Here is a 57671-nt window from a genome sequence, read left to right as displayed (position 1 = left end):
TGCACACGCCCGAGGGCACGAGCGTCGTGGCCTCGCTCGCACGCGACGGCGACGAGGTCGTGCTCACGGTCGAGGACGACGGACCCGGCATCCCGCCCCAGCTCGCCGACACCCTGTTCGAGCGCTTCGCGCGCGGCGACTCGTCGCGCTCCCGCCGTGCGGGCAGCACGGGCCTGGGCCTCGCGATCGTGCGCGCCGTGGTCGAGGCGCACGACGGCGACGTGTCGGTCGAGAGCGGACCGGGCGCGACGCGCTTCACGGTGCGGCTGCCCGCGGCGACGGCCCGCACGCGAGCCGACGCCGAGCCGCCGGCCTCCGTCGAGGCGCCGGTCGGCCGCGCGGTCTAGCTCGCGCCTAGGCTGGGGGCACCCGTTGTCCCCGGAACGACCCGAGACCCGATGACCCTGCAGCAGACGATCACCCGCATCGCCGGCGAGCTCGAGCGCCCGGCGTTGCTCGAGGATCGCCGCCGCCGGGTCGTCGCGCACAGCCCGCACCCCGACGGGATCGACGACGTCCGACGCCGCTCCATCCTCGAGCACCGGGCGAACCCCGCGATCCACGCCTGGCTCACCGCGCTCGGCGTCTACGACGCGACCGACCCCGTCCGCGTGCCCGGCAACCCCGAGCTCGGCATGGTCGCACGCGTGTGCGTGCCGATCATCCGCGCGGGCGTGGTGTTCGGCCACCTCTGGTTCATCGAACCCGACGACGGGACGCCGCCGCTCGACCTCGGGCGCGCGGGGGCGTCGGCCGTCGAGGTCGCCGATGAGTGGGCGAGCGCGCGGTCGTCGCAGGACCATCAGGGCGCGCGCGAGCGCGAGCTCGTCCGCGACCTCGTGCTCGGCCGAGCCGAGGTGCGCCGGCGGGCCGCCGACACGCTCGTCGAGTCGGGACGATTCGAGGGCGGACGCCTCCGCACCTACGTCCTGGAGCGGGTCACCGGGGGCGGCACCTCCGACGCCGAGCTCGACCGCGCCGCGCGCCGTGCCCGTCGCGCGCTCGGGGGCCGCGGCGTCCTCGTGGTCGCGCGCGGCGACCACGCCGCGCTCGTCGCGCCGGCGTCGGGACGCTTCGCGGACCCCGACCGCATCGCCGCGATGATCGCGTCGTCCGCGACCGAGGCGCTGGCCGGCCCGGATGCCCCGGACGACGTCGTGCGCGTCGGCGTGGGTGGCGAGGCGCCGGTCGCGTCGGCGCGCACCAGCTACCGGGAAGCGCGGCGCGCGCTCGGCGTCGCGCGCTCCTTCGGGCTCGCCGACCCCGTCGTGCACTGGGACCGCCTCGGCGTGTACCGCGGACTCGATGCGGCAGCCACTCGCGGCCTGCGTTCGAGCGATGTCCAGCCGGGCCTCGATCGCGTGGCGGCCGAGCGCGACGGCCAGGTGCTGCTCGAGACGATCGCGTGCTACCTCGACGCCGCGGGCCATGTGCAGCAGGCGGCCGCGCGGATGCAGGTGCATCGCACGTCGCTGTACAACCGGATCGCGCGCGTCGAGCGGATCCTCGGCATCGACCTCGGCAGCGGCCTCGACCGCCTGGCCCTCCATCTCGCGCTGCTGCTGCGCGCGGGCGAGGCCGCGTCGCCCGACCGCGCGGGCGACGCATCCGACGCCGGCAGCTGAAGCTGGAGCGCCGACTCGACATCTGTCGAGCGCGGGCGGACGAGCCGTCGACATCTGACGCGTGCCCTTCGCATGGGAGATCCATAGCGTGTGATGTGCCACGGGGCGGTGGTCCTCGTCCGCGGTCGCGGGCGTGGGGTGCCGTCCCACCATGAGCGAAGGAGCATCCCCCATGACACCAGCGGTCCCACGCGCGGGCGACAGGCGGCGCGGCCGCGCGCTCGCCGTCGCGATCACCACGGTCCTCGCCGGCGGACTCGTCGTCGCGGCGACTCCCGCCCAGGCCGCGCCGACCCCCGAGCCCGCCGAGCCGACCTTCGTCGACGGCCTCTCGCAGCCCGTCTTCACGCGCGTCTCGACCGAGTGGATCAACCAGGAGGCCTGGGTCGAGAGCGAGGTCGACTCCGACCGCGACGGCAAGCTCGACCTCGTGCACGTCGACGTGAGCCGCGTGCCCGAGACGGCCGCCGGCCTCAAGGTCCCCGTGCTGATGGAGATGAGCCCCTACTACGCGGGCGGCAGCCAGGTCACCAACTGGCCGGTCGACCACGAGATCGGCGCCCCGCCGTCCGAGAAGGACCCGTGGCCCGCGTACAACCCCGTGAACCGCACGAGCCCGACCATCTCGCGCTCGCTCGAGAGCACGTGGGTGCCCCGCGGGTTCGCGGTCGTGCACGCCGAGGGCTTCGGCAGCGGCTGGTCGGAGGGATGCCCCACCTCGGGCGGCCTGAACGAGTCGCTCGCGGGCAAGGCCGTGATCGACTGGCTGAACGGCCGGGCGACGGCGTACACGAGCACCGACCGCACGACCGAGGTCTCGGCCGACTGGACGACCGGCAAGGTCGGCATGATCGGCACGTCGTACAACGGCACGCTGCCGATCGGCGTCGCGAGCACCGGCGTCGAGGGCCTCGACGCCATCGTCCCCGTCTCGGCGATCTCCGACTGGTACAACTACTACCGCGCGAACGGCGCCGTGCGCGCGCCGGGCGGCTACCAGGGCGAGGACCTCGACGTGCTCGCCGACTACGTCTACACGCGGTTCGACCAGCAGATCTGCCAGCCGATCATCGACGAGCTGCGGGCGAATCAGGACCGCGCGACGGGCGACCGCAGCGCGTTCTGGGAGGAGCGCGACTACCTCGCGAACGCCGACCGGATCACGGCCGCCACGCTCGTCGCGCACGGCCTGAACGACTGGAACGTCATGACGAAGAACGCCTCCGACCTCTACGAGGTGCTGAAGGCCAACGGAGTGCCGCACCAGATCTACCTGCACCAGGGCGGCCACGGCGGCAACCCGAACGACACGCTGCTCAACCGCTGGTTCACGCGCTACCTCTACGACGTGCAGAACGGCGTCGAGCAGCTGCCGAAGGCGTACGTGGTCCGCGAGGACCGGACGCTCACGGAGTACCCCGAGTGGCCCGACCCGGCCGCTGACGACGTGAAGCTGAAGTTCCGCCCGGCGGCCCAGGCCGACGGCGTCGGCGGCCTCGCGGTCTCGCGCGACCCGAACAAGGCATTCGAGGACCTCGTCGACGACGCGAGCCTCCGTGCCTCGACGCTCGCCGCCGCGGAGTCGTCGCCGAACCGGCTGCTCTACCGCACCGAGACGCTCGGCACCCCGGTTCGGCTGTCGGGCACGCCGTCGGTGTCGCTGAAGCTCGCGGTCGACCGCACGAAGGCGAACCTCACGGCCCTGCTCGTCGAGTACCCGGCCACGGGTGCGCCGAAGATCATCACCCGCGGCTGGGCCGACGTCGAGAACCGCTCGAGCGATGCGGTGACCGAGGCGATCGTCCCCGGCACGGCGTACACGTTCGACTTCGACTTCGAGCCGAAGGACTACGTGTTCAGCGCCGGGTCGAAGATCGGCGTGGTCGTGATGTCGTCGGACTACGAGTACACGGTGCGTCCCGCCGCGGGCACGGTGCTCAAGCTGCAGCCGTTCTCGTCGGACGTGCACCTGCCGCTCGTCGGCGGCATGGACGCCCTGCAGGCGTCGCTGCGCGCCGGGCGCTGAGCGCCCGCCGACGCTGATCGACATCGAGGGCGGGGTCCTGCTTCGGCAGGGCCCCGCCCTCCTCGCGTCTCAGCCCCGCGGGATCGCGGCGGTCGCCTCGATCTCGACGAGCGCGTCTGGGCGCCCGAGGCCGGCGACGTGCGCGCCGGTGATCGCGGTGACGTGGGGACCCCAGACCGGCATCGCGGCGGCGAAGCCCTCCTGGAACGACTGGCCCTCGACGAGCAGGATCGACATGCGGATCACGTTGCTCTGGTCGGCGCCGGCCGCCTCGAGCACGGCGAGCACGTTGCGCATGGCCTGCTCGGTCTGCGGCCCGATGCCGCCGGGAACGATCGCGCCCGAGGCATCCGTGCCGTTCTGACCGCCGACCTGCAGGAGGTCGTGGTCGCCGCGCACCAGCACGCCCTGGCTGAACGCGGGGCTCGTGTGCAGCGACGGTGGATTCACGTGGATGAGTTCCATGGGCCGAGTCTCGCACCGGCCACCGACGCCGGCCACCGACGCGGGCACGGCGAAGGGCCCGCCCCCGATCGGGACGGGCCCTTCGTGTGTCGATGGTCGGTCAGGCCTCGGCGAGCACCCGAAGCATCTCGGCGAACGTGCGGAGCTCGTCGACCGAGCGGTTCTCGAGCGCGGCACGCACGCGGGCCTGGTTGCTCGTCCGGACCGCCGAGACCCGCTCGACGGCGGTCGCCGTCGGCTGGAGCACCCGGATGCGGCCGTCGCGCTCGTCGGGCAGGCTCTCGACGAGCCCCGCCTCCTCGAGCACCCGCACCTGGCGGCTGACGACGCTCTTGTCCATGTCGAGCTCGGTCGCCAGCACGTGGGCGGTGGTCGAGCCGAGCCGGGTGATCGTCGAGAGCACCTTGTAGCCGGCGGGCTGCAGGTCGGGGTGGATCTGCTCCGCCGCCTGCTTCCAGACGAGCCGTGCCCGGTTGAACACGACGCCGAGCTGCTCCTCGACGCGAGCGATCGCCTCGTCGAGGGCAGGATCGGCGGTCATGGTGATCATGCTACCGAGCACTCCCCGACGCGGTCGCGCGGTCGCGGTCGGCCGGCTCGCGCTCCTCCGGTGCGTCGCCGTCGGTGCCCTCGACGAGCCGGATCGACGAGGTGACCGGGGCGCCGATCTCGGCCTCGGCGAGGTCGATCGCGACCTGCTCGGCCTCCTCCTCGAGCTTCTCGGAGGCGGTCTGCCGCGAGAGCGGCTTGTTCGGCAGGAACGCGATCGCGATGAGGCTCAGCACGGCGAGCGGGATCGCGATGATGAAGACGTCGGCGATGCCGTGGCCGTAGGCGCCCTCGACGATCACGCGGATCGCGTCGGGCAGCTCGGAGACCTTCGGCACCGCGCCGCCGGCGAGGCCCTGCAGCGCCGACACCTCGTCGGGCGAGGTCGGCGTGAACGACGCGAGGCCGTCCTTCACGTGCGTGGTCACCTGGGTGGCCAGCACCGAGCCCATGATCGTGACGCCGATGGTGCCGGCGATCGAGCGGAAGAAGTTCACGTTCGAGCTGGCCGCGCCGAGCTGCGACGCCGGCGTGTCGTTCTGCACGACGAGCGTGAGGTTCTGCATCACCATGCCGAGGCCGGCGCCGAGCACCACCATGTAGACCGAGACCCACAGGAAGTCGGTGTCGTAGCGGAGCGTGGCCATGAGGCTGACGCCGGCGATGATGAGCGCCGAGCCGAGCAGCATCCAGCCCTTCCACTTGCCGAAGCGGCTCACGAGCGCGCCGATGCCGATCGAGGCGCCCATCTGGCCGACGACCATCGGGATGGTCATGAGGCCCGACTCGGTCGGGGTGGCGCCGCGGGCGAGCTGGAAGTACTGCGCGAGGAACACGCTGGTCGCGAACATCGCGACGCCGACCGAGATCGACGCGATCACGGCGAGCGTGAACGTGCGGTTCGTGAAGAGGCTCATCGGCACGATGGGCTCCTCGACGAGGAACTCGGTGATGACGAAGCCCACGATCGCAGCGGCCGAGATGCCGACCAGCACGAAGCTCGTCATGGAGTTCCACTCGAACTGGTTGCCGCCCATCGAGACCCAGATCAGCAGCAGCGACACGCCGACCGCGAGGAGCACGGCGCCGACGTAGTCGATCTTGACCTTGGTGCGGGTGCTCTTCGGCAGGTGCAGGGTGCGCTGGATCAGGATGATCGCGACGATCGCGAAGGGGATGCCGAGGAAGAAGTTGGCGCGCCAGCCGAACGCATCGGTCACGACGCCGCCGAGCAGCGGGCCGCCGATGGTGGCCATGGCCATGACCCCGCCGACGATGCCCATGTACTTGCCGCGCTCGCGCGGGGAGATGATGAGGGCCACGGCGATCATGACGAGCGACATGAGGCCGCCGGCGCCGATGCCCTGGATGACGCGGAAGCCGATGAGCATGCCCGTGTCCTGCGCGAAGCCGGCGAGGGCGGTGCCGAACACGAAGAGGCCGAGCGCCAGCTGCAGCAGCACCTTGCGATTGAGGAGGTCGGCGAGCTTGCCCCAGATCGGGGTGGACACGGCGGTCGCGAGGAGGCTCGCGGTGATGACCCAGGTGTAGGCGGACTGGTCGCCGCCCAGGTCGGCGATGATGATCGGCATCGACGTCGAGACGACCGTGCCCGAGAGCACGGCGACGAACATGCCCATGATGAGGCCGGACAGCGCGGTCAGCACCTCACGGTGCGAGCGCTTGGCCTCGAGCGAGGGGGTTTCAGTGGTTGCGGTCACGTCTGGTTCTGCTCCAAGAATGTTGATAGAGGTCAACTATATCTAGATCGTTGCTTTCTGTCAACCATCGACCTCGGTCAACTATTCCGAGCCCAGCGCGACCCGGCGCTCGCGAAGCGGAGCCGGGCCCATCGTGGCCCGGCTCCTGATGACGGATGCCGCGACGTCGCGCCGCGGCATCCGCTGGCCTCGGCTACTGCACCGGGGCATCCGGCGGCGGCAGCTGCACGCCGTGCTCGGGCTCGACCGTGACACCGGGGATGCCGCGCAGCCGCTCGACCGCGTCGGGCGCCGCGCGCCCGGTCACGATGCCGAGCCCGCCGAGCGCCTCGTCGACCTCGAGTCCCGCGTCCCGCAGGTCGGGGAGCACGTCGTCGACGCCGCGACCCTGCACGGTCACGTGGACGCGGTCGGCGCTCGCGGCATCCGATTCGGCCATGGTCGTCCCTAGGGGAGTGGTGTCGGCTCGAGCGGACCGGGGTCCACGATCGGACCGGGTCGCCACGGGATCGGCTGGTAGTCCCAGATGGGACGACGCCGTGTCGGCACGACCGCGAGGCCCGCGCCCACCTCCTGGGCGGACTGCGGGAGCGGCACGGCGGTGCGCACGAGCTCCTGCCAGAGCGCCCGGCTGCGGAGGCCGGTCTTGCGGGCCAGCGTCGCGGCGACGCCTGCGACGTGCGGCGTCGCCATGCTCGTGCCGCTCTTGAACCCGTACGAGCCCTTCGCGACCGGGACCGACGAGTACGTCGCGACGCCCGGCGCCGCGATGTTGATCTCGCCGCCGTTGCCGTTGAGCGCCACGCACGAGAACGGGGCACGCAGCAGCGCCTGGTCGAGGGCCGCGACGGCGAGCACCGATGGGCTGTTGGCGGGTGCGCCGACCGGGGCCCACCCGTCGTTCCCGGCGGCGGCGACGATGAGCGAACCCGCGTTCAGCGCGGCCGTGGCCGCCTGCTCGTAGTACGTGAAGTACGTCTGGCCCACAGCGACGCGCGAGCCGAGCGACATCGAGATGACGTGCGCGCCCTGCTCGACGGCCCACTGGATGCCGGCCAGGATCTGGCCGCTCGTCCCGCTGCCCTGGTCGCTCAGCACCTTGCCGACCAGCAGCCGCGCGCCGTGCGCGACGCCGTAGCGGCGCTGCGTCCCCGGCGGGCTCTTCGGCCCGGCGGCCGTCCCCGCGCAGTGCGTGCCGTGCGAGTGGCCGTCCTGCACCGCGGCGCCCGGGATGAACGACTGGCTCGCGATCACTCGCCCGGCGAAGTCGGGGTGGCCCAGGTCGATGCCAGTGTCGAGCACCGCGATCCTGATGCCGGCGCCCGCCCACGGGGCGGTGGCGAGGATCGGCGGCACCGCGCGCACGGCCTTGAGGCCCCACGCGTACGTGTCGGTGTCCACGTAGGTCTCCGCCGCGTCGACCTCGTCGTCGTCGGCCTCGGCGTCGGAGTCGTCCGCCACCGTGGCCGGCGGCGCATCCATGGCGTCGATCGTGTCGAACGGGTACACGTAGACCTCGGGTTCGACGGCGATGATCGGGCTGGCCGAGTCGCCCACCGCGCGCGAGAGCGCGCCGAGCTGCTCGGGGGCGGAGTCGACGATCGCGATGCCGAGCTTGTCGAGGTAGACGTCGCCCGTCGCGACCGCGGCGGGGTCGTCGAGCCCGCGCGGGGTCCCGATGTCGAAGCCGGCGACGTCCCGCAGTTCGCGGGTCGCCGTCTCGTCGTCCACCGGGGCGAACGTGATGATCTGCCGACCGGTCGGGCCCTCGGGAACCCGTCCGGCGGCGCTGTCAGTGTTCATGATCGGATCCTTCGATTGATCACGGGCGCCGACGGGATGCCCGGGGCTCGGGACACGTCGCCCGCAGTGGCCACAGTCTCGATCTGGATGGAGCGCGACGCATCGGGGGCTGCACTGAGGCAACCTCATATTAGTGCTCTCACGGGTGCGCGACCACGTCGATTCGGAGACGGTCCGGACGCGATTTGGTGTGGCCCGCGGCATCCGCTACCCTTGTCGGAGCCGAAGACCGTTGGTCGTCGCGCCCGGAGTGATTCGGGCCGACCGAAGTCTTGCGAAAGCAAGAGCCCACGCAGGTGTGACGAAGACTTCCCGATCGAATCGGGCCGAGCTCCGCGCGTCTGCGCCGGAGCTCTTTTCTTTCCTCCGAATTCTTCCAGCGCTCCGAGGCCGTGCACCGCCACCGCGATGCACGTTGAAGACACAAGGAGTGGCCATGGCGAACAAGGAAGCCGCGGTTGCCGAGCTCACGGAGAAGTTCGAGGGCTCGACCGCCGTTCTGCTGACCGAATACCGCGGCCTCACTGTTGCGAAGCTCAAGGAGCTGCGCAAGTCGATCAGTGGGGACGCGAGCTACGCCGTGGTGAAGAACACGCTGACCAAGATCGCGGCGAACAACGCCGGGATCACCGCCTTCGACGACGAGCTCAAGGGCCCGTCGGCGATCGCGTTCGTGCACGGCGACCCGGTCGCCGTCGCGAAGTCGCTGCGTGACTTCACCAAGGCGAACCCCCTCCTCGTGGTCAAGGGCGGCTATTTCGATGGCAAGCCCCTGACCGCCGAAGAGGTAGGCAAGCTCGCCGACCTCGAGTCCCGCGAAGTGCTCCTGGCGAAGCTCGCCGGTGCCTTCAAGGCCTCGCTGTTCGGAGCCGCATATCTGTTCAACGCACCGCTGTCGAAGGCCGTCCGCACGGTCGACGCGCTGCGTGAGAAGCAGGAGTCCGCTGCGTAATCCGGTCCCTGAGCCCGTCGAAGGGCCCGGATTCAAGCGGTGAGTAACGAGAAACCAAGGAGAAGAAATAATGGCGAAGCTGTCCACTGAGGAGCTGCTCGAGCAGTTCAAGGGCCTGACCCTCATCGAGCTCTCGGAGTTCGTCAAGGCGTTCGAGGAGACCTTCGAGGTCACCGCCGCCGCCCCCGTCGCGGTTGCCGCTCCGGCTGCCGGTGGCGCTGGCGCTGCTGCTGAAGAGGTCGAGGAGAAGGACTCCTTCGACGTCGTCCTCGAGGCTGCCGGCGACAAGAAGATCCAGGTCATCAAGGTCGTCCGCGAGCTCACCTCGCTCGGCCTCGGCGAGGCCAAGGCCGTCGTCGACGGTGCTCCCAAGGCCGTGCTCGAGGGCGCGAACAAGGAGACCGCCGAGAAGGCGAAGGCCGCCCTCGAGGAGGCCGGCGCGACCGTCACCCTCAAGTAGTGGCCGCCCTCGAGGAGGGCAGCACACACTGAGTGCGACCGTCACCCTCACGTAATGTCGCGCGCTCGCTCGAGCGCCGCATCACCTGAGGTGACCCGCGTCCCCTGAACACACGGATGCCCCGTGCCGATTCGTTCGGCACGGGGCATCCGTCGTTCTGCAGCTGGTCGTGGTGCGGCTCAGTCGTGCTCGCTGCGCACGAGGAGCTCGGCGAGCCCGGCGTAGGTGTTGGGGCCGGGGACGCCGTCGACCGGCCCGGCGTAGCCGCCTCGCTGGGCGATGCGCTGCAAGGCCTTCCACGTATTCGGTCCCGGGACGCCGTCGATCGGGCCCGTGTACCCGGCGCCGGCGAGCACGGTCTGCACGCCCTTCCAGGACTTCGGGCCGAGGACGCCGTCGTAGGGGCCGAAGTACCCGCCGATCCGGGCGAGCACCTGGAGCGCCGAGTTCGTGAGCGGTCCCGGGATGCCGTCGATGGCGCCGGCGTAGCCGAAGCCAGTGAGGACCTGCTGCACGCCCTTCCACGACGCGACCGTCATCACGCCGTCGATCGGCCCGGTGTACCCGCCCTTGGACGCGAGCCGCTGGACGGCCTTCCACGTGATCGGTCCGGGCAGGCCGTCGATGGCGCCGGTGTAGCCGTAGCCGGTGACGAGCTGCTGGAGGCCCTTCCAGGTGTTCACGCCAGGGACGCCGTCGTTGGGGCCCTGGTAGCCGCCGCCGCGGGCGATCCGCTGCAGCGTGATCCCGTCGGCGGGGGTGATCGCCGCGCTCGGGGCGGCGGCGGATTCGGTGGTCATGATGTCCTCCTTCGTCGATGCGGGGCCGCCCTCGATCGGCATCCGCGCCGGAGGGCCGCCGATGCGGAGGCTACGACGGCGCTCCAGCGACGGTCACCGGGCTGGCACTGAGTCGCCCCCACACGCGGATGCCCCGTGCCGGTCGTCGGGACGGGGCATCCGTCGTCGCTGGTGCTGAACGTCACGCCTCAGCGATCGAACCGCACGCCCTCGGGCTTCGGCTCGAGCAGGAAGAAGACGAGCAGGATGATGGGCCCGACGATCGGGATCCATCCGATGAACCACCAGCCGCCCGAGCGGTTGGTGTCGTGGAGCCGGCGCCACGAGAGGGCCAGCCACGGGATGAACGTCGCGAGGCCCCAGAGCACGGACGGGAGGTACGCGACGCTCCAGACGGGCGTGGGAACGCCGTTCTCGTTGACCATCATGGGATTGCCCATGGTGTACGTGAGGCCCGAGAGCACGCCGCTGATGATGGCGTTGGCCAGGAACCACCACCAGAACTCGCTGCGGCTCGCGCGGCCGTGGAAGGTCGCGTACTTCTTGAAGAATCGACTGAACGCCTGTCCGAAGGTCGCTCCGCGGAGCGGGGCGTCCAGCGGCACCTGTGCGCTGTCGGCGGTGACGTCGGTCACGATGACTCCTTGCATCGAGTGGATACGCGCCCCGACGTGGCGCGCGGAGCTCAGGGTCATGATGGCGCTGATCGGTCGGCCTGCGCCAGATCGGCGCGCCGATGGACCGCAGTGCTCCCGATTCGTTACATAGCCAAGCTATGTATAATCGACCTGTGCACGACGAACTCCAGCTCCACTCCGTCCTCGGCGACCTCGTCTCGGTGAACCACCGGCTCACGAGGCTCGCGGCATCCGTCACCGGCAGCACCGAGTCGCCCGCGGTCTGGCGCACGATCGCCGTGCTGCGCGACCTCGGCCCCATGCGCCTCGGCGAGCTCGCCCGGGTCAGCCGCGTCTCTCAGCCCACGATGACGAAGCTCGTGCACACGCTCGACGAGCGCGGGTGGATCCGGCGCATCGTCGACGCCAGCGACTCGCGCGCCTGGCTCATCTCGGCCGATCCGTCGGGGCTCGCGGCGCTCGACTCGTGGCGCGAGGAGCTCGCGGCCGCGCTCGAGCCCACCTTCGCCGGCCTCGCCGACGACGAGCTCGCCACCCTGGCCGCCGCCGTCGACATCGTGCGGGGCCGCCTCGAGCAGGTGCGCGCCGCCTCGACCGGAGCGGTCGCGTGAGCGCCGGCCACGGCGCATCCGGTTCGATCCTCCGGCAGCCGAAGGCCGTCTGGGCCGTCGCGTTCTCGTGCGTCATCGCCTTCATGGGCATCGGGCTCGTCGACCCGATCCTGCCCGCGATCGCCGCGAGCCTGCAGGCCACGCCCACCGAGACCGAGCTGCTCTTCACGAGCTACCTGCTCGTCACCGGGCTCGCGATGCTCGCCACGAGCTGGGTGTCGAGCCGCATCGGCGCCAAGAAGACGTTGCTCATCGGCCTCGGCCTGATCGTCGTGTTCGCGGCCGCGGCCGGCCTCTCGCAGAACGTCGAGTCGGTCATCGGCTTCCGCGCCGGCTGGGGCCTCGGCAACGCCCTCTTCATCTCCACCGCGCTCGCCACGATCGTCGGCGCCGCGGCCGGCGGCTCGGGCTCCGCGATCATCCTCTACGAGGCGGCGCTCGGCCTCGGCATCGCCATCGGCCCGCTGCTCGGCGGCCTGCTCGGGCACCTCAGCTGGCGCGGCCCGTTCTTCGGCACGGCCGCGCTCATGGCGATCGGCTTCATCGCGATCGTCGTCTTCCTGAAGGACGATCCCACGACGGATGCCGCGACCCGGCCGGAACCCACCCGGCTCTCCGCGCCGCTGCGCGCCCTGCGGCAGCCCGCGCTCGCCGTGCTCGCCGCCGCCGCCCTGTTCTACAACATCGGGTTCTTCGTGCTGCTCGCGTACTCGCCGTTCCCGCTCGGGTTCGACGCGATGGGCCTCGGCCTGACCTTCTTCGGGTGGGGCGTCGCACTCGCGATCACCTCGGTGTTCGTCGCACCGCTCCTCACCGCACGGATGCCGCGCACGCGTGTCCTGTGGATCGCGCTGCCGCTCCTGGCCGTCGACCCGGCCGTCGCCGGGATCGTGATCGACGACCCCGCGCTGCTCGTCACGTGCATCGTCGCCGGCGGACTCGTGCTCGGCGTGCTGAACACGGTGCTCACGGAGTGCGTCATGGAGGCGACCGACCTGCAGCGCTCAGTCGCGTCGAGCGCCTACTCCGCCGTGCGGTTCCTCGGCGGTGCGATCGCGCCGCCCGCCGCCGCCGAGCTCGCCCGCCTCATCTCGCCCGAGGCGCCGTACTACGCCGCGGCGGGCTCCGTGGTGGTCGCGCTCGCGGTCGTCGTGATCGGGCACCGCGCGCTGCGGCGCGTGGACGGGCCGGCCGAGCCCGCCATCGTCGAGGCGGAGTCGATCGCGGTCGGCGACGCGGCCTGAGGCATCCGCTCGAGTGCGCTGCGGTGCGCGACGGCCTGCTCAGCGCGGCGCGCTCGTGGTCGCTCGCACCACCAGCCGAGTGGGCAGGGGAGCGCCCGAGTCGGGCAGCGGATCGGCCGCGCCCTCGTCGAGCAGCAGCGCCATGACGACGTCGACCGCGAGCCGGCCCTGTTCGCCCGGGTACTGCTCGATGGTCGTGAGCTCGAACATCTCGGCGTACTCGTGCCCGTCGACGCCGATGATCGAGAGGTCGCCGGGCACGTCGATGCCGAGCTTCTCGGCGGCGCGGATGGCGCCGATGGCCATCTCGTCGGATGCCGCGAACAGGGCGGTCGGGCGTGCGGCCGGATGCCCCAGCAGCTGCAGCGCGCCGGTGTAGCCGCCCGGCAGGCTCACGTCGGCCTCGAGGATGACCGCGCGGTCCTCGGGCGGGATCCCGGCGGCCGCGAGCGCGTCGAGGAACCCCTGGCGCCGCTGCCCCTGCACGCTCAGCGGCAGGTCGCCCGCGCCGACGCCGGCGAGGTGGGCGATGCGCGTGTGGCCGAGGTGCAGCAGGTGCTCGGTCGCGAGCTGGCCCACCGCGCGGTCGTCGACCGAGAGCCGGGCGTCGGCGCCGCCGCTGCCGCCGAGCGCCACGAGGGGCTTCTCGCGCTTCTCGAGCGCCGCGACCTCGTGGTCGTCGAGGTCGACCCCGACCGCGATGACGGCGTCGACGCGCTTGCGGGCGAGGAAGAAGTCGAACACCCTCGCCCGGTCGGGACCGGGCTCCGACAGGTTGTAGAGCGTGAGGTCGTATCCGGCGGAGAGGAGGGCGCGCTCGATGCCCTCGAGCACCTCGCCGAAGAACCACCGGTTCACGAACGGGATGATGACGCCGACGTTCTTCGTGCGACCGGTGACGAGGCTCGCGGCATCCGGCGAGGCGATGTAGCCGATCTCCTTGGCCGCGGCCTCGACGCGGCGGCGCGTGTCGTCGGCGACGTAGCCGCCGCCGGAGAGCGCCCGCGACGCGGTGGCCTTGGAGACGCCCGCGAGCCGTGCGACGTCGCCGATGGCTGCCATCACCGCCTCCCTCCGTCGGGCTGCTCCGATGCAGAGTGTAATGCTCGGGGGAGCGAATGTGGAACCGTTTCCCTGTGCGGTCCTCGCGTGTCGGCGGCGCCCGGCATGCGGATGTGGGAGCGCTCTCCCACAGGTGCCCCGGCGATCGGCCACGGTGTCCGAACCGTGACCTCGGGTGTCTTGTGAGGAATCGCTCCGGTGTCATACCGTGGGTGCTGGAACCGGTTCCCGGTCCCCTGCCTGCACCACACTCAATGAGGAGAAGACATGAGACTCACACGGCATCGCCGCTGGGCGGTCCCCGTCGTGGCGGCCGCGGCGGTCGGCCTGGCGCTCACGGCCTGTACTGGCGACATCGCGAACGAGACCGCGGCCGACGTCGACTGCGGCCCCTACGAGGAGTACGGCACCTTCGACGGCGCCGAGGTCACGGTGGCCGGCACGATCCTCGACCTCGAGGCCGACCGGCTGAACGAGTCCTGGGCCGACTTCGAGACCTGCACCGGCATCTCGGTGGAGTACCAGGGCTCGAGCGAGTTCGAGGCGCAGATCGCGGTCCTCGCCGAGGGCGGCAACGCACCCGACGTCGGCATCGTCCCGCAGCCGGGCCTGGTTCAGCGGCTCGCCGACGGCGGCTGGCTCATCCCGGCCTCCGAGCCGGTCGAGGCCAACGTCGACGAGTTCTGGTCCGAGGACTGGAAGAAGTACGGCACGGTCGACGACACGTTCTACGGAGCCCCGCTCATGGCGAGCATCAAGGGCTACGTCTGGTACTCGCCGTCCGAGTTCGAGGAGAAGGGCTACGAGATCCCCAAGACCCTCGACGAGCTGAAGACGCTCTCCGAGAAGATCGCGGCCGAGGGCGACCACAAGCCGTGGTGCGTCGGCCTCGAGTCCGGTGACGCCACCGGCTGGCCGGGCACCGACTGGGTCGAGGACTACATGCTCCGCCTGCACGGCGCCGACGTGTACGACCAGTGGGTGACCCACGACATCCCGTTCAACGACCCGCAGGTCGCCGAGGCGTTCGACGCGGTGGGCGACTACCTGAAGAACCCCGACATGGTGAACGGCGGCATCGGCGACGTTTCGACGCTGGTCACCGAGGCGTTCCAGACGGCCGGTCTCCCGATCCTCGACGGCGCGTGCTCGCTGCACCACCAAGCCTCGTTCTACGAGACCTTCTGGAACCCCGAGGGCGGCGACGAGGTGAAGGTCGCCTCCGACGGCGACGTGTTCGGCTTCCTGCTCCCGCCGGCCAACGCGGATGACCCGCTGTCGGTCACGGGCGGCGGCGAGATCGTCGTGGCCTTCCGCGAGGCCGACGAGGTCGAGGCGTTCCGCGCGTACCTGTCGAGCGACACCTGGGCCAACAACCGGGTGAGCCTGGGCGGCGTGATCAGCGCCAACCGGGGCCTCGACCCCGAGAACGGCTCGAGCGAGCTGCTCGTGCAGTCGATCGAGATCCTGCAGGATCCCGAGACGACGTTCCGCTTCGACGGATCCGACCTGATGCCCGGTGCCGTCGGCGCCGACTCCTTCTGGAAGGGCATCGTGGCGTGGGTCGGCGGTCAGAGCACCGAGCAGACCCTCGACGCCATCGAGGCGAGCTGGCCCGCCAGCTGACCGTCCGCGCGTCGCACGCGGCGTGAGCCGGCGGGGCGACACAATCGAGGGGCGGGGTTCGACACCCCGCCCCTCGGCACCCCAGCTTCAACGACGAACCCGGGAGGCACGATGACCACGGCCGATCTGCTCGGCAAACTTCTGCAGGTGGTGATGGGCCTCGCGATCCTCGCGGCGGTCGTCGGCCTGCTCGTCTTCTTCATCGACAAGGCGCCGAAGAAGGGCCGAGACTACTGGCAGCTCGCCGGCTTCCTCGCGCCGGCGATGCTCTTCGTACTCGTCGGACTCGTCTACCCGGCGATCCGCACGAGCATCCTCGCGTTCCAGACCTCCAGCGGCGACTGGACGATGGACAACTTCATCTGGACGTTCACGCAGCCCGCGGCGATCCGCACGCTGATCAACACGATCATCTGGGTGCTGCTCGTCCCGACGATCGCGACGGGCATCGGCCTGGCGTACGCGGTCTTCATCGACCGGTCGCGTGGGGAGAAGTACTACAAGGTCGTGCTCTTCATGCCGATCGCGATCTCGTTCGTGGGCGCCGGCGTGATCTGGCGCTTCGTGTACGAGTACCGCTCCGGCGATCGCGAGCAGATCGGCCTCCTGAACGCGATCATCGTCGCGTTCGGCGGTGATCCCGTGCAATGGATGCAGACCGATCCGATCAACACGTTATTGCTCATCATCGTGATGATCTGGATCCAGACCGGCTTCGCGATGGTCCTGCTGAGCGCCGCGATCAAGGGCGTTCCCACGGAGCAGATCGAGGCGGCGCAGCTCGACGGCACCAACGGGTGGCAGCGGTTCGTGAACGTCACGGTTCCCGGCATCCGCGGCGCCCTCGTGGTCGTGGTCACGACGATCTCGATCGCCACGTTGAAGGTCTTCGACATCGTCCGAACGATGACCGCCGGAAACTTCAACACGAGCACCATCGCGAACGAGATGTACACGCAGGCGTTCCGCGCCAGCGAGATCGGACGAGGGTCGGCGCTCGCGTTGATCCTGTTCGTGCTGGTGCTGCCGATCGTCATCTACAACGTCAACGTCCTCCGGAAGCAGAGGGAGATCCGATGAGCAGCGTCGCCCCGGCCGATCTTCCCGTCGGCAAGGACATCGGCTCGATCGAGCAGGCCGAGCGGGTCACGTACGGCGACAACACCAAGGCCGGACGAGTCAAGAAGCGCCTCACGTCGCGCACCGCGACGATCGTGTCGCTCATCATCGCGGTCCTCTGGACGATCCCGACCTTCGGACTGTTCCTCTCGTCGTTCCGGCCGGCCGAGCTCATCCGCACGACCGGCTGGTGGACGTACTTCGCGAACCCCGGGCTCACGCTCGAGAACTACTCGTCCGTGCTGTTCTCGACCTCGTCGTCGTCACCGCAGCTCGGCGCGTACATCGTGAACTCGATCGCCATCGCGCTGCTCGGCACGCTCATCACGCTCGTCTTCGCGTCGATGGCGGCCTACGCGTTCGCGTGGATCAAGTTCAAGTGGGTGAGCTGGCTGTTCATCTTCGTGTTCGCGCTGCAGATCGTGCCGCTGCAGATGGCCCTGGTGCCGCTGCTGCAGGTCTTCTCGACCTTCCTCCGGCCGCTGCAGGCCTGGCTGCACGACGTGGTCCCGATCATCCCCGAGCAGAACTACGCACCCGTGTGGCTCGCGCACGCGATGTTCGGCCTGCCGCTGGCGATCTTCCTGCTGCACAACTTCATCGCGGAGATCCCGGCCGACGTGATCGAGGCGGCCCGCGTCGACGGCGCGACCCACGGCCAGATCTTCTTCCGGATCGTGCTGCCGCTCGCCACCCCGGCGCTCGCGTCGTTCGCGATCTTCCAGTTCATCTGGGTGTGGAACGACCTGTTGGTCGCCCTGATCTTCTCGGGCGGCACGCAGGACGTGGCACCACTCACCCAACGATTGGCGGAGCTGGTCGGCACGAGAGGCCAGGACTGGCAGCTCCTGACGGCCTCGGCGTTCATCTCGATCGTCATCCCGCTGATCGTGTTCTTCAGCCTGCAGCGCTACTTCGTGCGCGGTCTCCTGGCGGGGGCGACGAAGGGGTAGCTGCAACCGGCCCGAACGGGGCGGGGGGAACGGATGCCGCGTGCTGGGGGGCACGCGGCATCCGCCTGTCTGCGGGGATGCGCGGCGGTCAGCCGCGGGCGTCGGCGCGGCGACATCTCGGCGGATTCGGCTCGGTTCTGGTTCGCAATTCAGGTGCGGAGGTGTGTCGCGCCGCGGTCGCTCGGCGTGTCTGTGCGACACGCCGTGTGCGCACCTGAATTGCACACAACCGCGAGGAACGCGACTGCGCCCGACGAGAATGGGCGGTCAGCGCTGCGGGCGGTCAGCGTGGAGGAGTGGCGGCGCGGCGTCAGCGCCGCACGGCGGCGGCGCGACGACGGCGCAGCGACAGCGCCAGCAGCGCCGCGCCCGATCCGCCGAGGAGCAGGCCGGCGAGGAGCGCCGGGCCGGCGCCGTCGGGGCCCGTCGCCGGGAGCGTCGTCGTCGACGACGCGGGCGTCACGGGCGCAGCGGGGCACGCAGCGAGCGAGACGTCAGCGCTCGTCGTCAGGTCGACCGTCGTGAGCGGCACGAACGTCCCGCCGCCGATGAAGGGCGGCTCCTCGTAGGGCTCCGCGGTCCATGAGCCGTCGACCCACACCGTGTAGCTGCGCCCGCCCGGCAACGACGCGAACGACGCGCTGGCCTCGGCGAACTCGTCGCCGGTCACGACCTGCGGATCGCCATAGGGCGCCCCGCCGGCGTCGCCCACGTCGGTCACCCAGACCGCGTACTCGACACCGGCGACCAGGCGCGACAGCGAGACGTTCAGCCCGCCGGTGCCGCCCGCCGCGGTGCACTGCGTCGCGGCGACCTCGATCGCCGGCTGGCACGGCTCGACCGCGAAGGCGATCCAGTCGTAATTGGGCGTCGTCTCCTCCTCCGGTGGGAAGCTCTCCTCGACGATGACGTAGTAGTTGCCGGGCGGCATGCCGACGAACTCGCGCTCCTCGACGTCGCTCTCGGCCTCGAAGGGCCCGCCGACGCTGAAGTCGGGTCCCTCGACGTCGAACAGGTACTGGTTGCCGGGGATGAGGTTCGTGAACGACACGAACGTCACGCCGTCGCGGCTCGTGCTGCAGCTCAGCGGCGTCACCTCGACGCCGATGTCGGATGTCACGACCGCGGCGACCTCGACAGGGTCCTCCTCGGCGGATGCGGGGCCGGCCGTCAGCCCTGCGAGCCCGCCGGCGAGCACGACGGCGACGGCCGCCGCCGCCACCCTGCGGAGGAGCTCGCGCAACTGTCCATCACGATCGCGGTTCTCGGGCACGCAGGATCGTCGCATGGCGGTACTCCCTCGGGTTGGAAGCCGAACAATGCTCAAGCTAGCGGTCGTCACGCCCTCCGCGAACGTCCCCCGTTCGGGGCAGGGCATCCGGCCGCCCCGTCGCACCCCCGGCTTAGGCTTGAGCGCGTGACCATGCACGCCAGCGCGCCGGGCGGACAGTCCGGCAGGATGGGCAAGCCGCGCACGCGCATCAGCGGAGCCGACGAGAACGCGCAGCGCGCGGAGAACGCCGACGCGCCCAAGATCCCGCACCTCCTGCGCCGCATCTCGGAGCTCTTCACGCCGCACAAGGCGGCGCTCACGACGACGGTGATCCTCGTCCTCGTGGGGGCGGCGCTCAGCGTCATCCCGCCGCTGCTGACGGAGCGGGCCTTCGACGACGGCCTGTTCCCCGTCGGGGCGAACGGCGAGCTCGAACCGCCGAACCTGCCCGTGCTGACCTCGATCGTGATCGCCATGATGGCGGTGTTCATCGTGTCGTCGCTGCTCGGCGTCTGGCAGACGTGGCTCACCGCCAACGTGGGCAACAAGGTCATGGGCGCGCTCCGCGTCCGCATGTTCACGCACCTGCAGGGCATGGAGCTCAGCTTCTTCACGCGCACGAAGACCGGCATCATCCAGTCGCGCCTGCAGAACGACGTGGGCGGCGTGGCATCCGTGCTCACCAACACCGTCTCGAGCGTGCTCGGCAACACCGTCACGGTCATCTCGGCGTTCGTCGCCATGCTCATCCTGAACTGGCAGCTCACGGTCATCGCGCTCATCCTGCTGCCCGTCATGGTCATCGCGCAGCGCCGCGTCGGCCAGGTTCGCGCGCGCATCGCGGCGAAGACGCAGGAGTCGCTGTCGGAGATGACCGCGATCACGCAGGAGACCCTGTCGGTGTCGGGCATCCTCCTGTCGAAGAGCTTCACGCGGCAGGGCAGCGAGATCGGCCGCTACGCGGACGAGAACGCCAACCAGATCAACCTGCAGGTGCGCCAGCAGATGACCGGCCAGTGGTTCTTCGCGATGGTCGGCATCTTCATGTCGGCGATCCCCGCGATCGTCTACCTCGTCTCGGGCTGGCTCATCGAGGGCGGCACCACCGACATCACGGCCGGCACCATCGTCGCGTTCACCACGGTGCAGGCGCGACTGCTGTTCCCGCTCATGGCGCTCATGCGCGTGGCGCTCGACCTGCAGACCTCGGGCGCGCTCTTCGCGCGCATCTTCGAGTACCTCGACCTGAAGCCCACGATCACGGATGCCCCCGGAGCCCGCGACGTGCGCGACGGCGCAGCCCTCGGGCGCGTCGAGTTCGACGACGTGACGTTCCGCTACCCCGACGCCGACGGCGAGTCCGCGCCCACGCTCGACGGCGTGAGCTTCACGATCGAGCCCGGCCAGTACGCGGCGTTCGTCGGCCCGTCGGGCGCCGGCAAGACGACGGTGTCCTACCTCGTGCCGCGGCTGTACGAGGCATCCGACGGCTCGGTTCGGTTCGCCGGCGACGACGTGCGCGACCTGCGCCAGGAGTCGCTCATCTCGAACATCGGCATCGTCAGCCAGGAGACGTACCTCTTCCACGCGTCGATCGGCGACAACCTGCGGTACGCCAAGCCCGACGCGACGCCCGACGAGCTCGTGGCCGCAGCGCGGGCGGCCAACATCCACGAGACGATCATGTCCTTCCCCGAGGGCTACGACACGGTCGTGGGCGAGCGCGGCTACCGCCTGTCGGGCGGCGAGAAGCAGCGGATCGCGATCGCCCGGGTGCTGCTCAAGGACCCGCCCGTGCTCGTGCTCGACGAGGCGACGAGCGCCCTCGACACGATCTCGGAGCGCGTCGTGCAGCAGGCCCTCGACGACGCGGCGCGCGGCCGCACGACCATCGCGATCGCGCACCGGCTCTCGACGGTCGTCGCCGCCGACGTGATCTTCGTGGTCGTCGCCGGGCGCATCGTCGAGCGCGGCACGCACGCCGAGCTCGTGCTCGCCGACGGCGTCTACGCCTCGCTCTACCGCCAGCAGGAGGAGCGGCCCGTCCTCGAGGCCTGAGCGCGTCGGCGCGGCGGGCCGCTTCGGCGTCAGCTCCGCTCGGCGAGCATGCCCTCCATGAGCTCGATCTCCGCCTGCTGCGAGTTCACGATCGACTGCGCGAGGCTCAGCACCACGCGCGACTCGGCGCGCGCGAGCACGGCGTCCGCCATGTCCACGGCGCCCTGATGGTGGGCGATCATGAGCTCGAGGAACTGCCGCTCCGCCTCGACGCCCGTCGACGCCTGCAGCGCGGCGATCTGCTCGGCCGTCGCGAGGCCGGGCATCGGGGCTCCGGGCTCATGGGCGGATGCCGCGGCATCCGTGCCCGTCGCGTCGTGCCCGCCGTGCTCGTCGGCGCCCTCGAGCGGCGGTCGGGTCATCCACGTCATCGACGGCTCGGAGCCCGCCTGCGAGAGGTCCCACTCCTCGAGCCAGCCGTACATCTGGCCGGCCTGCTGCGACTGGGTCGTCGCGATGTCGTAGGCGAGGCGGCGCACGTCGGGATCGTCGGTGAGGTCGCGCACGATCATCGCGAGCTCCACGCCCTGCAGGTGGTGCACCTGCATGTCGCGCGCGAACCCCGCCTCGGCGCTGTGGTCGCCGGGGGTCGGCTCCGCGAGCGTCGAGAGGCGTCCGAGCGAGAACGCGACGACGGCGACGACGACGATCGCGAGGCCGGCGGCCACGAGCACCGCGATCCGGCCGGCACGCGAGGGTGCGCGCTCAGCGGCGACGTCGGGGTCGGAGTCGGTGCGTTCCAGGTCGTCGTCGTGCTCCACGGCGTCGGCCGCGTCGAGCGTCGGATGCCCCGAGGTCACGCCTTGCCCGGTGCGTCCACGCCGCCCGTGCACAGGGCGCCGGGCTCGGGCACGAGGTCGCTCTTCCAGTACTCCTCGAAGAACTGGGAGATGCGGGGGTCATCGGCCTCGTCGACCTGGAGCTGCACGTTCCAGCCGCTCAGCACGATGGGCGAGGGGAGGCCGTCGAACGGCGAGAGGATGACGTACGTCGAGGGCAGCTTCGCCTTCAGCGCGTCGAGGTCGGACGACGAGAGCGACGGGTCGTACGTGACCCAGAGGGCGCCGTGCTCGAGCGAGTGCACCGCGTTCTCGTTCGGCACCGACTCCGTGTAGACGCCGCAGTTCAGCCATGCGGGGTTGTGCTCGCCGCCGGCCGGAGGGGTCTGCGCGTAGTCGACCGCGCCCGTGACGTGCGCCGACGTGTTCTCGAAGGTCTCGACGCCCTCGACGTCGGCACCCGAGCCGCCCGCCGAGTACGACGCCGGCTGGGGGATGAGCACGAACGACACCACGAGCAGCGCGACGACGACCACGCCGACGACGATCGCCGACCCGATCGCGATCGTGCGATTCCGCTTGCGGCGCGCCTCCTGCTTGCGGAACTCGGCGAGCTTGCGCTCCCGCTCCGCCGCTCGCTGCTGCTTGATCGTGGGCTTGCCAGAACTCACGTGGGGGCCTTCCGGTCGCGTCGAGTGCGCAGGGAGCGCGCAGGGGCAGCATCAATACGAGCGCATGCACCTGTGAAAGCACCGTACCGAGGAATCTTCGACCGCGCGAACGCGGGCGTGAGTAGAGTGAGCACCAGTTGCCGGGGGGCCAACGGGGGCGGCCCGGTCCAGCGCGAGGGGGCGGGCGCGATGACGAACGCGGCAGGCGATCCGGCGGGCGGAACCGAAGCGGGCGGAGTGGTCGACGGCGGGCCGCCGCCGGCGCCGCCGAAGCACGTCACCGGGCGCGTGATCGGCCTCGCCGCGGCCGGCGCGGTCGGCGGCTTCCTCTTCGGGTTCGACTCGTCGGTGATCAACGGCGCGGTCGACGCGATCCAGCAGGAGTTCGCGCTGTCGTCGGTCGTGACCGGCTTCGCCGTCGCGAGCGCCCTGCTCGGCTGCGCGCTCGGCGCGGAGCTCGCCGGCCGCCTCGCCGACCGGTTCGGGCGCATCCCCGTCATGGTCATCGGCGCGATCCTCTTCCTCATCTCGTCGATCGGGTCGGGCCTCGCGTTCAGCGTCGTCGATCTCATCGTCTGGCGCGTCATCGGCGGCGTCGGCATCGGCATCGCCTCGGTGGTCGCGCCCGCGTACATCGCCGAGATCTCGCCACGGCTCATGCGCGGGCGACTCGCGTCGCTGCAGCAGCTCGCCATCGTCTTCGGCATCTCCGCGGCCCTGCTGTCGGACGCGTTGTTCGCGAACGCCGCGGGCGGCGCCGCCGAACCCTTCTGGCTGGGCCTCGACGCCTGGCGCTGGATGTTCATCGCGTGCGTCGTGCCGTCGGTCGTGTACGGCGTTCTCGCGTTGACGCTGCCCGAGTCGCCGCGCTACCTCGTCAAGGTCGGAAAGGAGGACCAGGCGCGTACGGTGCTGGCGCGCATCCAGCCCGGCGAGGAGGACCGCGCGGTCCGCGACATCCACGCGTCGATGGAGCAGGACGAGCTCGGCAAGAAGAAGGGCGCGCTGCGTGGGCCCGTGTTCGGCCTCCAGGGCATCGTCTGGATCGGCATCCTGCTCTCGGTGTTCCAGCAGTTCGTCGGCATCAACGTGATCTTCTACTACTCGACGACCCTCTGGCAGGCCGTCGGCTTCGACGAATCCGACTCGTTCACGATCAGCGTGATCACGTCGATCACGAACATCGCCGTGACCTTCATCGCGATCGCGCTCGTCGACCGCGTCGGGCGTCGTCCGCTGCTGCTCATCGGCTCGGCGGGCATGGCCGTGAGCCTCGGCACCATGGCGTTCGCGTTCGCGAACTCGGTCGAGGTCGACGGCGCCGTGACGCTGCCCGGCGCCTGGGCCCCGATCGCCCTCGTCGCCGCGAACCTGTTCGTCGTGTTCTTCGGGTTCTCGTGGGGCCCGCTCGTCTGGGTGCTGCTCGGCGAGATCTTCCCGAACCGGTTCCGGGCGCGTGCGCTCGGCCTCGCGGCGGCGGCCCAGTGGATCGCGAACTTCCTCATCACGGTCACGTTCCCGTGGCTCGCCGACCTGTCCCTCTTCTTCACCTACGGCATGTACGCGTCGTTCGCGGTGCTCTCGTTCCTGTTCGTCTTCTGGAAGGTTCCCGAGACGAACGGCATGTCGCTCGAGGAGTCCGAGGTGGTCTTCGCGCGCAAGGGATCGGCCAAGCGCCCGGCCGTGCAGTCCGGCTAGGCTGGGCGCGTGAGCGCACTCATGCTGTGTCGTCGTCGCTGAGACAGGCGACCCCTTCCGACGCGTCCGCGCAGCATCCGCTCGCTGTTCGACGCACTCCACCAGAGGAATGAACACGGCATGAAGTACGCAGAGTCGATCGTCGACCTCGTCGGCGACACCCCGCTCGTCAAGCTCCAGCACGTCACCGAGGGGGTGACGGATGCCACGGTGCTGGTGAAGCTCGAGTACTTCAACCCCGGCGGTTCGGTGAAGGACCGCATCGCGAGCCGCCTCATCGACGCCGCGGAGCGCGAGGGCAAGCTGAAGCCCGGCGGCACCATCGTGGAGCCGACCTCGGGCAACACCGGGGTGGGGCTCGCCCTGATCGCGCAGCAGCGCGGGTACAAGTGCATCTTCGTCTGCCCCGACAAGGTCAGCGAAGACAAGCGCAACGTGCTCATGGCCTACGGCGCCGAGGTCGTCGTGACGCCGACCGCGGTCGCGCCCGACAGCCCCGAGTCGTACTACGGGGTCTCCGACCGCCTCGCCCGCGAGATCCCGGGCGCCTTCAAGCCCGACCAGTACTCGAACCCCAACGGTCCGCGCTCGCACTACGAGACGACGGGTCCCGAGATCTGGCGCGACACCGACGGAAAGGTCACGCACTTCGTGGCCGGCGTCGGCACCGGCGGCACCATCACGGGCACCGGGCGCTACCTGCGCGAGGTGTCGGGCGACGCCGTGCGCATCATCGGCGCCGACCCCGAGGGCTCCGTCTACTCGGGCGGCACAGGCCGTCCGTACTTCGTCGAGGGCGTCGGCGAGGACTTCTGGCCGAAGGCCTACGACCCCGAGGTGCCGCACGAGATCATCGCGGTCTCCGACGCGGAGTCGTTCGCGATGACGCGCCGGCTCGCGCGCGAGGAGGGCATCCTCGTCGGCGGGTCGAGCGGCATGGCCGTCGTCGCGGCGCTCAAGGCCGCGGCATCCGCCGGACCCGACGACGTGTTCGTCGTGCTGCTGCCCGACTCGGGCCGCGGCTACCTCGGCAAGATCTTCAACGACAAGTGGCTGCGCGCCTACGGCTTCGGCAATGCGCCCGCGGGTCACACCGTGCGCAACCTGCTCGACGCGAAGGCCGACCGCACCGTCCCGCTCGTCTACGTGCACCCGAGCGACACCGTGAAGGACGCGATCGACCGCATGGCCGCGACGGGCGTCTCGCAGCTCGTCGTGCTGTCGGCCGAGCCGCCGGTCGTGCTCGGCGAGGTCCTCGGCGCGCTGCATGAAGAGGAACTGCTCGACCTCGTGTTCTCGGGCCGGGCGAAACTCACCGACGACGTCTCGACCGTGGTCGGCGACGCGCTTCCGCTCATCGGCGTGAACGAGCCCGTCGCGACGGCACGAGCGGCCTTCGGCGACGCCTCCGCGATGCTCGTCACCGACGGCGGCAAGGCGCTCGGCGTCATCAGCCGCACCGACCTGCTCTCGTACCTCTCCTCCTGATCCATCGGATGCCGCAGCGGCATCCGTCATGAAAGGCCCACGCACCATGCACGACGACGCGCGCTTCGACACCCGTGCCATCCACGCCGGACAGGCGTTCGACCCGACCACCGGCGCGGTCATCCCCCCGATCTACCAGACCTCGACCTACGTGCAGGACGGCATCGGCGGCCTCCGCGGCGGCTACGAGTACTCGCGCGGCGGCAACCCCAGCCGCACGGCGCTCGAGACGCAGCTCGCGGCGCTCGAGGGCGGCATCCGCGGCCTCTCGTTCGCGTCGGGCCTCGCGGCCGAGGACGCGCTGCTGCGCACGGTGCTCGCGCCCGGCGACCACGTCGTGATCGGCAACGACGTCTACGGCGGCACCCACCGCCTCGTGCGTCGCATCTTCGGCGCGTGGGGCATCCGGCACACCACCGTCGACACGAGCGACCTCGACCAGGTGCGCGCCGCCGTCGAGCTCGGCACGACCAAGGTGCTCTGGGTCGAGACGCCCTCGAACCCGCTCATGAAGATCTCGGACATCGCCGCGCTCACCGAACTCGGCAACGAGGCCGGCGTGCTCGTCGTCGTCGACAACACGTTCGCGTCGCCCGCGCTGCAGCAGCCCATCGGGCTCGGCGCCGACGTCGTGATCCACTCGACGACGAAGTACCTCGGCGGCCACTCCGACGTGGTCGGCGGCGGGCTCGTGTTCGCGTCCGGGCAGGAGGAGCTCGCCGAGCGGGTGACGTTCACGCAGTTCGCGGCCGGTGCGGTCTCGGGGCCGTTCGACGCGTTCCTCACGACGCGCGGGATCAAGACGCTCGGCATCCGGATGCAGCGGCACAGCGAGAACGCCCTCGCGATCGCCCGGCGGCTCGAGCAGCACGACGGCATCGCCCGCGTGCTCTACCCGGGACTCGAGTCGCACCCCGGGCACGAGCTCGCGGCCCGGCAGATGTCGGCGTTCGGCGGCATGGTCTCGATCGACCTCGAGGGCGGCGCTGCCGCGGCGCGCCGGTTCGCGGAGTCGACGGAGCTGTTCCAGCTCGCGGAGTCGCTCGGCGGCGTCGAATCGCTCGTGAACTACCCGTCGGAGATGACGCACGCGTCGGTGCGCGGCACCGAGGCGGAGGTGCCCGAGTCGATCGTGCGCCTCTCGGTGGGCATCGAGGACGTCGAGGACCTGCTCGAGGACATCGACCGGGCGCTCGCGCGGCTGTAGCGGCATCCGCCAGCCTTCGAGGACGCTGAGCGCCGGGCTTCGGCCCGGATCGCGGTGTCACAATTGAGGTGACGGCGCGCGGCACGTCACCGGCGCCGAGGAGATGAGCGCCATGGTCTGGCTCTGGGTCACCATCATCATCGTCGCCATCATCGCCATCGTGCTGTTCTTCATGTCGGTGAAGATCGTGAAGCAGTACGAGCGCGGTGTCGTGCTCCGGTTCGGACGGCTGCACCGCGTGCGCGATCCCGGCATCCGCTTCATCATCCCGTTCGTCGACGTGATGACGAAGGTGTCGTTCCGCATCGTCACGCTGCCGATCCAGTCGCAGGGCATCATCACCCGCGACAACGTGAGCGTCGGCGTCTCGGCGGTCGCCTACTACCGCGTCGTCGACGCCGTGAAGTCGGTCATCGCGATCGAGAACGTGCAGTCCGCGATCGACCAGATCGCCCAGACGACGCTGCGCAAGGTCGTCGGGCAGCACCACCTCGATGAGGCGCTGTCCGACACCGCGACCCTGAACGCCAACATCCGGCAGATCCTCGACGTGACGACCGCGGAGTGGGGCGTCGAGGTGACGCTCGTCGAGCTGAAGGACATCCTGCTGCCCGACTCGATGAAGCGGGCGATGGCCAGGCAGGCCGAGGCCGAGCGCGAGAAGCGTGCGAAGATCATCGCCGCCGAGGGCGAGGCGATGGCCGCGGCCCAGCTCGGCGCCGCGTCCGACACGATGATGTCGCATCCACTCGCACTGCAGCTGCGGACGCTGCAGAGCATCGTGGAGGTCGGCGTCGACAAGAACACGCTCGTCGTGTTCCCGGCGCCGCTCATGACCTCGATCGGCGAGCTCACGTCGTTCATCGACCGCGAGGCGGCGGTGTCGCAGGTGCGCGGGCACTGACTCCGGGGAGCGCCGCGGCGGACCGGGACAGCCCGCCGCGGCCCGGGGGATCCCCGCCGTCGGCTCGGGTCGTGCCCGTTGTCGCTCGGTGGCAGGAATTCGATGAAGTGTGTCGATCCTGCCATCGCACGTGTCGGTGGGATGCCCCAGAATGAGCGGGTGACATCGAATCAGGCGGGCGCCGCGATCGGCGCGCAACCGGCGACCTCGCCGGGCGCCGCGGACGCTCCAGCGACCGACGGCGGGCAGGCGCACCACGGAACCCTCGGGCTCGTACAGGGCACGGCGCTCTACATCGCGAGCGTCCTCGGCACCGGCATCCTCGTGCTTCCCGGGCTGGCCGCCGCTGCTGCCGGGCCTGCGTCCATCGTCGCGGTCGCCGCGGTGCTCGTGCTCTCGATCCCGCTCGCCGGCACCTTCGCCGCGCTCGCCGCGCGCTACCCCGACCCGGGCGGCGTCGCCAGCTACGTGCGCCGTGCGCTCGGCGCCACGGCCGCGCGCATGACGGGCTACTGGTTCTACTTCGGCGTCTGCGTGGGCGCCCCGGTCGTCGCGATCCTCGGCGGGGAGTACGTCGTCGCGGTGCTCGGCGTCGACCGCGCCGCCGTGCCGATCATCGGCTTCGCGGTCTTCGTGCCGCCGTTCATCGCGAACTGGTTCGGCGTGCGCGTGGCGGGCTGGGTGCAGTTCGTGCTCACGGGCCTGCTGCTGTCGGTCGTGGTCGGCGTCGTCGCCGTCACGTTCCCCGCGGTCGAGGCGTCGAACTTCACGCCGTTCCTGCCCAACGGGTGGGCCGGCGTCGGGCTCGCGATCAGCCTGTTCGTGTGGGCGTTCGCCGGCTGGGAGGTCGGCACCCACATCGCCGGCGAGTTCAAGAACCCCCGTCGCACGATCCCCATCGCCACGGCGATCGCGATCGTCGTCGTGGGCCTCGGCTACCTGGCGCTCCAGTTCGTGACCGTCGCGGTGCTCGGCTCGCGCGCCGGCGAGGGCCAGGTGCCCCTGCTCGATCTCGTCGAGTCGACGGCGCCCGGCATCGGGTCGGTGCTGGTGGCGATCGTCGCGGCCGTCGTGACGCTCGGCGTCGTCAACGCCTACCTGCCCGCCTTCGGCAAGCTCGGCGCGGCGCTCGGTCGCGACGGCGATCTGCCGCGGTGGCTGGCCAAGGGCGCAGCCGATGGCGAGGTCCCGCGCCGGTCGCTGGCCCTCACCGGCGTGCTCATCGTCGTCTACTTCGGGCTCATGCTCGTGAACCGGCTCGACCTCACCGGCTTCATCCTCATCCACACGAGCAACATGGTCGCCATCTACGCGGCCGGCATGCTCGCCGCCACCCTGCTGCTCGAGCGTTGGAGCCTCGGCTGGTGGCTCGCGGTCGTCGCGACCGTCATGACGGCCGGCCTGCTGGTGCTCGCGTGGGCGAACCTCATCGTGCCGCTCGTGCTCGCGCTCGCCGCGGTGCTCGTCACCCTGGTGCGCCGGGTGCGGCGCAGGCGGGCCGCCGCGCGGGCCTCTCGTGTCGCACGGGCCGAGGAGGATGCAGCCGACGCCCCAGGCGATGATGCCGACGCCGACGCCGGCGTCTCCGAACCCGTCCTCACCGCCACCGCCCGACAGGAGCCCCGTTGACCGAGTACCGTGCCGCCTTCGACGCCGACATCGACTTCGTGAACGGGGGTCGGCTGCAGGCCCAGGGCTTCCGGCTCGACCTCCCGTCGGCCGACCTCACCGGGGCGCAGATCGGCGAACTCCTCGTGCGTCACCTCGGCCTCGCCATGGTCGGCCGCGTCGAGCTGACGAACCTCGAGATCGTCGAGGAGGCGCACAAGGGGTCGCGCGGCGTGGCCGAGACGGCGACGGATGCCGCGGCATCCGCTGCCCGCACCGGCACAGCGGGAGCGACCCGAGGCGAGCTCGTCGACCTGAGCCACCCGATCCGGGCCGGCCTCGTCACGTATCCGGGCATCCCGGCGCCGACCATCACCCCGCACCTCACCCGCGAGGCGTCGCGCGACCACTACGCGCCGGGCACGGAGTTCGCGATCGACATCATCACGATGGCCGGCAACACGGGCACCTACCTCGACTCGCCGTACCACCGCTACGCGGAGGGCGGCGACCTCGCGAGCCTCGATCTCGCGACCCTCGTGGGCGTGCCCGCCGAGGCCTTCCGGTTCACGGATGCCACGACGCGCGGCATCCCCGCCGAGGCTCTGCTCGACCGCGACCTCGCCGGCACCGCCGTGCTGCTGCACACCGGCTGGAGCCGCCACTTCGGCACGCCCGAGTACGCGCAGGGAGCGCCGTTCCTCACCGAGGCCGGTGCGCAGCACCTCGTCGACGCGGGTGTCGCGATCGTCGGCATCGACTCGCTGAACATCGACGACACCGAGTCGGGCGGCACGCGCCCGGCGCACTCGATCCTGCTCGCGGCCGGCGTGCACGTCGTCGAGCACCTCACGGCGCTCGACCGCGTGCCCGCGCACGGCGCGCGCTTCACGGCGGTGCCGCCGCGGGTCGAGGGCTTCGGCACGTTCCCGGTGCGGGCGTTCGTGGAGCTGCCGGTCGGCTGAGCCGACAGCCGGTGTCGGCGATCCGACCGCGGCCGTCGCCGATCCGACGGTCGCGGCGGCCGACGCGTGCCCGATGGGTCACGTGGCGACCCACGGCGTCGTGCGGTGGCATCCGCCGAGTTCGTGGGTGAGGATTAGGGAATGATCGCTCCCGAGTACTCGCTTCGCGACGGCACGTCCCTCCCTGCGATCGGGCTCGGCACCTACGGACTCAACGAGCAGGCCGGCATCGAGGCGATCGTCTCGGGCATCGCCGACGGATACCGCCTGCTCGACACCGCGTACAACTACGGCAACGAGGACGTCGTCGGCGAGGCCGTGCGCCGCTCGGGCGTCGACCGCAGCGACCTCGTGATCACGACCAAGCTCCCCGGCCGCCACCACGGGTACGACGAGACGATCGCCAGCCTCGAGGAGTCGCGCCGGCGCCTCGACGTCGAATGGGTCGACCTCTACCTCATCCACTGGCCGCTGCCGCGCATCGACAAGTTCATCGACAGCTGGCGGGCGATGATCCGCCTGCGCGAGCGGGGAGTCGTGCGCTCGATCGGCGTCTCGAACTTCACGGCCGACATGCTCGACCGCCTCGACCGCGAGACCGGGGTCGTGCCGTCGGTCAACCAGGTCGAGCTGCACCCGTACTTCCCGCAGGAGGAGCTGCGCGCCTACCACGACGAGCACGACATCCGCACCGAGAGCTGGAGCCCGCTCGCGAAGCGCTCCGAGCTGCTGCAGGAGGCGGTCATCACCGGGCTCGCGGCGGAGAAGGGCGTGTCGCCCGCGCAGATCGTGCTGCGCTGGCACGTCGAGCTCGAGGCCGTGCCGATCCCGAAGTCCGCGGATGCCGAGCGCCGCCGCGCGAACCTCGACGTGTTCTCCTTCAGCCTCGAGCCCGAGGAGGTCGAGGCGATCTCGGCGCTCTCGCGCGGGCGCCTCTGGGGCGCCGACCCCGACACGCACGAGGAGTTCTAGCCCGAGGTCCGACGGGGCGACCGCGCTCGTTCGCCGGGAGGTCGCCGGGGCGACGGGCCGCGTTCATCGGGCGTCGGCAGGCTCGCGGCATGGCCATCTCCCGACGTCTTGCGATCGCCGCGTCCGCCGCGATCGCCCTCGCCCTGGCCGCGCCCGTCGCGGCATCCGCTCGCCCCGGCGTCGACCCCTCGACGCCCGCGGTCGTGACCACCGACATCGAGACGCCCGTGCTCTACGACGACGACGAGGGCGGCAACGCCTCGGGCGACGACCCCGCGATCTGGGTGAACCCCACCCACTCCGCCGAGTCGATCGTGATCACGACGGCCAAGGAGGGCGGCCTTCGTGTCTACGACCTCGCGGCGGACGAGCTCCAGTCGCTCGCGGCCGAGCCGGCTCCCCGCGCCGACGGTGCCGACGGCCGCTACAACAACGTGGACATCGCCTACGGCCTCGACCTGGGCGACGGACCTGTCGACATCGCGGTGGTGTCCGACCGGTACAACGACCAGCTCCGGTTCTTCGCCATCGACCCGGCCGGCTCGTCGGCGACGCAGCCGCTGCGCGAGGTGACCGCGCCCGAGCTGCCGTTCCTCTTCAGCGCCGACCGCGCCGAGGTCGACGAGGAGCACACCGCCTACGGGCTCGCCGTGTGGCAGCCGAAGGGCGGCGACGCCGTGGCGGTCGTCACGCAGGAGGGCGCGACGACGGTCGCGACCGTGCGCCTCGTCGCGGGCGACGGCGTCGTCGGGTACGCGGATGCCGCGACGATCGACTTCCCCGCGACCTTCCCGCTGCCCGACGGCACGACGTGGATCCCGTGCGAGGAGCCCGGCGTGCTGCCGCAGCTCGAGGGCGTGAGCGTCGACCAGCGCACCGGCGTGCTCTATGCCGCGCAGGAGGACGTCGGCCTGTGGCGCCTGCAGCTGCCGATCGGCCGCGGCGAGCCGAAGCTCGTCGACCGCGTTCGCGACTTCGGCGTGCACGACGCCTACGACCCCGAGACCGAGGAGTGCGCGCCCATCGATCCCGCCGACGCGGGCTTCGGCGGCACCGTCCTCGAAGCCGACGCCGAGGGCGTCGACGTCTACCACGGCCCCGGCGCCACCGGCTACGTGATCGTGTCGAGCCAGGGCGGCGACACCTACGCGGTCTACCGCACGCAGGGTCGCAACGACCTGGTCGGCACCTTCCGGGTCGCGGGCGTCGACGACGTGAACGGCTCCGACGGGCTCGCCGTGACGAACCGGCCCGTCGGCGAGTACCGGCAGGGCCTGCTCGTCACGCACGACGAGCCCGACAGCGGACCCGAGGTCGACGACGAGCGGGATGCGACGAACTTCTCGTACGTGCAGTGGGGCGACGTCGCCGACGCGCTCGGCCTCACGGCCAGCGCCGCGGAGCGCAACGACCCGCGCTTCGGCCGCTGAGCGAGCGCCGGCCCGCCGCCGAGCGGTGGCGGGCCGGTCCGTCGGTGGCCGGGGATAGGCTGAATCGAGTGAGCGACTCGACGACGAACCCCGGGCCCGACACCTCCGAGCATTCGGTGGAGCCGGGCGTCGAGGCGGTCGCGTCGGCCGAGGCATCCGCTCGAGTCGGGTCGGATGCCGCGGCGAGCACCGAGCCCGACGCCCTCCGTCGTGTCGACACCGGCGCCATGGCCGAGGCCGGCGCCGCCGCGGCCGCACCGCCGGCGCGCAGCACGTTCTCGCTGCCCTACCGGTGGCTCTCGATCGGCATGTACTCGATCATCTTCCTGGCGGCGTTCGAGGCCATGGCGGTCACCACGATCATGCCGCTCGTCGCGCGCGACCTCGACGGGGTGGAGTTCTTCGCGCTGGCGTTCGCGGTGCCGCTCGCCGCGGGCATCATCGGCATGGTGCTCGCCGGCAACTGGACCGACCGATCGGGCCCGCTGCCCTCGCTCATCACGTCGGCGGTGCTGTTCGTCGTCGGCCTGCTGATCGCCGGCACGGCCGTGACCATGCCGATGTTCATCCTCGGGCGCTTCGTGCACGGCATCTCGGGCGCCGCGGTCATCGTGCCGCTCTACGTCATCGTCGCGCGCATCTATCCCGAGGCGCTGCGGGCCCGAGTGTTCGCCGGCTTCGCGGCGGCCTGGGTGATCCCGTCGATCGTCGGTCCGGCCCTCGCGGGCCTCGTCGCCGAGACCGTGAGCTGGCACTGGGTGTTCCTCGGCGTGATCGCCCTCATCGTGCCGGCCGCGGCCATGATGCTCCCGCCGATCCTGCGCGTGCGCGACCAGGTGCAGGGCGATCCGGCGGTGCGCTGGAGCGTCGCGCGGGTCGCGTGGGCCGTGCTCGCGGCGGCGTCGGCGCTCACGCTGTCGCTCTCGAAGGAGTTGCCCGACCCGTGGCAGTGGGTCGTCGCGATCGCGTCCATCGCGCTCGTGGCCGTCGCCGCCCGACCGCTCATGCCGGCCGGCACCCTGCGCGCCGCGCGGGGGATGCCCGCGACCGTCCTGCTCCGGCTCATCGTGGCGGGCGCGTTCTTCGGCAGCGAGATATACCTGCCCTACCTGCTCATCGAGCGCTACGAGTTCTCGCCGAGCCTCGCCGGCGCGGTGCTCACCGGCGCGGGCGTGACGTGGGCGGCGGGCTCCTGGCTCCAGGGTCGCCTCGGCGACCGGATGTCGAACACGCAGGCGGTGCAGCTCGGTGCGAGCGTGCTCACGGCGGCGCTCGTCGTGGTGCTGCTCGTGTCGGCGTTCACGCTGGCGCCGGCCATCGCGTTCATCGCATGGACGATCGCGGGCGGCGCCATGGGCATCATGTACCCGCGCTTCTCGGTCGCCGTGCTCAAGCTGTCGCCCGTGTCGTCGCAGGGCTTCAACAGCGCCGCGCTCTCGATCGGGGAGTCGCTCGGCGCGGCGGTCGCGCTCGCGCTCACCGCGCTCGTGTCCAGCTCGCTCGCGGCGGGCGCGTTCACGGCGGACTTCGCCGTGACCGTGGCCATCGCGGTGGTCGCGGTCGTGCTGGCGCCCCGGGTACGGCCTCGAGGGGCCGTCGCGGCATCCCAATCGGCCTGAATCCACCGTGACAGCGGTGTCGCGGCATCCGAATCGGCCTGTTGGCCGCGCCGGTCGTGTGACGGCACACGCATACGGGTCGTGGCCCGTGCCCTCGCGGATGTGACGTCACATCTGTGACCGTCACATTCCCGCAGAGTTGTGCATAATTGGAGTCGACGAAGCATGTGACCGTGCACATGCCGGAACCCGATCGAGGACGCCGTGCCGGAGGAGCCGCAGCGGGGGAGAGCCCCGAGCATCCGCGATGTCGCGCGCCTGGCGGGCGTCTCGCACCAGACGGTGTCGCGCGTGCTCAACAACCACCCGAGCATCCGGCCCGAGACGAAGCAGCGCGTGCTCGACGTCATGGCCGAGCTGCAGTACAAGCCCAATCGCGCCGCGCGGGCGCTCGTCACGAGCCGATCGCGCACCATCGGGATCCTCTCGGCGTCCAGCACGCAGTACGGCCCGGCGTCGAGCATCGCCGCGATCGAGGAGGCCGCGCGCGCGGCCGGCTACTGGGTGAGCACGGCGAACATCGACACCGCGGACCCCGGCTCGATCTCCGACGGACTCGCCCATCTCGCGGCGCAGGGCATCGAGGGCCTGGTCGTGATCGCGCCGCAGGTGCGCGTGTTCGACACGCTCGCGAAGCTGTCGATCGACGTGCCCTACGTGTCGCTGCAGTCGACCGGACGGGACCCCGATCACGCGCTCTCGGTCGACCAGATCGCCGGCGCCCGCATGGCCACACGGCACCTGATCGAGCTGGGACACCGCGGGATCTACCACCTCGCGGGGCCGCAGGACTGGATCGAGGCCGAGGCCAGGATGCGCGGGTTCCTCGACGAGATGAGCTCGCAGGACGTGCCGACGACCGCGCCGATCCTCGGCGACTGGACGGCCGACTTCGGCTACTGGGCCGGGCGCGAGCTGCTCACCGTGCGGGACTTCACGGCCATCTTCGCCTCGAACGACCAGATGGCGCTCGGCCTCATGCACGCGGTCCGCGACTCGGGTCTCGAGATCCCGCGCGACATCTCGATCATCGGGTTCGACGACATCCCCGAGGCGCCGCACTTCTGGCCGCCGCTCACGACCGTGCGGCAGGACTTCGCCGAGCTCGGGCGCCGCTGCGTGGCGCTCCTGCTCGGCGACCTCGACCCCGCCGCGGCCGACTACCACGGGACGATCGTGCCCGAGCTGATCATCCGCGGGTCGACGGGGGCGCCGCCGTGGTGAGTCCCCGGCTCGTCGCAGACCCCCCGCGCGCCGTTACCGATCCGTGACCTCCGTGAGTTGACAGCACGATCGCTGGTGCGGTTAGCATGTGTGACGTTCGTGTGAACGGTCACATCACGTCACACGAACCGGTTCCATCCAGATCGACGAAGGAGTCCCGCGTGCTGATCACCGAGGTTGCGCACGTGCCCGCCCAGGGCCGCAGCGCGTTCGCCGGTGCCCGCGGAGGTGCGCGATGAGCTCGTTCGGCCCGCAGGTCGAGGTCGCCATCGCCCGGGTCCGTGCCGAGGTGGCCAAGCTCCACGCCGAGCTCACGCGCTACGGCCTCGTCGTCTGGACGGGGGGCAACGTCTCGGGCCGCGTGCCCGGCGCCGACCTGTTCGTGATCAAGCCGTCGGGCGTCTCGTACGACGAGTTGGCTCCCGAGAACATGATCCTCTGCGACCTCGACGGCAACGTGATCCCGGGCACGCCCGGCGCCGACCGCGCCCCCTCGAGCGACACCGCAGCGCACGCCTACGTCTACCGCAACATGCCCGAGGTCGGCGGCGTCGTGCACACGCACTCCACCTACGCCACCGCCTGGGCCGCGCGCGGCGAGGAGATCCCCTGCGTGATCACGGCGATGGCCGACGAGTTCGGCGGGCCGATCCCGGTCGGCCCGTTCGCGATCATCGGCGACGACTCGATCGGCCGGGGCATCGTCGAGACGCTGAGCGGCCACCGCTCGCGCGCCGTGCTGATGCGGAACCACGGCCCGTTCACGATCGGGTCGAGCGCGAAGGACGCGGTGAAGGCCGCCGTCATGGTCGAGGACGTCGCCCGTACCGTGCACCTCGCCCGTGAGGCCGGCCCGCTCGTCCCCATCCCGCAGGACGCGGTCGACCGCCTCTACGACCGGTACCAGAACGTGTACGGGCAGCAGGGCGACGCCCGCCGCGCCGGCACCACGAAGACCCCCGCGCGGGCGAAGACCACCCGCCGCACCACCAAGGTCGGATCATGATCCGGCGACCCCGAGAGCTTGCGACCGTCGGCACAGCACGACCGGCGCGAGGGAGGCGGCTGACATGGACGAAGCCGGCTCCGACTGTCACCAAGACAACGACGTCCATGACTGACAACACAGTGAAAGGAAACACCGTGAAGAACACGAAGAAGGTGCTTCTCGCCACGCTCGCGGCCGGCTCGATGCTGGCTCTCGCCGCGTGCTCGGGCGGCAGCGGCGGTGGCAGCAGCGACGGCGGCGGAGACGGCGGCCTCATCGGCGTCGCGATGCCGACGAAGAGCTCGGAGCGCTGGATCCAGGACGGCGACGCCGTCAAGGAGCAGCTCGAGGAGCAGGGCTTCACCGTCGACCTGCAGTACGCCGAGGACGACATCCCCACCCAGGTCTCGCAGATCGAGAACATGATCACGAAGGGCGCCGAGGCGCTCATCATCGCCTCGATCGACGGCACCACGCTGTCGCAGGTGCTGCAGGACGCGGCCGACGCCGACATCCCCGTCATCGCCTACGACCGCCTCATCCGCGACTCGGAGAACGTCGACTACTACGCGTCGTTCGACAACTACAAGGTCGGCGTGCAGCAGGCGACGTCGCTCCTCAACGGCCTCGGCCTCACCGACCTCGAGGGCGAGCCCGCTGCGGACGCCCCGGCCGGCCCGTTCAACATCGAGCTGTTCGCCGGTTCGCCCGACGACAACAACGCCACGTTCTTCTGGAACGGTGCGATCGACACGCTCCAGCCGCTCATCGATGACGGCACCCTGGTGGTGAAGTCGGGCCAGACCGACTTCGAGCAGGCAGCCATCCTCCGCTGGGACGGCGAGGTCGCGCAGGAGCGCATGGAGAACATCCTCACCTCGACCTACTCCGACGGCTCGACGGTCAACGCGGTGCTCTCGCCGTACGACGGCCTGTCGCGCGGCATCATCTCGGCGCTCACCGACGCGGGCTACTCCGTCGGCGAGGGCTGGCCGATCATCTCCGGCCAGGACGCCGAGCTCGACTCGGTCAAGGCGATCAACTCGGGCGAGCAGTTCGCGACCATCTTCAAGGACACGCGTGAGCTCGCGAAGGTCGCCGTCGACATGGCGTCGGCGATCCTGAACGGCGAGGAGCCCGAGGTGAACAACACCGAGGACTACGACAACGGCGTGAAGGTCGTGCCGTCCTACCTCCTCGAGTCGCAGATCGTCGTCAAGGACAACATCACCGAGGTCCTGGTCGACAGCGGCTACTGGACCGAAGAGGAAATCAACGGCTAGTCACCACCGGAGCATGCCGGCCGGATGACGCTTCGTCCCGCGTGTCGGGGCCTGGGCGGGAGTACTCTCGCCTCAGGTCCCGGCCGCAGGGGCATCCGTCGTCCGGCCGGCCCCACCCGGCAATGAAGCAGGAGCAAGGATGACCACCAACATTCTCGAGATGCGCGGCATCACGAAGACGTTCCCGGGCGTGAAGGCCCTGTCGAACGTCACCCTCGGGGTCGAGCGCGGCGAGGTGCACGCGATCTGCGGCGAGAACGGCGCCGGCAAGTCGACCCTCATGAAGGTGCTGTCGGGCGTGTACCCGCACGGCAGCTACGACGGCGACATCGTCTTCGAGAACGAGACGGTTGCGTTCAAGGACCTCACCGACAGCGAGGCCAAGGGCATCGTCATCATCCACCAGGAGCTCGCGCTCAGCCCCTACCTGTCGATCGCCGAGAACATCTTCCTCAACAACGAGCTGAAGGGCCGCGGCGGCCTCATCGACTGGAACAAGACGAACTTCGAGGCATCGAAGCTCCTCGCCCGGGTCGGCCTGCGCGAGAACCCCACGACGAAGATCATGGACATCGGCGTCGGCAAGCAGCAGCTCGTCGAGATCGCGAAGGCGCTCTCGAAGGAAGTCAAGCTGCTCATCCTCGACGAGCCCACCGCCGCGCTCAACGACGAGGACTCCGACCACCTGCTCGACCTGATCCTGCACCTCAAGGGGCAGGGGATCACGTCGATCATCATCAGCCACAAGCTGAACGAGATCAAGAAGGTCGCCGACTCCGTCACGGTCATCCGCGACGGCAAGACCATCGAGACCATCGCCAAGCAGGACGTCACCGAAGACCGCATCATCAAGGACATGGTCGGCCGGGACCTCGAGCACCGGTATCCCGACCACACGCCGAACATCGGCGAGGAGCTCCTGCGCGTCGAGGACTGGACGGCGCACCATCCGCAGGACACCTCGCGAGTCATGGTCGACAACGTGAACATGAACGTTCGAGCGGGCGAGATCGTCGGCATCGCGGGCCTCATGGGCGCGGGGCGCACCGAGTTCGCGATGAGCCTCTTCGGCCAGAGCTACGGGTCGAAGATCACTGGCAAGGTGTTCCTCCGCGGCAAGGAGATCAAGACCCGCACGGTCGCCGAGGCGATCGACCAGGGCATCGCCTACGCCACCGAGGACCGCAAGACGTACGGCCTCAACCTCATCGAGGACATCAAGCGCAACATCTCGATGGCGTCCCTGAAGAAGCTCGAGAAGTACGGCCTCGTGCACGACAACGAGGAGTACGCGGTCGCGAACGAGTACCGCAAGTCGATGAACATCAAGGCGCCGAGCGTCCTGGTGAAGACCGGAAAGCTCTCGGGCGGCAACCAGCAGAAGGTCGTGCTGTCGAAGTGGATCTACTCGGACCCCGACGTCCTGATCCTCGACGAGCCGACGCGCGGCATCGATGTGGGCGCCAAGTACGAGATCTACTCGATCATCAATCGCCTGGCCGCGGCCGGGAAGGGCATCATCGTGATCTCGTCGGAGCTGCCCGAGCTGCTCGGCATCTGCGACCGCGTCTACGCCCTCTCGGAGGGCCGCATCACCGGTGAACTCCCCGTCGAGGAGGCCACCCCCGAGGCGATGCTCAAGCTCATGACCATGGAAAAGCCCCGCTAGCCGGCGCTGGCGGATACACCAGGAGACACCATGTCGAATCCGAACCCCCCGACCACCGAGGAAACCCACGTCGGCGGCGGCAACATCAACCCCGTCGAGAACAAGTTCACCGACCGGCTGAGCCACGTGCTCTCCGACCTCGGCCGGAACGGCATCTTCATCGCGCTCATCGCAGTGGTCGTGCTGTTCTCGATCCTGACCAACGGCATCCTGCTTCGCCCGCAGAACATCTCCAACCTGGTCGTGCAGAACGGGTACATCCTCGTGCTCGCGATCGGCATGGTGATGGTCATCATCGCCGGCCACATCGACCTGTCGGTCGGATCCGTCGCGGCCTTCGTCGGTGCCTGTTCCGGCGTGTTCGCCGTGCAATGGGGCCTGCCGTGGTGGCTCTCGGTCCTCCTCTCGCTCGGCATCGGCGCGCTCGTGGGCGTGTGGCAGGGATTCTGGATCGCGTTCGTCGGCATTCCAGCGTTCATCGTGACCCTGGCGGGCATGCTCATCTTCCGAGGGCTCGCCCTCGTCGTGCTGGGCAATGCGAACATCGGCTCGTTCCCGGCCGAGTACCGCGCACTGGGCAACGGCTTCCTCACCGACGTGTTCGGGGAGTTCGAGCTCGATCCCCTCACGCTCGGCGTCGGCGCCCTCGCGATCCTCGCCATCATCGTGCAGCAGGTGCGCACGCGTCGCGGCCGCCAGAAGTACGGCCAGGACGTCGAGCCCATGGCGTGGTTCATCACGAAGCTCGTGCTCGTGTCGGCCGCGATCGGCTTCTTCGCCTATTCACTCGCGGGCTACAAGGGCATTCCGATCACGCTGATCCTCCTCGCGGTGCTCGTGCTCGTGTACGGCATCGTGATGAACCGCACGGTGTTCGGCCGCCACATCTACGCGATCGGCGGCAACCGCCACGCTGCGGAGCTCTCGGGCATCAAGACCCGCCGCGTCGATTTCTGGCTGTTCGTGAACATGGGCACCCTCGCGGCGCTCGCCGGCCTCATCTTCACCGCGCGACTGAACCTCGCGGGGCCGAAGGCCGGTGACGGCTTCGAGCTCGAGGCGATCTCGGCGGCGTTCATCGGCGGAGCAGCGGTGCAGGGCGGCGTCGGAACGATCGGAGGGGCCATCATCGGTGGCCTGATCATCGGCGTGCTCAACAACGGCATGTCGATCCTCGGCATCGGCATCGAGTGGCAGCAGGTCGTCAAGGGCCTGGTGCTGCTGCTCGCGGTCGCGTTCGACGTCTACAACCGACGCCGCTCCGGCAGCTGACGCGTCGGTCGACCCGAGGGGGCGGATGCTGCGGCATCCGCCCCCTTCGCCGTCTTCGAATGCTGCGGCATCCGTGGCCGCGTTCGGTGCCAGCGCGATGTGCGCAATTCAGGTCGCCGCTCGGCGTGTCGGCGCGACACGCCGCGGAACCGGCGCGACGCGCCGGCGCGAACCTGAATTGCATCGCCGGGCGAGCGGATGCCGCGGCATCCCTGGCCCACTCGAGCGCCGTCGCCCGGCGGCAGCCACCCCCCGACTCCACCCACCCCGCCGCCCGGCAGCAGCCTCCACTCCCGACGGGAATGCAGGAACTTCTGCTGGTCGAGCGGCATGTCGGAGTGCGTCGGGCGGCGTGTCGCGCGGATCTTCCTGCATTCGGACCGGGCCGTGAAGAACGGCGAGCCGGACGGGTTGAGACTCGGCTTCGTTAGCGCTAACATCTTCCTTCGTTAGCGCTAACGAACCCACCCCTCGACGAAGGAGTCCCCGTGTCCGACCAGCAGTACGTGACGGGCACCGCGCTCGACGAGTTCGCCGACTTCGTCCGGGGGCTGCAGTCGTCGGAGGACGGCGCCGAGGTGGCCGAGCGCATGGACCGCTGGTTCGAGGCATCCGGTCGAGCGGCCGCGGCGTGAGCCCCGCGGCATCCGCCTTCGCGCCCGAGGTCGAGGCGGCGATCGCGCAGGTGCGCGCGGACGTCGCGAGCCTGCACGCCGAACTGACCCGCTACGGGCTCGTCGTCTGGACGGGCGGCAACGTCTCGGGTCGCGTGCCCGGCGCCGACCTGTTCGTCATCAAGCCCTCGGGCGTGAGCTATGACGACCTCGCGGCCGGGAACATGATCCTCTGCGACCTCGACGGCAACGTGATCCCGGGCACGCCCGGTTCGGAGCGCGCCCCGTCGAGCGACACGGCGGCGCACGCCTACGTCTACCGCAACATGCCCGAGGTCGGCGGCGTCGTGCACACGCACTCCACCTTCGCCGTCGCGTGGGCGGCGCGCGGCGAGGAGATCCCGTGCGTGATCACGGCCATGGCCGACGAGTTCGGCGGACCGATCCCGGTCGGTCCGTTCGCGATCATCGGCGACGACTCGATCGGCCGGGGCATCGTCGAGACGCTGAGCGGCCACCGATCGCGTGCTGTGCTGATGCGGAACCACGGCCCGTTCACGATCGGGTCGAGCGCGAAGGACGCGGTGAAGGCCGCCGTCATGGTCGAGGACGTCGCGCGCAGCGTGCACTTCGCCCGCGAGGCCGGGCCCCTGGTCCCGATCCCGCAGGACGCGGTCGACCGCCTCTACGACCGCTACCAGAACGTCTACGGACAGAGTGGAGATGCACGCCGATGAGCGACACCCAACACACGACGGATGCCGCGCGCGCCGCGATCCTCGACGGACGCACGTCGCTCGGGATCGAGTTCGGCTCGACCCGCATCAAGGCGTGCCTCGTCGGCGAGGACCCGACGCAGGTGCTCGCGGTCGGCAGCCACGAATGGGAGAACGAGTTCGTCGACCGCCGCTGGACCTACTCGCTCGAGGCGGTCTGGTCGGGCCTGCAGGCGGCCTACGCCGACCTCGTCGCCGACGTGCGCCGCCGCTTCGACGTGCAGCCCGAGACGTTCGGCGCGATCGGCGTCTCGGCGATGATGCACGGCTACCTCGCGTTCGACGCCGCCGACGAGCTGCTCGTGCCGTTCCGCACGTGGCGGAACACGTCGACGGGACCGGCCGCGGCGGAGCTCAGCGAGCGGTTCGGGCTCAACATCCCGCTGCGCTGGTCGATCGCCCACCTGCACCAGGCCGTCCTCGACGAGGAGCCGCACGTGCCGCAGGTCGCGTTCGTCACCACGCTGGCCGGTTACGTGCACTGGAGGCTCACGGGCCGCAAGGTGCTCGGCGTCGGCGACGCGTCGGGCATGTTCCCGATCGACTCGGATGCGAACGACTACGACGCCCGCCTGGTGGAGGTCTTCGACGGCCTCGTCGCCGACCGCGCCCCCGGCCTGCGGCTCACCGAGCTCCTGCCCCAAGTGCTCCCCGCGGGCGCGCCGGCCGGAGAGCTCACCCCCGAGGGCGCCGCCCTGCTCGACCCGACGGGCGCGCTTCGTCCGGGCGTCGTGCTGTGCCCGCCCGAGGGCGACGCCGGCACGGGCATGGTCGCGACGAACTCGGTCGCCCCGCGCACGGGCAACGTCAGCGCCGGCACGAGCATCTTCGCGATGGTCGTGCTCGAGCGCGCGCTCTCGCACGCGCACCACGAGCTCGACCTCGTCACGACGCCCGCCGGCGATCCCGTCGCGATGGTGCACTGCAACAACGGCGCGAGCGAACTCGCCGCCTGGGCGGGACTGTTCGCGCGGTTCGCGGCCGCATCCGGTGCCCGCGTCGACAACGACGCCGTGTTCGAGGTGCTCTTCCGCGAGGCGCTCGAGGGCGACGCGGATGCCGGCGGCCTCCTCGCCTACAACCAGCTCGCGGGCGAGCCGATCGCCGGGCTCGAGGAGGGGCGGCCGATGGTCGTCCGCACGCCCGACAGCCGGCTCACGCTCGCCAACTTCATGCGGGCGCAGCTCTACGGCGTGTACGGCACGCTCGCGCTCGGCATGCGCGTGCTCGCGAGCGAGGGCGTCGAGCTCGACCGGATGTTCGCCCACGGCGGCATCTTCCGCACGGCCGGCGTCGCGCAGCGCTTCCTCGCGGGGGCGCTCGACGCGCCCGTCGCGGTCGGCGAGACCGCCTCGGAGGGCGGCGCCTGGGGCATCGCGGTGCTCGCGTCGTACCTCCGCTCGGCCGACGAGCTCGACCTCGGTGCCTACCTGAACGACCGGGTCTTCGCGGATGCCGCGTTCGAGACCGTCGAGCCCGATGCGGCGGATGTCGCCGGCTTCGCCGCCTTCCTCGACCGCTACCGCGACGGCCTCGCCGCCGAGGCCGCGGCCGTGCACGCCATCTGACCCGAGTGGGCGAAGTTTGCGGACACATCAATGCCGGATTCGCCAAGATCGCCCACTCGCCAAGACCGACCGGCGAACCCGCACCCGCGCGGCACGCCACATGAACGCATCGCAGAAGAAGGAAGGACATCGCATGACCCGCACCCCGCTCCAGACCTCGCTCGACGCCTACGAGGTGTGGTTCCTCACCGGCAGCCAGCACCTCTACGGCCCCGAGACGCTCGCGCAGGTCGCCGAGCAGTCGCAGCGCATCGCCGAGACGCTCGACGCGGCATCCGATGTGCCCGTGAAGATCGTCTGGCTGCCCGTGCTCACCGACTCGGCCGCGATCAAGCAGGTCGCCCTCGAGGCGAACGCGGCGAAGAACGTCATCGGCGTCGTCGCCTGGATGCACACGTTCAGCCCCGCCAAGATGTGGATCGCCGGCCTCGACGCGCTGCAGAAGCCGCTCGCGCACCTGCACACCCAGGCCAACGTCGAGCTGCCCTGGGCCGACATCGACTTCGACTTCATGAACCTGAACCAGGCCGCCCACGGCGACCGCGAGTTCGGCTACATCCAGACCCGCCTCGGCGTGCCGCGCAAGACGATCGTCGGCCACGCGTCCGACCCGGTCGTGCAGCAGCAGCTCGGCACCTGGCAGCGCGCCGCCGCCGGCCTCGCCGCCGCGCGCGACCTGAAGCTCGCCCGCTTCGGCGACAACATGCGCTTCGTCGCCGTCACCGAGGGCGACAAGACCGAGGCCGAGCTGCGGTTCGGCGTGCAGGTCAACACGTGGGGCGTGAACGAGCTCGCCGAGGCGGTCGCCGCAGCGTCCGAGGCCGAGATCGACCAGCTCGTCGCGGTCTACGAGGACGAGTACGACGTCGTACCCGAGCTCCGGAAGGGCGGCGCGCGCCACCAGTCGCTGCGCGACGGCGCCGCGATCGAGCTCGGCCTGCGCTCGTTCCTCGAGGAAGGCGGCTTCGGCGCCTTCACCACCTCGTTCGAGGACCTCGGCGAGCTCAAGCAGCTGCCGGGCCTCGCGGTGCAGCGCCTCATGGCCGAGGGCTACGGCTTCGGCGCGGAGGGCGACTGGAAGACCGCCGTGCTCGTGCGCATCGCGAACGTCATGGGCGCGGGCCTCCCGGGCGGCGCGAGCCTCATGGAGGACTACACCTACGACATGACCCCCGGCGACGAGCTGATCCTCGGCGCGCACATGCTCGAGGTCTCGCCGTCGCTCAGCTCGACCAAGCCCACGCTCGAAGTGCATCCGCTCGGCATCGGCGGCAAGGACGACCCGGTCCGCCTGGTCTTCACCGCCGACCCCGGCCCCGCCGTCGTCGTCGCGATGAGCGACATGCGCGACCGCTTCCGCCTCACCGCGAACGTCGTCGAGAACGTCGCGCCGCGCGAGTCGCTGCCGAAGCTGCCCGTCGGCCGCGCCGTCTGGAAGCCGGCGCCCGACTTCCGGACCTCGGCCGCCGCGTGGCTCACCGCCGGCGCCGCCCACCACACGGTCATGTCGACCGCGGTCGGCATCGAGGTGTTCCGCGACTTCGCCGAGATGGCCGAGGTCGAGCTGCTCGTCATCGACGAGGACACCACCCTGCCCGGTTTCACGCACGAGGTGCGCTGGAACCAGGCGTACTACCGACTGGCGCAGGGCTTCTGAGCGGCGAGCGCATGACCGACGCGGATGCCCCGACCGACGCGGATGCCGCGAGCGGGGCGTCCGTGGCGGCATCGCCCGAGTCCGCGGGCTCGCCCGACTCGGCTGCGTCTGAGTCGGCTGCGACGGATGCCGCGGCCGAGCCCGCAGGCGTGCCGACCATGTTCGACGTGGCGCGCCGCGCCGGCGTCTCGCACCAGACGGTCTCCCGCGTGCTGAACGACCTCAGCGGGGTCGCGGCATCGACGAAGCTGCGCGTCGAGCAGGCCATCGCCGACCTGAACTACACGCCGTCGCCGGCCGCGCGGGCCATGGCGAAGCGGCGGTCGGGCTCGATCGGGCTCATCCAGGCCGGACGCCCCGACTACGGACCGTCGAGCGCGGCGCTCGGCTTCAACGAGGCGGCGCGCGACGCGGGCTACACCGTGAGCCAGGCGAGCATGCGCACGCTCGACGCCGACACGCTCACCCAGGCCGTGCACCGGCTCGCGCTCCAGCGCGTCGAGGTGATCGTGCTGATCTCGGGCGAGCGCGAGGGCGTCGAGGTGCTGCACGGCATCGACGCCGGCGTGCCCGTGGTCGCCGTGGCATCCGAGGTCGAGCCCGGCCTGCACCGCGTCTCGCTCGACCAGTACACGGGCGCGCGCCTCGCGACCGAGCACCTCATCGGGCTCGGTCACCGCGAGGTCCGGCACGTCGCCGGCCCGGCCGACTCGATGGATGCCACGGAGCGCCGCCGCGGGTTCGTCGACGTGATGCGCGAGCACGGCCTCGACCCGCGCGAGCCCATCGTCGGCGACTGGCTCGCCGCCTCGGGGCACGTGGCGGGGGAGCGGCTCCTCGACGACCCGACGGTCACCGGGGTGTTCGTCGCGAACGACCACATGTCGCTCGGACTGCTGGCGGCGTTCCGTCGTGCCGAGCGTCGCGTGCCTGAGGACGTGAGCGTCATCGGGTTCGACGACATCCCCGAGGCGGCGTACTTCGCGCCCGCGCTCACGACCATGCGCCAGGACTTCGACGGCCTCGGCCGCGACATCATGGCCACGGTGCTCGACGTGCTGCAGGACGAGCCGAGTGCGCCCGACCGCACGGCGCGCGTGCCCGAGCTCATCGTGCGCGAGAGCACGGCGGCGCCGCGCGGCTAGCTCCGCTCACGCACGAATCGCGCCGCCCGCCGACACGCTACCGACCGTTCGTCGGTTCGTCGCCGAATGCATGAGAATCCGGGCGATGGGCCCGTCACGGCGCCCTTCCCCCGGATTCTCATGCGTTTCGGCCCCCGGCGCAGCGCCTCCCGCGCAGCGCCTCCGCTCAGCGCCAGGCGGGAAGCTGCTGCAGGGTCCAGCGGTTCCCGTCGGGGTCCCGGAACGTCACGAACCGGCCCCACGCCTGCTCGTCGACGCCCTCGGCGTCGACGCCCTTCTCCCGCAACTGCTCGAGCGCGGCATCCGCGTCGTCGATGACGACCTGGATCACGTCGAGCGAACCGGGCGCGAGCGTGGCGCCGAGGCCCTCGCCGAACGCGATCGAGCACGCGGATCCCGGCGGGGTCAGCTGCACGAATCGCAGCTCGTCGCTCACGCGCTGGTCATGATCGAGGTTGAAGCCGACCTTGTCGACGTAGAACTCGATCGCGCGATCGACGTCGCTGACGGGTACGTGGATGAGCTCGATCTTCCAGTCCATGGGATGCCTCCTCTGGCGTGTTCGGTACGTCCAGTCTGGCGCGGCATCCGGTCAGTTCTTGACCGCTATTCGACGGATGCCGCGAACTGCCCTCGATGCGAGGATAGGACGCATGGCACTGCACATCACCGGGGATTCCGCGGCCGACGAGCTGCTCAGCACCGACGCGTTCGCGCTCCTGGTCGGCATGCTGCTCGACCAGCAGGTCGCGATGGAGACCGCCTTCGCGGGTCCGCTCAAGATCTCGCAGCGGGTCGGGTCGATCGATCCCGAGACGGTTGCGGCCTATGATCCCGAGCGCTTCGTCGAGGTGTTCAAGCAGCCGCCGGCGGTGCATCGCTACCCGGGCTCGATGGCCGGTCGCGTCCAGTCGCTTGCGAAGGCGGTGGTCGACGACTGGGGCGGCGACGCATCCGCCATCTGGACGCAGGGCGACCCCGACGGCGCCGAGGTGCTCAAGCGGTTGAAGGCGCTGCCCGGATTCGGCGACCAGAAGGCGCACATCTTCCTCGCGCTCCTCGGCAAGCAGCTCGGCGTGCAGGCTGCTGGATGGCGCGAGGCCGCCGGACCGCACTACGGCGCCGAGGACGGCTTCGCCTCGGTCGCCGACATCACGAGCGCCGAGTCGCTCGCCAAGGTGCGCGCGACGAAGCAGGCGGCGAAGGCGGCAGCCAAGGCCGCGAAGGGCTAGCGGGCGCGGGCCGGCGGGACGGCCGGGCGCCGGGGTCGCCGTCAGCGCGCCATCGCGCGCTCGTGCCACGCCGTCGTCGTCGCGTCGAGGAGTGCGTCCCAGTCGGTCGGCTCGATCCCGAAGGTCGAGGTCGTCTCGGCGGCGTCGACCTCGAACGGCCGCTCGAACTGGTAGAGCACGCCGCCGACCTCGCGGAGGATCGGCACGACGAGTCCCAGCGATGAGAGGGCCCAGCGCGGCATCCGTCGCAGCTTCGGCTCGCCCGTGCCGGCGCGCTCGCCGAGGGCGCGCAGCACCTCGCGCACGCTGCGCGGCGGATTCGAGGGCACGAGCCACGGCGAGCCCCACGCGCGCTCGTCGCGGCCGAGCACCGCGAGCGTCGCCGCGATGTCGTCGACGGCGGTCCAGCTGTGCGGCGCGTCGGGGTCGCCGAACACGGTCGCCGGGCGCCCGGCGAGGGTCGCGTCGGCGTACCGCGGCAGGAGTCCGTTCGCGACGGGCGCCGTCGGTCCGAGGTAGTCCGAGGCGCGGGCCTCGGTGGCACGGACGCGTCCCGCCTCGTGCGCGGCGAGGGCGTCGCGCCACATCCGCGCGCGGAGCTCGCCCTTGTGGTCGGTCGGCCGCAGGGGAGTGTCGCGCCGCATCGGGCCGTCGACGGGCCCGTACGCGTAGAGGTTGCCCATGGTCACCAGCACGGCACCGGATGCCTCGGCGGCATGCAGGATCGACGCGGCGAGCGGTGGCCACACGCGTTCCCACTGCGGATAGGCGCCCGGATTCGCGCAGTTGTACACGACCTCCGCGCCGATGGCGGCCTCCTCGAGGCGGTCGGGATCGCTCGCGTCGACGGCCAGGCGTGCGATGCGCGGATGCTCCGGCCCACCGCCCGACCGCGTGACGAGGCGCACCGGCGTGCCGGCGTCGGCCAGCTGCACGGCCAGGGATCGGCCGACGGGTCCGGCGCCGACGATGAGGTGGAACGGCTCGCTCATACGCCGAGTCTGCCCCGATCCGGTTACGCCCGCGTGAACCGCGGGCCCCGGGGCCGCGACGGAATCCCGCTCGCGCGTTGGAATCCCGCTCGACCGGGATTCCAGCGCATGACCGGGATTCCACCCGAGCCGGGCCCGGCGGCGGTCGGCGGCGCGGACGTCGCCTGGCACCGTGGCGCGCATGTCCGTGGGCGACGCTCGCTCGCGACCGGCTCCGAATCAGGCGGTCGCGTCGGATTCAGGCTGGAATCGGCGGTTCCCGCCTGAATCGGCGCCGATCGCCTGAATCCGGGACGCTGCGGCGGGGTGGGGTGGAGCGGAGCGGGGCGGAGCGGGGCGGAGCGGAGCGGAGCGGGGCAGGGGCGAATCGGGGCGAAGCGGGGCCGGGCGGAGCGGGGCGGGGCGGAGCGGGCGGCGAAGGGCGGGACGCCGGAGCGGGGCGGGGCGCGGCGGGGGCGAGGGGGGCCGAGCGTAGCGGGGCCGAGGTGGGGTGGTCTGGGCGAAGGCACGGCCGACGCGGGACCGGATCGGAGCGTGCGCGGCGGCCGGAGCGCCAGTCGGCGCGGTGTCGGCGAGGTTGAGCGCTCACATTCCTGAAATGATCACGCGGCAGCGCGCAGCACCAGCCTCAACCGCACGCCAGCAGAACACCGTGATCAGCGCGAGAGAGCGTGCTCACGCTGCCGAGCTTCGACCGTGATGCATCCGTTACAAAACTCATACTTGTGAGCGCTCACAAGTGAGCGCTAACATCGCGAGTGCCGCCAGAATGGACTGGCGACCCGGCGCACCAGGAACGCAGCAACGCAGGCTTCGCCGGCACCACTGAACAAGGAGGTTCACGCTGATGAAGAAGCTCATCGGAATCGCCGCAGCGGGCGCGATGCTCGTCGCGCTGGCCGGCTGCGCGAGCGGTGGCGGCGGTGCCGCGGCCGAAGGTCCCAAGCCCATCGACGAGCTCGTCGTCGGATTCGCCCAGGTCGGCGCCGAGAGCGGTTGGCGCACGGCCAACACGAAGGACATCCAGGCCTCGTTCGAGGACGCCGGCATCGAGCTCAAGTTCTCCGACGCGCAGCAGAAGCAGGAGAACCAGATCAAGGCGATCCGGTCCTACATCCAGCAGGGCGTCGACTACATCGCGTTCTCGCCCGTCGTCGAGACCGGCTGGGACGCCGTGCTCAACGAGGCCAAGGCCGCCGGCATCCCCGTCGTGCTCACCGACCGTGCGGTCGACAGCAAGGACACGTCGCTCTACGTCTCGTTCCTCGGCTCCGACTTCATCGAGGAGGGCAAGAAGGCCGGCCTCTGGGTGCTCGACGAGTACAAGGACACCACCGAGCCCGTGAACATCGTGCAGCTCGAGGGCACCACGGGCGCCGCGCCGGCGATCGACCGGGCCGAGGGCTTCGCCGACGTGATCCGGCAGAACCCGAACCTGAAGGTGGTCGAGAGCCAGACCGGCGACTTCACACGTGCCGGCGGCAAGCAGGTCATGGAGGCCATGCTGAAGTCGAACCCCGACATCGACCTGGTCTACGCGCACAACGACGACATGGGCCTCGGTGCGATCGAGGCGATCGAGGCGGCGGGCCTGAAGCCCGGCGAGGACATCAAGATCGTCACGGTCGACGCGGTGCACGACGGCATGCAGGCGCTCGCCGACGGCAAGATCAACTTCATCGTCGAGTGCTCGCCGCTGCTCGGCAAGCAGCTGGTCGACATCATCAAGACCCTGAACGACGGGGGCTCGGTGGAGCCGCGCATCATCACCGAGGAGACGACGTTCGACCAGGAGCAGGCGATCGAGGCGCTGCCCGACCGCCAGTACTGAGCCCGAGGCGGGCGGATGCCACGGCATCCGCCCGCCCGGACCGGCGGGTGCGCGGCGACCGAGCCGCACACCCGCCATGCCCTACCCTCGACCAACGGCAACGCACGAGCGGAAGCCGCCACCACCCTCGATGGAGAGACACGTGACCCAGGCATCCGCTGTCGCCCCGGTCGTCGAGATGCGCGACATCTCGATCACGTTCCCCGGCGTGAAGGCGCTCGACGGCGTCGACTTCCGCATGTTCCCGGGCGAGGTGCACTCGCTCATGGGCGAGAACGGCGCCGGCAAGTCGACGCTCATCAAGGCGCTCACCGGCGTGTACGGCATCGACGCCGGCACCATCACGCTCGCGGGCGACGAGGTGTCGTTCAGCGGGCCGGCGCAGGCGCAGGCCGCGGGCATCTCCACCGTCTACCAGGAGGTGAACCTCCTGCCGAACCTGTCGGTGGCGGAGAACATCATGCTCGGCCGCGAGCCGCACCGATTCGGCTCGATCGACTGGCGCGCCATGCGGCGCCGGGCCGCGGTGCTGCTCGAGAGCCTCAACCTCGAGATCGACCCCGGATCGCTGCTCGGCGACCATTCGCTCGCCGTGCAGCAGCTCGTCGCGATCGCCCGCGCGATCGACGTGCAGGCGAAGGTCCTCATCCTCGACGAGCCCACGTCGTCGCTCGACGCCGACGAGGTCGCCGAGCTCTTCCGCGTCATCCGCTCGCTGAAGGAGCAGGGCGTCGCGATCCTCTTCGTCTCGCACTTCCTCGACCAGGTCTACGAGATCTGCGACCGCCTCACGGTGCTGCGCAACGGCAAGCTCGTGGGGGAGTACCTCACCGAGGAGCTGCTGCGCATCGACCTCGTGCAGAAGATGATCGGCAAGGAGCTCACGGCACTCGACGACCTCGAGCAGCGCGCTCGGGCGTCCTTCGCCGACGACTCGGATGCCACGACCTTCGTGAGCGCCGAGGGCCTCGGCCGGCGCGGCGCCATCCACCCGGCCGACCTCCCGATCGCCGCAGGCGAGGTCGTCGGCCTCGCCGGCCTGCTCGGCTCCGGACGCACGGAGTTCGCACGCCTGCTCGGCGGCATCGACCGCGCCGACCAGGGCGAGCTCGAGATCCGCGGCAAGGCCACGAAGCTCCGCACGCCGCGCCAGGCGATCTCGCACCGCATCGCGTACTCCTCCGAGAACCGTCGCGACGAGGGGATCGTCGGCGACCTCACGGTGCGCGACAACATCGTGCTCGCGCTGCAGGCGGACCGCGGGTGGTTCCGCCCGATCCCGAAGAAGCGGCAGGACGAGCTCACGCAGAGTTACATCCAGGCGCTGAACATCCGGCCCGGCAACCCCGACGCGCTCGTGCGGAACCTGTCGGGCGGCAACCAGCAGAAGGTGCTGCTCGCCCGATGGCTCGCGATCGCGCCCCACCTCCTCATCCTCGACGAGCCCACGCGCGGCATCGACATCGGGGCGAAGGCCGAGATCCAGAAGCTCGTGTTCAACCTCGCCGAGAACGGCATGAGCGTGCTGTTCATCTCGGCCGAGCTCGAGGAGGTGCTCCGCCTCAGCCACCGCATCGTCGTGCTCCGCGACCGCTACGTCGTCGCCGACCTCGAGAACGACGGCCTCACGGTCGACTCGCTGCTCGCGCTCATCGCCGACGGCTCGGTCGCCGAAGAGGGCGACGAGGGCGAGGGCGGCGCGGATGCCGCGCGGCTCGAGCCCGTGGCATCCGTCACCGCACCCGACCCCACCAGCGACCCCGCCCAGGGAGGCGACCGATGAGCGCCCTGCTCGCCCGGCTCGTCGCGCATCGGCTCTTCTGGCCGATCGTGATGCTGCTCGTCCTGTTCGCGATCAACCTCATCGCGTTCCCCGGCTTCTTCACCGTCACCGTGCGCGACGGGCATCTGTTCGGGAGTCTCGTCGACATCCTGCGCAACGGCGCGCCGACGCTCATCATCGCGGTCGGCATGACCCTCGTGATCGCCACCCGCGGCATCGACCTGTCGGTCGGCGCGGTCGCCGCCATCTCGGGCGGGGTCGCCTGCTCGATCATCCTCGGCTCGCCCGAGCCCGAGAGCCCCGCGACCGTCGCCGTCGCCGTGGCCGTGGCGCTGCTCATCTCGCTCGTGCTCGGCGTCTGGAACGGCTTCCTCGTGGCGGTGCTCGGCATCCAGCCGATCATCGCGACGCTCATCCTCATGACGGCCGGACGCGGCGTCGCGATGCTCATCACCGAGGGCCAGATCATCACGGTGAACAGCCCGCCGTTCAAGGCGCTCGGGTCGGGCTTCTGGTTCGGCATCCCGATCGCGGTGATCATCGCGGCCGTCGTGTTCGGCGCGGCGGCGCTCATCACGCGGCGCACGGCGCTCGGCATGTTCATCGAGTCCGTCGGCATCAACCCCGAGGCGAGCCGCCAGGCGGGCGTCCGCGCACGTGGGCTGCTGTTCGCCGTCTACACGTTCTGCGCGTTCTGCGCGGCGATCGCGGGTCTCATCCTCACTGCGAACACCGCCGCCGCCGACGCGAACAACACGGGCCTGTTCATCGAGCTCGACGCGATCCTCGCGGTGGTCATCGGCGGCACCTCGCTCGCCGGCGGGCGGTTTTCGCTCCTCGGCACGCTCGTGGGCGCGCTCGTCATACAGACGCTCGTGACGACGGTGTACACCGTGGGCATCCCGCCGATCGCGACCATGGTCTTCAAGGCCGCGGTCGTGACCGTGGTCTGCCTCCTGCAGTCGCCCACCACCGCCGAGGCGCTGAGCGGGTTCCGACGACGACTGGCCGTTCGCGCCGGAAAGGGGGCCGTCGCATCATGACGAAGCTCCTCGACGCCCCCGCCCGCCCCGGCCGCGCCAAGCGACCCGCCGGGCCCGGCCAGACCGGCCCCTCGCGCCGCGGCATCGGCGGCAGCATCCGTGCCCTGCTCACCAGCCCGAAGTACGGACCCGTCACCGTGACCGCCGTGTTGTTCCTCGCGATCTTCGTGATCGGCGGCGTGCGCTACCGCGGGTTCTTCTCGGGGCAGGTGTTCCTCAACCTCCTCGTCGACAACGCGTACCTCATCGTGCTCGCGGTCGGCATGACGTTCGTGATCCTCACGGGCGGCATCGACCTGTCGGTCGGCGCGGTCGTGGCGCTGAGCGGCATGATCGCCGCGAGCCTGCTGCAGACCGGGTGGTCGCCGTGGACCGTCATCCCGCTGATCCTCGTGCTCACGAGCGTGCTGGGGCTGCTCGTCGGGCTCATGATCCACGTCTTCAAGGTGCAGCCGTTCATCGCGACACTCGCGGCGATGTTCCTGGCGCGCGGGCTCTGCTACGTGATCAGCCAGAGCTCGATCTCGATCACCGACGAGACGTTCGTGCAGCTCGCGGTCGCGCGCATCCCGCTCGGCGGCAACATGTCGATCACGCCGAGCGTCATCATCGCCCTCGTCGTCGTGGTGATCGCGGTGTGGGTGCTGCACGCCACGCGCTTCGGCCGCACGGTCTACGCGATCGGCGGCGGCGAGCAGAGCGGCCTCCTCATGGGCCTCCCCGTGGCACGCACCAAGGTGCTCGTCTACGTCGTCTCGGGCTTCTGCTCGGGCCTGGCCGGCGTGCTGTTCACCTTCTACACGCTGTCGGGGTATCCGCTCACCGCGATCGGCACCGAGCTCGACGCGATCGCCGCGGTCGTCATCGGCGGCACGCTGCTCACCGGCGGCTACGGGTTCGTGCTCGGATCGGTGCTCGGCGTCCTCGTGCTCGGGGTCATCCAGACGATCATCACGTTCGAGGGCACGCTCTCGTCGTGGTGGACGAAGATCTTCATCGGCCTGCTGCTGCTCGTGTTCATCATCCTGCAGAAGGTGCTCACGGCCAGGCGGCGCTAGCGGGCGCGGGGTTGGGCCGGCGGTGCGGAGCTTCGGCGGGCCGGGGCCGCGGAGCCTCGGCGGGGCCGGGCCGGACCGGGGCATCCCGGGCAGGATAATCGACGAGAAGGATCGCGCGGAGGCGCGGGGCAGGAGCGCAGCGCGGGTGAGCGACCGGGACGACAAGGCGAGGGTCGCGACGATCTTCGACGTCGCGCGACTGGCCGGCGTGTCCCACCAGACCGTCTCGCGGGTGCTGAACGACCTGCCCAACGTGCGTCCGGCGACGCGCGCCCGGGTCGAGCAGGCGATCAAGCAGCTGCGGTACGTGCCGTCGCCCGCCGCCCGCGCGCTCGTGACCCGGCGCACGCGCACGCTGGGCCTCATCGTCACGGGCGCGCCCGACTACGGCCCGTCGTCGACGGCGTTGCACTTCAACGAGGCCGCGCGCGACGCCCGCTATTCGGTCATCACGGCGAGCATGCTCGAGACGGATGCCCCGAGCCTCCGCTCCGCGGCCGAGCTCCTGGTGCGCCAGAACGTCGAGGCCATCGTGCTCATCGCCGCGCAACGAGCCGCGCTCGACGCGCTCGACGGAGTCGAGCTCGGCGTGCCGATCATCGCCGTGGCCTCCGAGGACCGCGGCGGCATGCACCGCGTCTGGCTCGACCAGTACGGTGGCGCGCGCCTCGCGGTGGATCATCTCATCGGACTCGGGCACCGCGAGATCCGGCACGTCAGCGGACCCACGACCGCCATGGACGCCGCCGAACGGATCCGCGGTTGGTCTGCGGCTCTCGGCGAGCACGGGCTTCCCGCCCGCGAACCCCTCGCCGGCGACTGGTCGCCCGGCAGCGGCTACGTGCACGGCCGCGCGCTCGCGCGCGACCCCGAGATGACCGCGGTGTTCGTCGCGAACGACCAGATGGCCCTCGGCGTGATGCACGCGCTCGCCGAGGCCGGACGCTCGGTGCCGCACGACGTCAGCGTGGTCGGCTTCGACGACATCCCCGAGGCCGCGTACTTCGCGCCGCCGCTCACGACCGTGCGCCAGGACTTCGACGCGCTCGGCCGCGACGCGATGGCGGGCGTGCTCGCCGTGCTCGGCGACGACGACCGGCTCATGCCGGCGCCGACGCTCCCCGAGCTCGTGGTGCGGGCGAGCACGGGGGCGCCGATCCACGATCGGGTCGTGGTCGGGTCGTAGGGCGTCGCGGTGCGTGCGGCGGATGCCGCGGCATCCGCCGACGCGGATATCACGCGCCACGCGGCATCCGTCGACTCGGATCTCGGGTGCCACGCGGCATCCGTCGACTCGGATGCAGGCGATCGCGCGCGATTCAGGCGGATTCCGCGGATCGCCGCCTGAATCGCGGCCGATCGCCTGAGCGCCGCGCGCTCGGCGCGCGACCGGCTCAGCCGACCAGGAACTCCGCGATCACGAGTGCGAGCGTCCGCGGCTCCCAGCGGTGATCGGATGCCGCGATCGCGCGCTGCTCGGCGCGCGGGAGGTTCGCGACGAGCGAGTCGGCCGCCGCCTCCATGAAGTCCATCGTCTCGGTGCCGACGAGCACGAGGGTCGGCTGCGTGATGCCCGCCCAGAGCTCGCGGCGGGGCGCCGACTGCGTCCACGCGAGCGACTCGGCGTCGGGCTCGAGGCTCGGGCCGATGCCGCGCACCATCGGCCAGGCGCCGCTCGACTTCAGGCCCTCGAGCCACTCGGCCGGCATGTCCGCCATGGAGAGCTCGATCCCGGCTTCGCTGCCGCCGTCGGCCAGCGCCGTCCGAAGTGCACCGAGGTACTCCGCGCCCTCGGTGCCGAGCTCCACGTCGAGCGGCGCCTCGAAGAGCACCAGCTTCGACACGGACAGCCCGGCCGCCGCCGCGGCGAGGGCGATCGTCGCGCCCGACGAGTTGCCGAACAGTGCGACGGCGTCGTCGGCACCCTCGGTGAGCTCGTCGATGAGGGCGCGGAGATCCTCGAGGGTCTGCGCGAGCGTGATCGGCGACTCGGCCGGACTGTCGCCGCGGCCGCGCCGATCGTAGTTCACGACCTCGAAGCCGTGGCTCGCCAGGTGCCCGGCCATCTCGGTCGTCGCCGGGTCGAACGCGCGGAACTGCATCGCGCCGCCGACGAGCACGACCGGCGGGCCGGATCCCACCCGGTCGAACCCGATGCGCGTGCCGTCGGCCGAGGTCACGTAGTCGGTCATCGCTGATCCTTCCGTGTGCCCGTCAGGCTAGCCGCGCGCGCCCGCGGCGTCACCCCGTGGCATCCGGGTGCCCGTCGAGCGCACGGGAGCCGAGCCGAATGCAGGAAGGATCGGCCGACTCGCCGTGTGGGGCCGCCTGACTCGCCGAGGCGGAGTCGATTCCTCCTGCATTCGCTCGCTGCGAGGTGGTCGGGGTGCCCGGCCCAGGTGAACGGATGCCGCGACCGCGCGACACGCGCGCCGCTCCCGCGGCGATGTCGGTGGGTGGTGGCAGCATGAATGGCACAACACCATATGTAGGGGTAGTGGCATCCGATGGCCCCAAGATGTCGCACTGCGCTCATTGAGCGCACAGGGCGACACGCCGGGGATTCCGTCCACAGGAGAAAATCCGAACTCCCCACAGGCTGTGGATAACCGGGAGCGAGTCCGCGGGAATCCGCGGATCACCGGGGCATCCGGTTGGGGATGAACAGTGGATAACGCGGTGGAAAACTACAGGGATGTAACTACAGCATGTTGTGGCGGTTCAGTTCCGCAGACACAAGATGTAGTATTGAAGAAGCGAAATCAGCAGTACGGGGGCGGGCTCCTCCGGAGCTCGAGTACACGAAGAGAACGAGGGGAAACCATGACGGTCACGGTCTACACGAAGCCTTCCTGCGTCCAGTGCAACGCCACCTACCGCGCCCTCGACAGCAAGGGCATCGAGTACGAGGTGTTCGACGTCTCCGAAGACGAGCAGGCGCTCGCCCACGTCAAGGAGCTCGGCTACCTGCAGGCCCCGGTCGTCATCACCGACGAAGACCACTGGTCGGGCTTCCGCCCCGACAAGATCGCCGAACTCGCCTCCCGCCTCGCGTAGATCGACTGGGTCGACCGGGCAGGTTCGACTCGGGTCTCGAGACGCGGCCGACTTCGTCGGGCGCTACTCGACCACCGGAAGAACGCGGCGAAGGAAGCATCATGACGAATCTCGTCTTCTTCTCCAGCGTCTCGGGCAACACCAAGCGCTTCA

52 protein-coding genes (2 of these 52 running past the window's edge) are annotated in these 57671 nt (G+C 70.6%); 38 read left to right on the top strand and 14 right to left on the bottom strand.

The window, feature by feature from the left end:
- The 3 genes from ACWGO8_RS04870 to ACWGO8_RS04860 form a co-directional block, all read left to right on the top strand.
- Positions 1 to 347 carry the final stretch of a sensor histidine kinase gene (locus tag ACWGO8_RS04870; RefSeq protein ID WP_452041991.1) on the top strand. The gene continues 1258 nt to the left of window position 1, outside the view, so only the last 347 of its 1605 coding nucleotides appear in the window; its start codon lies beyond the left edge, outside the window; the stop codon is at positions 345 to 347.
- 51 nt (positions 348 to 398) lie between these two features.
- Positions 399 to 1625 (top strand): PucR family transcriptional regulator, encoded by a 1227-nt coding sequence (locus ACWGO8_RS04865; protein ID WP_452041990.1) that lies wholly within the window; start codon positions 399 to 401, stop codon positions 1623 to 1625.
- 172 nt (positions 1626 to 1797) lie between these two features.
- Positions 1798 to 3651 (top strand): Xaa-Pro dipeptidyl-peptidase, encoded by a 1854-nt coding sequence (locus tag ACWGO8_RS04860; RefSeq protein ID WP_452041989.1) that lies wholly within the window; start codon positions 1798 to 1800, stop codon positions 3649 to 3651.
- Between the two features lie 69 nt (positions 3652 to 3720).
- Here the strand turns inward: ACWGO8_RS04860 and ACWGO8_RS04855 are convergent, their stop codons facing one another.
- From ACWGO8_RS04855 to ACWGO8_RS04835, 5 genes are all read right to left on the bottom strand, one after another.
- Positions 3721 to 4116, bottom strand: a complete 396-nt coding sequence (locus tag ACWGO8_RS04855) for a RidA family protein (RefSeq protein WP_452041988.1) — start codon at positions 4114 to 4116, stop codon at positions 3721 to 3723.
- Positions 4117 to 4216: 100 nt separating this feature from the next.
- Complete coding sequence (locus ACWGO8_RS04850; RefSeq protein WP_452041987.1) at positions 4217 to 4657, bottom strand: MarR family winged helix-turn-helix transcriptional regulator; 441 nt, start codon at positions 4655 to 4657, stop codon at positions 4217 to 4219.
- Between the two features lie 10 nt (positions 4658 to 4667).
- Entirely contained in the window at positions 4668 to 6386 is a 1719-nt protein-coding gene (locus ACWGO8_RS04845) for a DHA2 family efflux MFS transporter permease subunit (protein ID WP_452041986.1), read from the bottom strand.
- A gap of 193 nt (positions 6387 to 6579) precedes the next feature.
- The gene (locus ACWGO8_RS04840; protein ID WP_452041985.1) at positions 6580 to 6825 is read right to left on the bottom strand and encodes a hypothetical protein; all 246 of its coding nucleotides are present in this window, start codon (positions 6823 to 6825) and stop codon (positions 6580 to 6582) included.
- A gap of 8 nt (positions 6826 to 6833) precedes the next feature.
- Positions 6834 to 8189, bottom strand: a complete 1356-nt coding sequence (locus ACWGO8_RS04835) for a S8 family serine peptidase (protein WP_452041984.1) — start codon at positions 8187 to 8189, stop codon at positions 6834 to 6836.
- 436 nt (positions 8190 to 8625) lie between these two features.
- Between ACWGO8_RS04835 and rplJ the strand changes: the two genes are divergently transcribed.
- Entirely contained in the window at positions 8626 to 9141 is a 516-nt protein-coding gene (gene rplJ, locus ACWGO8_RS04830; protein ID WP_376955893.1) for a 50S ribosomal protein L10, read from the top strand.
- Between the two features lie 70 nt (positions 9142 to 9211).
- A complete protein-coding gene (gene rplL, locus ACWGO8_RS04825) occupies positions 9212 to 9601 on the top strand; it encodes a 50S ribosomal protein L7/L12 (RefSeq protein WP_376951855.1) in 390 nt (129 codons plus the stop codon).
- Positions 9602 to 9780: 179 nt separating this feature from the next.
- On the opposite strand, the gene ACWGO8_RS04820 is transcribed toward rplL, so the two are convergent.
- Both ACWGO8_RS04820 and ACWGO8_RS04815 read right to left on the bottom strand, forming a co-directional pair.
- Complete coding sequence (locus tag ACWGO8_RS04820; RefSeq protein ID WP_452041983.1) at positions 9781 to 10401, bottom strand: peptidoglycan-binding domain-containing protein; 621 nt, start codon at positions 10399 to 10401, stop codon at positions 9781 to 9783.
- A gap of 188 nt (positions 10402 to 10589) precedes the next feature.
- Positions 10590 to 11036 (bottom strand): DUF805 domain-containing protein, encoded by a 447-nt coding sequence (locus tag ACWGO8_RS04815; RefSeq protein ID WP_452041982.1) that lies wholly within the window; start codon positions 11034 to 11036, stop codon positions 10590 to 10592.
- 155 nt (positions 11037 to 11191) lie between these two features.
- Between ACWGO8_RS04815 and ACWGO8_RS04810 the strand changes: the two genes are divergently transcribed.
- Complete coding sequence (locus ACWGO8_RS04810) at positions 11192 to 11650, top strand: MarR family winged helix-turn-helix transcriptional regulator (protein ID WP_452041981.1); 459 nt, start codon at positions 11192 to 11194, stop codon at positions 11648 to 11650.
- Positions 11647 to 12894, top strand: a complete 1248-nt coding sequence (locus tag ACWGO8_RS04805) for an MFS transporter (RefSeq protein ID WP_452041980.1) — start codon at positions 11647 to 11649, stop codon at positions 12892 to 12894. The genes ACWGO8_RS04810 and ACWGO8_RS04805 overlap by 4 nt, the downstream gene beginning before the upstream one ends.
- 39 nt (positions 12895 to 12933) lie before the next feature.
- Here the strand turns inward: ACWGO8_RS04805 and ACWGO8_RS04800 are convergent, their stop codons facing one another.
- On the bottom strand, positions 12934 to 13956 hold the full coding sequence (locus ACWGO8_RS04800) for a LacI family DNA-binding transcriptional regulator (protein WP_452041979.1): 1023 nt from the start codon (positions 13954 to 13956) through the stop codon (positions 12934 to 12936).
- 267 nt (positions 13957 to 14223) lie between these two features.
- On the opposite strand from ACWGO8_RS04800, the gene ACWGO8_RS04795 reads away from it, so the two are divergent.
- From ACWGO8_RS04795 to ACWGO8_RS04785, 3 genes are all read left to right on the top strand, one after another.
- Positions 14224 to 15582, top strand: a complete 1359-nt coding sequence (locus ACWGO8_RS04795; protein WP_452041978.1) for an ABC transporter substrate-binding protein — start codon at positions 14224 to 14226, stop codon at positions 15580 to 15582.
- Positions 15583 to 15693: 111 nt separating this feature from the next.
- Entirely contained in the window at positions 15694 to 16662 is a 969-nt protein-coding gene (locus ACWGO8_RS04790; protein ID WP_452041977.1) for a carbohydrate ABC transporter permease, read from the top strand.
- On the top strand, positions 16659 to 17654 hold the full coding sequence (locus ACWGO8_RS04785; RefSeq protein WP_452041976.1) for a carbohydrate ABC transporter permease: 996 nt from the start codon (positions 16659 to 16661) through the stop codon (positions 17652 to 17654). The genes ACWGO8_RS04790 and ACWGO8_RS04785 overlap by 4 nt, the downstream gene beginning before the upstream one ends.
- A gap of 310 nt (positions 17655 to 17964) precedes the next feature.
- Here ACWGO8_RS04785 and ACWGO8_RS04780 read toward each other — a convergent pair whose 3' ends face one another.
- Positions 17965 to 18927: an LPXTG cell wall anchor domain-containing protein gene (locus tag ACWGO8_RS04780; RefSeq protein WP_452041975.1), complete on the bottom strand. Its 963-nt coding sequence runs from the start codon at positions 18925 to 18927 to the stop codon at positions 17965 to 17967.
- Between the two features lie 150 nt (positions 18928 to 19077).
- Between ACWGO8_RS04780 and ACWGO8_RS04775 the strand changes: the two genes are divergently transcribed.
- Complete coding sequence (locus tag ACWGO8_RS04775; protein ID WP_452043519.1) at positions 19078 to 20985, top strand: ABC transporter ATP-binding protein; 1908 nt, start codon at positions 19078 to 19080, stop codon at positions 20983 to 20985.
- A 29-nt stretch (positions 20986 to 21014) separates the two neighbouring features.
- Here ACWGO8_RS04775 and ACWGO8_RS04770 read toward each other — a convergent pair whose 3' ends face one another.
- Complete coding sequence (locus ACWGO8_RS04770) at positions 21015 to 21785, bottom strand: DUF305 domain-containing protein (protein WP_452041974.1); 771 nt, start codon at positions 21783 to 21785, stop codon at positions 21015 to 21017.
- A complete protein-coding gene (locus ACWGO8_RS04765) occupies positions 21782 to 22435 on the bottom strand; it encodes a DUF3105 domain-containing protein (protein ID WP_452041973.1) in 654 nt (217 codons plus the stop codon). The genes ACWGO8_RS04770 and ACWGO8_RS04765 overlap by 4 nt, the downstream gene beginning before the upstream one ends.
- Positions 22436 to 22624: 189 nt before the next feature.
- On the opposite strand from ACWGO8_RS04765, the gene ACWGO8_RS04760 reads away from it, so the two are divergent.
- The 19 genes from ACWGO8_RS04760 (at position 22625) to ACWGO8_RS04670 (ending at position 46522) form a co-directional block, all read left to right on the top strand.
- Positions 22625 to 24133, top strand: a complete 1509-nt coding sequence (locus ACWGO8_RS04760; protein WP_452041972.1) for a sugar porter family MFS transporter — start codon at positions 22625 to 22627, stop codon at positions 24131 to 24133.
- A 120-nt stretch (positions 24134 to 24253) separates the two neighbouring features.
- On the top strand, positions 24254 to 25621 hold the full coding sequence (locus tag ACWGO8_RS04755; RefSeq protein WP_452041971.1) for a cystathionine beta-synthase: 1368 nt from the start codon (positions 24254 to 24256) through the stop codon (positions 25619 to 25621).
- A gap of 46 nt (positions 25622 to 25667) precedes the next feature.
- Entirely contained in the window at positions 25668 to 26828 is a 1161-nt protein-coding gene (locus ACWGO8_RS04750) for a cystathionine gamma-synthase (protein ID WP_452041970.1), read from the top strand.
- A gap of 112 nt (positions 26829 to 26940) precedes the next feature.
- Complete coding sequence (locus ACWGO8_RS04745; RefSeq protein ID WP_376955912.1) at positions 26941 to 27732, top strand: slipin family protein; 792 nt, start codon at positions 26941 to 26943, stop codon at positions 27730 to 27732.
- Between the two features lie 159 nt (positions 27733 to 27891).
- On the top strand, positions 27892 to 29361 hold the full coding sequence (locus ACWGO8_RS04740) for an APC family permease (protein ID WP_452041969.1): 1470 nt from the start codon (positions 27892 to 27894) through the stop codon (positions 29359 to 29361).
- Positions 29358 to 30305: a cyclase family protein gene (locus ACWGO8_RS04735; RefSeq protein ID WP_452041968.1), complete on the top strand. Its 948-nt coding sequence runs from the start codon at positions 29358 to 29360 to the stop codon at positions 30303 to 30305. Before ACWGO8_RS04740 ends, ACWGO8_RS04735 begins: the two co-directional genes overlap by 4 nt.
- A 141-nt stretch (positions 30306 to 30446) precedes the next feature.
- Entirely contained in the window at positions 30447 to 31277 is an 831-nt protein-coding gene (locus tag ACWGO8_RS04730) for an aldo/keto reductase (protein WP_452041967.1), read from the top strand.
- Between the two features lie 89 nt (positions 31278 to 31366).
- A complete protein-coding gene (locus ACWGO8_RS04725; protein WP_452041966.1) occupies positions 31367 to 32707 on the top strand; it encodes a phytase in 1341 nt (446 codons plus the stop codon).
- A gap of 68 nt (positions 32708 to 32775) precedes the next feature.
- Positions 32776 to 34326, top strand: a complete 1551-nt coding sequence (locus ACWGO8_RS04720; RefSeq protein WP_452041965.1) for an MFS transporter — start codon at positions 32776 to 32778, stop codon at positions 34324 to 34326.
- Positions 34327 to 34530: 204 nt separating this feature from the next.
- On the top strand, positions 34531 to 35550 hold the full coding sequence (locus ACWGO8_RS04715; protein WP_452041964.1) for a LacI family DNA-binding transcriptional regulator: 1020 nt from the start codon (positions 34531 to 34533) through the stop codon (positions 35548 to 35550).
- Positions 35551 to 35785: 235 nt separating this feature from the next.
- Positions 35786 to 36556, top strand: a complete 771-nt coding sequence (locus ACWGO8_RS04710) for an L-ribulose-5-phosphate 4-epimerase (protein WP_452041963.1) — start codon at positions 35786 to 35788, stop codon at positions 36554 to 36556.
- 185 nt (positions 36557 to 36741) lie between these two features.
- Positions 36742 to 37821 carry a multiple monosaccharide ABC transporter substrate-binding protein gene (gene chvE / locus ACWGO8_RS04705; protein WP_452043518.1) on the top strand — a complete coding sequence of 360 codons (1080 nt, stop codon included), beginning with the start codon at positions 36742 to 36744 and terminating at the stop codon, positions 37819 to 37821.
- Between the two features lie 139 nt (positions 37822 to 37960).
- On the top strand, positions 37961 to 39490 hold the full coding sequence (gene mmsA, locus ACWGO8_RS04700; RefSeq protein WP_452041962.1) for a multiple monosaccharide ABC transporter ATP-binding protein: 1530 nt from the start codon (positions 37961 to 37963) through the stop codon (positions 39488 to 39490).
- A gap of 30 nt (positions 39491 to 39520) precedes the next feature.
- A complete protein-coding gene (gene mmsB / locus ACWGO8_RS04695; RefSeq protein ID WP_376955920.1) occupies positions 39521 to 40762 on the top strand; it encodes a multiple monosaccharide ABC transporter permease in 1242 nt (413 codons plus the stop codon).
- 488 nt (positions 40763 to 41250) lie between these two features.
- On the top strand, positions 41251 to 41397 hold the full coding sequence (locus ACWGO8_RS04690) for a hypothetical protein (protein WP_452041961.1): 147 nt from the start codon (positions 41251 to 41253) through the stop codon (positions 41395 to 41397).
- Entirely contained in the window at positions 41394 to 42113 is a 720-nt protein-coding gene (locus ACWGO8_RS04685) for an L-ribulose-5-phosphate 4-epimerase (RefSeq protein ID WP_452041960.1), read from the top strand. The genes ACWGO8_RS04690 and ACWGO8_RS04685 overlap by 4 nt, the downstream gene beginning before the upstream one ends.
- The gene (locus tag ACWGO8_RS04680; protein ID WP_452041959.1) at positions 42110 to 43720 is read left to right on the top strand and encodes a xylulokinase; all 1611 of its coding nucleotides are present in this window, start codon (positions 42110 to 42112) and stop codon (positions 43718 to 43720) included. The genes ACWGO8_RS04685 and ACWGO8_RS04680 overlap by 4 nt, the downstream gene beginning before the upstream one ends.
- A gap of 133 nt (positions 43721 to 43853) precedes the next feature.
- Complete coding sequence (gene araA, locus ACWGO8_RS04675; protein ID WP_452041958.1) at positions 43854 to 45377, top strand: L-arabinose isomerase; 1524 nt, start codon at positions 43854 to 43856, stop codon at positions 45375 to 45377.
- 11 nt (positions 45378 to 45388) lie between these two features.
- Positions 45389 to 46522, top strand: a complete 1134-nt coding sequence (locus tag ACWGO8_RS04670) for a LacI family DNA-binding transcriptional regulator (protein WP_452041957.1) — start codon at positions 45389 to 45391, stop codon at positions 46520 to 46522.
- 166 nt (positions 46523 to 46688) lie between these two features.
- Here the strand turns inward: ACWGO8_RS04670 and ACWGO8_RS04665 are convergent, their stop codons facing one another.
- Positions 46689 to 47063 carry a glyoxalase superfamily protein gene (locus ACWGO8_RS04665; protein WP_376955926.1) on the bottom strand — a complete coding sequence of 125 codons (375 nt, stop codon included), beginning with the start codon at positions 47061 to 47063 and terminating at the stop codon, positions 46689 to 46691.
- 112 nt (positions 47064 to 47175) lie between these two features.
- Between ACWGO8_RS04665 and ACWGO8_RS04660 the strand changes: the two genes are divergently transcribed.
- Positions 47176 to 47754, top strand: coding sequence for an HhH-GPD-type base excision DNA repair protein (locus ACWGO8_RS04660; RefSeq protein ID WP_452041956.1), 579 nt, complete (start codon positions 47176 to 47178; stop codon positions 47752 to 47754).
- Positions 47755 to 47795: 41 nt separating this feature from the next.
- Here the strand turns inward: ACWGO8_RS04660 and ACWGO8_RS04655 are convergent, their stop codons facing one another.
- Positions 47796 to 48746, bottom strand: coding sequence for an NAD-dependent epimerase/dehydratase family protein (locus ACWGO8_RS04655; protein WP_452041955.1), 951 nt, complete (start codon positions 48744 to 48746; stop codon positions 47796 to 47798).
- A gap of 847 nt (positions 48747 to 49593) precedes the next feature.
- Here ACWGO8_RS04655 and ACWGO8_RS04650 point away from each other — a divergent pair.
- The 5 genes from ACWGO8_RS04650 (at position 49594) to ACWGO8_RS04630 (ending at position 55647) form a co-directional block, all read left to right on the top strand.
- On the top strand, positions 49594 to 50577 hold the full coding sequence (locus ACWGO8_RS04650; RefSeq protein ID WP_452041954.1) for an ABC transporter substrate-binding protein: 984 nt from the start codon (positions 49594 to 49596) through the stop codon (positions 50575 to 50577).
- A 130-nt stretch (positions 50578 to 50707) separates the two neighbouring features.
- On the top strand, positions 50708 to 52360 hold the full coding sequence (locus tag ACWGO8_RS04645) for a sugar ABC transporter ATP-binding protein (RefSeq protein ID WP_452041953.1): 1653 nt from the start codon (positions 50708 to 50710) through the stop codon (positions 52358 to 52360).
- Positions 52357 to 53403 (top strand): ABC transporter permease, encoded by a 1047-nt coding sequence (locus ACWGO8_RS04640; RefSeq protein ID WP_452041952.1) that lies wholly within the window; start codon positions 52357 to 52359, stop codon positions 53401 to 53403. Before ACWGO8_RS04645 ends, ACWGO8_RS04640 begins: the two co-directional genes overlap by 4 nt.
- Positions 53400 to 54461, top strand: a complete 1062-nt coding sequence (gene yjfF / locus ACWGO8_RS04635) for a galactofuranose ABC transporter, permease protein YjfF (RefSeq protein WP_452041951.1) — start codon at positions 53400 to 53402, stop codon at positions 54459 to 54461. The genes ACWGO8_RS04640 and yjfF overlap by 4 nt, the downstream gene beginning before the upstream one ends.
- A 145-nt stretch (positions 54462 to 54606) precedes the next feature.
- Positions 54607 to 55647 carry a LacI family DNA-binding transcriptional regulator gene (locus ACWGO8_RS04630; RefSeq protein WP_452041950.1) on the top strand — a complete coding sequence of 347 codons (1041 nt, stop codon included), beginning with the start codon at positions 54607 to 54609 and terminating at the stop codon, positions 55645 to 55647.
- Positions 55648 to 55855: 208 nt separating this feature from the next.
- On the opposite strand, the gene ACWGO8_RS04625 is transcribed toward ACWGO8_RS04630, so the two are convergent.
- Positions 55856 to 56653, bottom strand: coding sequence for an alpha/beta fold hydrolase (locus tag ACWGO8_RS04625; RefSeq protein ID WP_452041949.1), 798 nt, complete (start codon positions 56651 to 56653; stop codon positions 55856 to 55858).
- 631 nt (positions 56654 to 57284) lie between these two features.
- Here ACWGO8_RS04625 and nrdH point away from each other — a divergent pair.
- The gene (nrdH, locus tag ACWGO8_RS04620) at positions 57285 to 57518 is read left to right on the top strand and encodes a glutaredoxin-like protein NrdH (protein WP_148732445.1); all 234 of its coding nucleotides are present in this window, start codon (positions 57285 to 57287) and stop codon (positions 57516 to 57518) included.
- Between the two features lie 101 nt (positions 57519 to 57619).
- Positions 57620 to 57671, top strand: the 5' end (the start) of a protein-coding gene (nrdI, locus tag ACWGO8_RS04615; protein WP_452041948.1) for a class Ib ribonucleoside-diphosphate reductase assembly flavoprotein NrdI. 383 nt of this gene lie beyond the right edge of the window; the window shows 52 of its 435 coding nt (coding positions 1–52); the start codon lies at positions 57620 to 57622; the stop codon falls past the right edge of the window.

This window comes from Agromyces sp. NPDC055661 (assembly GCF_053618135.1).
The sequence above is the reverse complement of the archived record's forward strand: the minus strand, read 5'-3'. Positions and strand labels throughout refer to the sequence as shown.

Bases quoted from the DNA above. Each gene is read 5' to 3' on its own strand.
- ACWGO8_RS04865 (WP_452041990.1), top strand. From the start codon at position 399: ATGACCCTGCAGCAGACGATCACCCGCATCGCCGGCGAGCTCGAGCGC.
- ACWGO8_RS04860 (WP_452041989.1), top strand. From the start codon at position 1,798: ATGACACCAGCGGTCCCACGCGCGGGCGACAGGCGGCGCGGCCGCGCG.
- ACWGO8_RS04855 (WP_452041988.1), bottom strand. From the start codon at position 4,116: ATGGAACTCATCCACGTGAATCCACCGTCGCTGCACACGAGCCCCGCG.
- ACWGO8_RS04850 (WP_452041987.1), bottom strand. From the start codon at position 4,657: ATGACCGCCGATCCTGCCCTCGACGAGGCGATCGCTCGCGTCGAGGAG.
- ACWGO8_RS04840 (WP_452041985.1), bottom strand. From the start codon at position 6,825: ATGGCCGAATCGGATGCCGCGAGCGCCGACCGCGTCCACGTGACCGTG.
- ACWGO8_RS04835 (WP_452041984.1), bottom strand. From the start codon at position 8,189: ATGAACACTGACAGCGCCGCCGGACGGGTTCCCGAGGGCCCGACCGGT.
- rplJ (WP_376955893.1), top strand. From the start codon at position 8,626: ATGGCGAACAAGGAAGCCGCGGTTGCCGAGCTCACGGAGAAGTTCGAG.
- rplL (WP_376951855.1), top strand. From the start codon at position 9,212: ATGGCGAAGCTGTCCACTGAGGAGCTGCTCGAGCAGTTCAAGGGCCTG.
- ACWGO8_RS04820 (WP_452041983.1), bottom strand. From the start codon at position 10,401: ATGACCACCGAATCCGCCGCCGCCCCGAGCGCGGCGATCACCCCCGCC.
- ACWGO8_RS04800 (WP_452041979.1), bottom strand. From the start codon at position 13,956: ATGGCAGCCATCGGCGACGTCGCACGGCTCGCGGGCGTCTCCAAGGCC.
- ACWGO8_RS04795 (WP_452041978.1), top strand. From the start codon at position 14,224: ATGAGACTCACACGGCATCGCCGCTGGGCGGTCCCCGTCGTGGCGGCC.
- ACWGO8_RS04790 (WP_452041977.1), top strand. From the start codon at position 15,694: ATGACCACGGCCGATCTGCTCGGCAAACTTCTGCAGGTGGTGATGGGC.
- ACWGO8_RS04785 (WP_452041976.1), top strand. From the start codon at position 16,659: ATGAGCAGCGTCGCCCCGGCCGATCTTCCCGTCGGCAAGGACATCGGC.
- ACWGO8_RS04775 (WP_452043519.1), top strand. From the start codon at position 19,078: ATGCACGCCAGCGCGCCGGGCGGACAGTCCGGCAGGATGGGCAAGCCG.
- ACWGO8_RS04760 (WP_452041972.1), top strand. From the start codon at position 22,625: ATGACGAACGCGGCAGGCGATCCGGCGGGCGGAACCGAAGCGGGCGGA.
- ACWGO8_RS04755 (WP_452041971.1), top strand. From the start codon at position 24,254: ATGAAGTACGCAGAGTCGATCGTCGACCTCGTCGGCGACACCCCGCTC.
- ACWGO8_RS04750 (WP_452041970.1), top strand. From the start codon at position 25,668: ATGCACGACGACGCGCGCTTCGACACCCGTGCCATCCACGCCGGACAG.
- ACWGO8_RS04745 (WP_376955912.1), top strand. From the start codon at position 26,941: ATGGTCTGGCTCTGGGTCACCATCATCATCGTCGCCATCATCGCCATC.
- ACWGO8_RS04730 (WP_452041967.1), top strand. From the start codon at position 30,447: ATGATCGCTCCCGAGTACTCGCTTCGCGACGGCACGTCCCTCCCTGCG.
- ACWGO8_RS04725 (WP_452041966.1), top strand. From the start codon at position 31,367: ATGGCCATCTCCCGACGTCTTGCGATCGCCGCGTCCGCCGCGATCGCC.
- ACWGO8_RS04710 (WP_452041963.1), top strand. From the start codon at position 35,786: ATGAGCTCGTTCGGCCCGCAGGTCGAGGTCGCCATCGCCCGGGTCCGT.
- chvE (WP_452043518.1), top strand. From the start codon at position 36,742: ATGCTGGCTCTCGCCGCGTGCTCGGGCGGCAGCGGCGGTGGCAGCAGC.
- mmsA (WP_452041962.1), top strand. From the start codon at position 37,961: ATGACCACCAACATTCTCGAGATGCGCGGCATCACGAAGACGTTCCCG.
- mmsB (WP_376955920.1), top strand. From the start codon at position 39,521: ATGTCGAATCCGAACCCCCCGACCACCGAGGAAACCCACGTCGGCGGC.
- ACWGO8_RS04680 (WP_452041959.1), top strand. From the start codon at position 42,110: ATGAGCGACACCCAACACACGACGGATGCCGCGCGCGCCGCGATCCTC.
- araA (WP_452041958.1), top strand. From the start codon at position 43,854: ATGACCCGCACCCCGCTCCAGACCTCGCTCGACGCCTACGAGGTGTGG.
- ACWGO8_RS04670 (WP_452041957.1), top strand. From the start codon at position 45,389: ATGACCGACGCGGATGCCCCGACCGACGCGGATGCCGCGAGCGGGGCG.
- ACWGO8_RS04665 (WP_376955926.1), bottom strand. From the start codon at position 47,063: ATGGACTGGAAGATCGAGCTCATCCACGTACCCGTCAGCGACGTCGAT.
- ACWGO8_RS04660 (WP_452041956.1), top strand. From the start codon at position 47,176: ATGGCACTGCACATCACCGGGGATTCCGCGGCCGACGAGCTGCTCAGC.
- ACWGO8_RS04655 (WP_452041955.1), bottom strand. From the start codon at position 48,746: ATGAGCGAGCCGTTCCACCTCATCGTCGGCGCCGGACCCGTCGGCCGA.
- ACWGO8_RS04650 (WP_452041954.1), top strand. From the start codon at position 49,594: ATGAAGAAGCTCATCGGAATCGCCGCAGCGGGCGCGATGCTCGTCGCG.
- ACWGO8_RS04645 (WP_452041953.1), top strand. From the start codon at position 50,708: ATGGAGAGACACGTGACCCAGGCATCCGCTGTCGCCCCGGTCGTCGAG.
- ACWGO8_RS04640 (WP_452041952.1), top strand. From the start codon at position 52,357: ATGAGCGCCCTGCTCGCCCGGCTCGTCGCGCATCGGCTCTTCTGGCCG.
- yjfF (WP_452041951.1), top strand. From the start codon at position 53,400: ATGACGAAGCTCCTCGACGCCCCCGCCCGCCCCGGCCGCGCCAAGCGA.
- ACWGO8_RS04625 (WP_452041949.1), bottom strand. From the start codon at position 56,653: ATGACCGACTACGTGACCTCGGCCGACGGCACGCGCATCGGGTTCGAC.
- nrdH (WP_148732445.1), top strand. From the start codon at position 57,285: ATGACGGTCACGGTCTACACGAAGCCTTCCTGCGTCCAGTGCAACGCC.